Origin of the sequence: Streptomyces sp. NPDC053755 (assembly GCF_040677675.1) — a bacterium.
In the GTDB taxonomy this organism is placed as follows: Bacteria; Actinomycetota; Actinomycetes; order Streptomycetales; family Streptomycetaceae; genus Streptomyces.
In genome coordinates this window covers 1-57,671 of sequence record NZ_JBFASK010000030.1, presented here as the reverse complement: position 1 = coordinate 57,671, position 57,671 = coordinate 1, and the positions used below count along the sequence as shown (strand labels likewise).

Below are 57,671 nucleotides of genomic sequence, written 5' to 3'. Positions count from 1 at the left end.
TCGTCGAACGACTTACCGGCCAGGATGCCGTAGTCCGTCAGTTCGGTCTGAGTCTTCCCGCGCTGGCGGGTCGTCTGTGTGGTGAGGAGGTGAAATCGGTTGAAGGTGTGCTCGACGGTCCGCTCCTCGCTCTCGATGGCCGTGCGCGAGGTGGAGCCGTAGGTGTAGTCGGTCAGGACCTGGTACAGGTTGTCCGTGCCAGGGTTCCAGGTCACCGTCGTCTGCGCGGCAAGGAAGTTGTGGGCGGTGTACTCGTACGATGTCTGCAGTTCCGGCTGGTCGTACCCCGTATTGATCGTGTGGCGGGTGACGTAGGGAAGGGCGGGGAGGGCGGCCGAGTCGGCGAACCGGTGGCCGGCACCGTCGGTGCTGTAGACCACCTGCTCACGGCTGCCCATCGGGGTGGCCACGCCGGTGATCCACTGTCCCCACTCGCCTTGCCCGCCGACCTGCCCGTAGGCGAAGCGGTACTCCTCCCCTGCGGGCAGCACCACGCGGCTGAGGCGCCCCTCCTGCAGGTGCAGCTCGAAGCGGACGCTCTCCGGTGTGCCGGGCTGGTAAGCCAGGGTTGCCTTGGAGTCACCGTCGTAGTCCACCGTGAGCAGGACATCCGTGGCGTCGCGGACCTCGCGAAGGCGCGGCAGCGGGCCGTCGAAGTCCCACGTCAGGGTCAGTTGGTGGCCGGCGTCCGAAAGCAGGACGACGGGGACCTTGACGGGGTGGGGGTGCTTCGGGCCGGTGAGGACCTCGACCACCCCGGAGCGGTGAGTGACCCGGTAGGCGTCCTGCTCCTTGGCGATCCGGACCATGCTCTTGCTCTGGAGAAGGACGAGGGACGCGTCCGTCTCCTGGGTCCCGTACTGCTCACCGGTCGACAGAACAAGCAGCCGCCCGCTCGTGTCGTAGGTGGTCAGCCCGGTCGTGACGGAGCGACCGAAGCCGGTGTGGGTGGGGTTGAGTGGGGCATAGCTCAAATTCAGTGCAGAGAAGGGCCCGGCCTGATCGCTTCCGACCAGCTCGGGCAGGGCGACGGAGACGTGGAACAGCCCGGTGCGGGGGTCGACCCCGCCGAGCTGCGGGCTCGTGAAGTTGACGGCCTGGGTGAAGAATCCGGGACCGGTACTCATGCAGGGACTCCAACGGTCAGAAGCGGCAACGAGGCGGGTGTGTCGGCGTACACCACAAAGTGCACAGCAAGGTACGGGCGAACGTGCGCATCGAGCCGTATGCCACAGCATCGGGGCCGCTCGAGCGGAGGTCCCCCGGGGCAGGGCGCCCTTGACGGCGAGACGCGACCCGCCACCCTGAGTCGCGGGCGGCCCCGGCGCTCGTCACCAGGGCCGGTATGCCGTGAACGGCCGAGCGTCCTGACCCCAGCGCGCCGCGATGACTGTGTCCCGGTGACGGAACAGCAGGTTGGCGCCGCCCGTTTCCTCGTGGAAGCTGCGGTCGTCTTTCTCGTCGCCGTCGGCCGCGTCGAGGACGTACAGCGCGTTGTTGTTCCTTCCGGAACCGAGCAGGAGGGTCAGTCGGCCGTTGGCCGCGTGCAGCGTTGAGATGTCCTGGTCGGTGCTCCACGGGTCCGACCGCCACAGTTCGCCGCCGCCAGCCAGGTCGAAGGCGACAACCCGGTCGGCCGAGTAGAGCCGGGTCGAGTAGTGCGCGACGGTGAGCAGCCGGCCGCCGTCGACGGCCACCCGGCCCGGGTCGCCCATCACGAGCTGCCCGTAGTCGCCGCCCGCCTCGATCTGGCCCTGGGCGCGGCCGTCCGGCCCGAAGGCGAGGAAAGCGCCTCCCTCGTTCCCTGTGCCGATGCGCACCACCGCCGGGTCGGCGGACACGAAGACCGCGCCCTCGTCCAGCGGGACGGCCGGTCGGGCCCGCAGCGGTACGGTCCAGCGCGCACGGCCGTCGGCCGGGTCGAACGCGGCGAGTTTCTGCTCGGCCCCGTCGCAGGCGAGGACGGCCAGCACCTGCCGTGCGGTGGCCGCCACCCGGCGCGGGACGCAGCCGTGTGGCACCGCGGCCCGCCAGCGCGGGGCGCCCGTCCGCAGGTCGACGGCGCGCACTCCGTGGCCGGTCCGTGCGGAGTTGCCGACTGGCTCGGTGGCCGTCTCCAAGGCGTCACCCTCGCGAAACACCGCGAGTCCGCCGCCAGCCGCGACCAGGTCCGGCTCCGAGCGGATCAGGCCCACCCCCGGTACCCGAGCGGTGTGCCACAGCTCGCGGCCGCTGGTGAGGTCGAGCGCGGTGACGGTGTTACAGCCCTTGCCAGGCGGCACCTGGTCGGAGGCGGACGCTGCACTCGGCTCGCCGTGGGCGATCAGCCCGACGCCGCCCTCGACCGCGGACCCGACCGCGCAGATCTCCGATCGTCCGGGGACGGTGTACTCCCAGCGCTGCTTTCCCGAACCGGCGTCGAAGCCGGTGACCGCGTCGAACCGGCTGCGGACCACGGTGTCGCCGACCAGCCAGGCGCCGTTTCCGTTCGCTGTGGCTTTGCGGTCCTCCGGGGTCTGCCAGGCGGCACTCATCGAGTTGCCCGGCAGATATCCCATCGTGCCGAGAACCAGCGCGGCGATGCCCCCGACCACGCCGAGCGCGATGCCGCTCACCACCAGCAGAACGATCCGCCTCTGCCTCCTCGCCCCCGGCTCCAAGTCATCACTCGTCCTCACAGTAATTCGCCCTCCCCTTATGCGACCGCTCGTCGCGGCTCACAGATTAGCCAGACGGGACGGCCCGAGTCCGGGCACCTCCCGGGCCGTTGGTGTCCCGACGCGAACCGCCTGAGGCTGCACTCTTGCCGCAGCTGTGACGGCGGACAGCTGAAGCCCTACTGCCGCCAGTCACCCAGAGTGGCCCTCTGCCGCGACGGCCAGCCTTGAGCCGTCGCGTGCACCCACCCTCCGCTCCCGGCCGATGAACACTCGAAGGGCGCTCTGGATCCATGAGCTGGCTGGCAGCCAGCGTGTCGCGGCGCCTGCAGAGCTCCGAGGGTTCAGCCCAGGCAGTCACCAGGTCGGACCGTTGGAGGCGCTGGGTACGTTCAGATGTACTGCACTTTCACGCGAACGCCGACAGGGTGCCGTGCTGTGCCGGCCTGGACCGGCACAGCACCTCGGAAACGGACCCGCCATCGCGGGCTGGCCACGCCCCGGGCGGCACACCGAAGTGGATCTTCCCAGTAAACGACGGCAGGTGGTGTCGAGTTCGCCCAAGACGCAGGCGAAGAAGACCGACACCAAGGTCTTCACGAAACCGCACGGTGGACTCGGTCCAGAGCCACGGCGACGTCACCTAAAACACGCCCGAGGGGCTGCGGGAGTCGTGCGTCGGCTCATCCACGCCCGGAACCGGCAGGAGCGAAAGGCTTGACGCCGACCGTGCGACACGGTGCCATGAATGTTGAGGTAGGGGGTGCAGGGTGACCGACGAGGACAGCGACGCTGAGGGCCGGGGTGACGATCGTCCGCAGGACCCGCTTCATTCAGATCTTCCTGACCGATTCTGGCTGTGGCTGCTCGTCCTGATCGTGCTGGTTCTCCTTCTCATCGGTGTCGCGTACGAGGGCGACGGGTCTGGGACCTCGGACGGCTACACCGGCTGGCATTAGGCCGTGTCCGATGGGTGCTGCGACGCGCCTCACTCTGAATCGTTGCGGCCGGTGTGGGGTGAGGTGATCTTTCAGACGACGAGTGGATGCTGCTGGAGCGGCATCTGCCGCGTAACCGCGGTCGCGGCGGGCGTTGGCAGTGCCACCGCCGGATCCCACCCGCTACGACAAGCGGGCCTACCCACGGTCCACCGCCGAGAACCAGGCCCGCGGGGCCGAGCCGAGCGTGAGGCTGACCGACTCGCATTCCGTCAGCAGCCCTGACACTGGCCCGGCCGCAGCGCTTACGGCCCAAGCCGCTTCCCAGGATGTCCTCCAGGCCCTCCATCCCGCCGGTGGGGACCTCGAGCAGACCTGCACCTCGTATCCGGCCGGCGCCACCAGGGCGTGCTCAGCGACCGGTGCCCGCTGCGTGGCGAACCGGCCATGCCGGCTTCGGGAGCCTGGGCGCACGGCGCCTGTGGGCTTCGAAGACGAGCCAGGCGGCTCCTGAAGCGACCGTCGTGAGGAACGGCAGCGCCCAAGCGGCCAGCTGCCAGACGGCCGCAACGTCCAGGGTGCTCACCAGCGCCGCCGCCGGAGCGGAGGCAAGGGTCAGCAGCAGCGTGATCCTGACCCAGAGCGGCAGCCTGCGGCTCACCGCGGCGGTCGCGAGACCCAAGCCCGCACTCACCGTGAGGATCACAGCCAGGGCCATAAGAGCAACGGCGAGGGCGACTATCAGGGCAAGGAGTAGCAGGATCAGGCCCATATCATGCCCACCTCCGGTCTCGTGGCGACCCGCCGCGAGGACAGGCGGATCCGACTCCGCCGCTCCGGCAGGTTCACCGGAAGCCATACTGCCAGAGGCATTGAACGCGTTCAACACTGCTTCCGGTGTCACCCGTACGGCCTTGGGGCTGCGGACACTGGCGATGCATTCGCGTGGAGTTCGGAGCTCCAGCCGGTTGATACATCGTTCGACCGAGTTGCGCTGCCTGTATGCCTCGGCGTCGAACGCTGGTGGGCGACCGCCGACACGACCTCGCCGCCGCCGGTGGCCGACCTGATCGGATGGCTGGGGATGAGAGCGCGGATTTCGAACGTTGGCGGAGGTGACTTCGGAACGCGCGGGATGAGTACGCGCGGTCCGCGAGGACGGCATCGGGGCGGGTCCTCGGTCGTCCGGGGCCGCTTCGCGGAACGCGGATGGCGGCCGTGACGGTCTCGACGGCCGGGGCGTCGCCCGTCTGGCCCGCGGTGACGCGGAGGGCCAGGGGCTGTGCACGGGCGTCGCTGGCGAGGTGAACCTCTGTGCTCAGGCCGCCTCGGGAGCGTCCGAGCCCGTGGTCGTCGGGTTCGGCCTGGTCTGGAGCCCCATCTTTCTGGCTCCGGCGGCATGCTGGTGGGTTCGGCAGACGATGGAGTCCACCGACACGGTCCAGCCGATGTCGTCGGCGTCGTCGGCCGTTGCCAGGACCGCGGCAAGGATGCGTTCCCGGGTGCCGTCCACGGACGGCGGCCCGACCTGGAAGAAGACGTCGACCGTACCGGGGGTCCAGCCCCAGGCACTGACCGCCGTCAACCAGCAGCACATCCTCGCCGCGACCCAGGACGGCGTCTACGAGTCCAGGGATGCCGGCAAGGGCTTCACCAAACGCCTCACCGTCGCGAACTCGGTTTCACAGAACACGCAGGGCCCCCGCCTGCGCAGCACGAAACCTCGGCACACGGAGCACCAGGTGCCGACCATGCCCCGACGGTGCGACTTGAGGTGCAAGTCGGCCAAGACCCGGCCGGCTTGGGAGGCAGAGATGGTGATGAAGACAGTGCCCTCGCCCTGGGCCGCGATCGCGCGGTGCGACCAGGTCGTTCCGGGTGAGGGGGACCGGTGGCTGCCACGATCGCCACGACCGCCACGACCATCCCGGCCACACCCTCACCCGCCCGACCAAAGTGATGATCACGGCGTATTCGGGGGTGACCCACCAGGATGGTCCCGTGCAGAACAATCCGTCCGAGTCCATGCAGGATCACTTGCGCCACCGTCTGAACGTTCGCGCCAAGGAACGCTGCCCCGGCTCGCCCGCGTAAAGGTGTGCTTCCGCTCCGGATTCGCCTACGTGGCGGGGGAACTGCCGGGCGAGGAGGAACCACTGCCGCTATGCCGCCTGCGCTTCACCGGCGTCCTGCACACCTGGGGCTTCGCCCTCTACCTCGCCAGCCGAGGCAAGTACGAGGACAACCTCCTGCCCCCGGCCTGCCTGTAGGCGGCCCCGAAGACTGCATGGACTGTGCCTGCTACCTCTACCTCGGTGACCAGCCGGCCTGGCCCACACCCCTCCACGAACGAACGCGAAGGAGGACTACCGCACATCGAAGGCAACCCATGTGTTCCCCGGCAGCTCGGGCTTCCCAGGCACGGGCCGCCGCTCCTCGGTCCAGGCCTCGCCCGCGACTTCGCCAGCGACGTGACGCCAGAAGCGTGCCGCGCCCGCGTTCTCCTCCTGAAAAGCGATCTCCCAACGGCCAGGGTGCGCGGCCAGGACGGCCTGCACCGCTCGCAACCCGAGGCCCGACCGGCGTGCCCCACGCACCACGAAGAAGCTGTTCAGCACGCGCGCATCGCTGTCCAGAGCGCGTACGAATGCAAAGCCGACCGGCCGGTCACCAGACCATATGAGATAAGCCGACCAGGTGGGATCGCCGATCGCCGACTCTAGCCACTCGCGGCGGTATGTTCCGTCCGGGTTCGGCAGGATGCCCCAGAACTCCGACAGGTCGTGCAGGAAAAGCGGCCAGAGTCGTTCCAGGACGTCGCGGTCCTCGGCGCCCGCTCTGCGGACAACAAAGTCCGCCATCTGATCCTCCTCGAGAACACGAGAAGCCTTCCGGCAGACCGGAAGGCTTCGAAGTATCGAGCGGACCTTATCGTGTCTACGACCTGGGCACACAGCTCACAGATCCCGGCCGCGGACGGCGGCGCTTCGGCACGTCACGTTCAGCCGACGTAGCGGACGCACGGAGGTTCAGCAGCCCTCCACGAACTGACAACGGCACAGCACTAGTACAGGAGAAGGCGGTGTGCCCGGGTCAGAGCGCACACCCTGATGAGGCCAAGAGCACCGACTCGGCCCCTGCTGTCCTGGCTCCAGGTAATCGTCATCTTGCAGGTGGGATGGAGGCGGAGCCGGGTGTGGCCACCGTTGATCATCGTTGTGTGAACTGACGATGAGAGGCGGTGAGCGCAGGTCACAGCATAGATGCCGCCCGATGGCCGGAAGCGTTCGAGGCGGCCATGAGCCGGATGACAGCCCGGTTCGCCCGGCACGAACCACGCCTGCGGGCTCGACGGCGGGAAGCGGACCCGCAGGCTGACCACCTGCATTCAGGACGGTTGCGGCAGCATTGCGCTACCCGAAGCCCGTGCGCACCGCTCTGACCTTCTCATTCGTGGAAGGGGGTGAGGATATCCGCCACCTGGGCGCCCACGACGTGGACGCCGGAGCGTTCAACATCCGGTCGTCGGCCCAGCCCGGGCCCTCGGTCACTGGACCAGTGCGATGTGCGGATGGTGCGGGGACAGCGGACAGGCGTGGAGTTGAAGGTCGTATCCGCCGGCGATGTCGATGAGGGTGAAGTTTGCGGGTGGGGTGCCGAGGAGGGGCGTGGGGTGCGTCCGTTCCTGCTCGGGCATCCAGCTCTCGGTACCTGGGTCCCATTCCGCGCACGCGAGGGTGAGCAGCGGGGTCGTTTCAGTGCCGCATGTGGGGCAGGGGCGAGGCACGGGGTCGGTGAGGCCCCAGCGTGTCCACCCGCCTGTCTTCCATCCGGGGGCATGGCACAGGTTGTGGAAGTAGAACTCCTGCGGCGAGAGCACACCGCCGCTGTCCCACGAGGCTCCATTTTGCTCCCACTGGCTCACGTCACCCAGTTGCTGCCGCAGCTCCTCGCCGAGCTCCAGGGGATCGGGGTACTCGCTGATCCGCTCCGGTGAGAGCAGACACGGTTCCGGCACGTACCACGCCTCCTGGACCACGGAGGGCTCGGGCGGGGTGTCGAGGATGTCGGTCACGGTGTCGGAGGAACGCCAGAAGAGGGCGGTCCGGGGGTGCTCCGTCTCGTGGTCGAAGGGGCACCACAGGACCTGGAGCAGATCGGCGTCGGCAGGGCCGACCGGAAGTGGGACGTCCTGGGTGTAAAGCTGGGCCACGGGCAGCATGGGGATCGGCCCGTCGAACCACGGCCTGCCTGCGCCGAACTGCTGCTCCGTCTCCGATTCCCCCGGCGTGGCCACGGGGGCGTGGGGGTCGCGGAGCCGGCGTTCGGCCGCCGCCCTACGGATGCGGCGCATGGTGCGGATGTCGTCCGGAGAGCGCAGCACGCGCGCCGCCCGGCGGTCATGCGGCCGATCGCAGTGCGGCCACGGCTCGTCGGCGGGCCACAGGAGCGGCCCGCCGACGGAGCTGTCGTGCACGGACGGGGACCCGGGCCGGGGGTGCAGCCGGGTCGCTGTACGCGCCAGCGGGGCGAGTCGAGGGAAGAGCGCGGTCACGTCGAGCGGCCGCGGCGGGGTGGTGAAGCTCATACCGGCTCCCGATGGCGCGAGGGTGGTTGTGGTCAGTTACCGAGGTTGAGCAGCAGGGTGTCCCCCCTGGTGTTGGGGATGTAGACGTTGGGGAACAGTTCCTCGGTCGTCCCGTTCGCCCGTTCGATCTGGGCGTTCATCGTGACTCCCACCGGGATGGTGCTGTTCTCGTCGTTGTAGACGGGCGTCACCTGGTAGAAGATTCCGTCGTCCGCTCCCAGACCTGCGACGGTTCCCTGAACCAGGTCCTGCGCCATCTTCTCGAAGGTCCGCATGCTGGGCGTTCCGGTGTTCATCCCGGACTGCCAGCAGGGGACGAGGTTGGTCTGGATGCCCCTGCCGCCGATGATGTTCGCGATGAGGTGACACCGGGCCAGCGAGCCCGTGACCGACGTGGACTGCCTGAACAGCTGCGCGTCCTGCCACCCCGTGATGTCTCCCTGGGCGGCGGTGCCCTTGGTGGTGGTCCGGCCCACGCACGCCTGGGCCCTGGTCGGGCGCTGACCGGGCGGGCCGAGCGGGACGGTCGTCTTGTTGACGTGGAGGACCGCTTCGGTGGTGTTCAGGATCCAGCCGTCGCCGTTGGGCAGGGCGCCGGCCGGCGTGGTGTCCAGGCAGCGGCCGTGCGGGCCGGTGTTCGGCGTGGTGAACTCGACCTCGAACGGGTCCGCGTCGATCACCCGCTGTTTTGCGAAGCCCGCGGCGAGCTGGGCATCGGCGAACTGCTTGGCGCCGAACGGGACATGGGCGCGCACGCACGGGCTCGTCCTGTCCAGATCGCGGCTGTCTCCGAGTACGTAGGTGTCCCACTCGCCGTTGCCGAGGTTGGGGATCACCTCGACGCACCGGTCGCCGTCGGTTCCGCCCTCCTTCGTCTCGGCGAAGGGGAACTCACCGCAGCTGTCCGAGTCGACGAGGTCCGTCTGCGCGGTGAAGCCTCCGCAGGTGCGGGCGGTGCGGTCGGCCACACCGCTCGTCGACCGGGTCAGGGGCTTGCCCTTGCCCCAGCCGTCGACGAGGTTCTTCTGCGCCCACTCGTAGGCGGCCACGGCGGCACCGGGCTCGGTGCTCCCTGCGCTCATCGGCAGGACGGGCGTGACGGAGGGGATCGCACAGCCAGCGGGCGTGGTGCCGCCGACCGCGTGGTCGCAGCGGATCCTGCGCGGGTTGGCCCACGACGCGTTCGGATCCGTGGCCTGGGCGCCGGCCGCGGTCACGAAGAGCCGGTACGACGTCTCGAACTGCAGCTGCGCGCCGGGAGCGGGGTTCGACGCGTAGGAGACGGTTCCGTCCTGGGACTGTCCCTCGACCAGGTTCGCGAGGTACCACGGGGCGTTCTTCGTCGCCGTGCAGCCCGTCGTGCAGGCCGACCTGAATCTAACCGCGAGGCTGGTGACGCTGCCGGTGGCCTTCGTCATGGTGACCGACACGTGCTCGTCCCAGGTCGTGCCCTGCGCGGGGAGGGTCGCGCTGCTCGACACGAGGAGCGTGCCCGTACCGACGGGCGTGCCCTGCTCGTTCCTCAGCGTGTAGAGGACCTCGATCCCGGAGACGCAGTACCGGAAACGCTCGTGGTCCCAGGATCCGGAGGTGCCGATCGCGCAGCTCTCCGCGCTCGCGGTGCTTCCCGCGTCGAGGAGGGCGGCGCGGTTCGCCGGAGCGGCTTCGACCGTGGCGCGCTTCGCCGACCGCGCGGAGGCCGGTCGGGTGCGGACACAGGCTTCCGTGGCGCCCGTCGCGCGTTCTCGTGGTCCCGTGGGTGCGCAGTGCTCTTCGCGTACCACGGACAAGGGGGTCGTCTGCGAGGGGGTTCGTGCCGTCGGCCCAGCGGCCGGTTCGTCTGCGGCCACGAGGCGGGGGGCATCACTCGTGGCAGTCTTCGACGGGCTCATGCCGGTGGTGGACACGCCCACCGCCGCGACGAGCAGCACCATGGCTATGCCCCGTCGGGCACGTCTGTAGCGCACGGATGATCTCATTTCCTCCCTTTCGGGAACGTGTCTGTTCTCTGGCGGTTGGGGGAAGGTGATGCGCGGTTTCTCCTGCGGGTAGCAACGACCCGCCGGAAGCGCCTCATCGGGGACGCGCACGCAAGACGCGCCTCCCGAACCGAGCGCCCCCGTTCCCGCGCGCAGAGGGGAACGGGGGCGCTCGTCAGCGGTGGTGCCGGGTCCGCCCGGCGGCTACTTAGCTGATGGACCTGATGGCGCCCCAGCCGCCGCTGCCGACCTCGATGCTCGGGCCGTCGATCGGACCGTGGATGTCGGCCCCTCCCTTGTAGAACCTCAAGGTGCCGTCGCCGGCGGTGGCCCACATGTCGGCAACACTGTTGCGGTCCGCGTCGGCGGCGCCTGCGATGAGCGGCCGGTTGGCGACGGTGTAGCCGCGGCCGAACTCGGTGCGGTCACTGAAGGTGCCGTTGGACTGGCCGAGGTAGCTGTAGAGAATGCCGTCGCGGGTGTCCCGGGCGAGGAGGTCGACGCGACCGTCCTTGTCGGCGTCGCCGGGGGCGGTCAGGGTCATGACGTTCCAGCCGCCGGTACCGATGAGGAGGGGTGCGCCCACGGACGGGGTGGGGCCGGAGACGCCCGCGTAGCGGTACAGCTTGTCGTCGTAGATGGCGAGGAGGTCGGGCTTGCCGTCGAGGGTGGTGTCACCTATACCGACGATACGAGCGGTGGTGGGCAGCGTGCCGATCTTGACCGGTGCGGCGAGCGTGCCGTCCCCTCGGTTGGGGTAGACGCGCAGTTCTCCCGCGATGGCGGCGACAATGTCCTCCATGCCGTCGCCGGTCCAGTCACCGCGGTGGGTCACCGACGCGCCACCCCAGCCCCCCGTGCCGATCTGCACCCGGGCGCCCAGGGCGCCGGTGCCGGTGCCGGGGTAGAGGAAGAGTTTGCCGGTGTCGTCGACGGCGACGAGGTCGGGCTTGTTGTCGCCGTTCAGGTCGCCCGGGACGGGGGTGGCGTAGCTGGTGATCCAGGCACGTACGTCGTCGACGCGGGTGGCGACGGCGCCGGTGCGGGTCTCGGTGGCGGGGGTGCCCAGGCAGCCACCCTGCCAGGACCTGCTGGCCACGCCCACCAGTTCCTGGGTCTGGCCGTTGGCGCGCAGGATCGGGCCGCCAGCGTCGCCCTGGCAGATCACAGCGTCGCCGGCCGGGGTCAGGGCTATGTTCGCGGAGGTGTCGCCGGTCGCCGTGAACGCACCGGTGTGCAGCTTGTCGGGGACCCAGGTGGTCTTGGTCCGGCCGAAGCCGGCGGCCGTGACGGCCTGGCCGGCGGTGGCGGGCGTGGCGGCCAGAGCGGCGGGCTTCACGCCGGCGACGCCGGTGTTCAGCTTGACCAGCACGAGGTCCCGGTCGGGGTGCGGGACGAGTTCGACGGCCGTGCGGACGGCACCGGTGGTGGTCTGTGTCAGGTCGGTGCGTCCGACGGTGACGGTGGTGGCGACGGCGGGCTTACCGGCCGCCGGCCGGCCGTCGGCGGCGAAGCAGGACGCCGCGGTCAGGACCCAGCGCTGGGACACGAGCGTCCCCGTGCAGGCGCGGTCGGAGTCACCTATGAGGATGCGGGCAGTGAAGTGGTGGGCCGCGGTGGCATCAGGGCCCTGCAGAGCCTGGGAGGGGGAGCCGAGCAGGCTGAGGCTCACGGCGCCGAGGGCGAGGGTGGCGGACACCTGGGCGCGTCTCTTGAGGCGTGACATGTGTTTCTCCGTTTGGATGCTGAGGTGTGGGCCGAGGGCGCCCGGGCGGGCGCCGCACGGCGGTGACGGGGGCCGGCTGTGCCGGTCCGGGGAACGCGGCCTGCGGGGCGGGCGCGTGGGGTCAGCGGACGAAATCGAGGATCACCGGAGACAAGACGTCGTCGACGACCTCGCCGACCTTCTTGGCGACGGACTTCACCGCCGGGACGACGACTCCGCCGCCTCCGCGCGTGACGAGGTTGAGCCCGAATCCCCCCAGGGCGTTCATGAACTCGCCACTGGTGAAGCCGTACTCGATGCCGGTGGCGACGACGCTGACGCCGCCCGCCACCAGCGAGACCCCGGCGAGGACGGCGCCGATCGTGAGGGTGACCGGTGCCGCCGGGAGGAAGATGGAGGCGACTCCGAAGCCAGCCGCGAGCAGGCCGGTGGCCGTGCTGGTCTTTCCGGCGGCGTCAGCCCACCACTTCGCGTCCTCCCACCACTGCTCCTGCTCGGGCTGGGATCCGTTCGGGTTGACCTGGTCGTTCTCGGGCGTGTCGGACGGGTTGGTCCTGGTGTCCCGGTCCTTCCGCGCCTGCTCGGCGTCCCGGGCCGCCTGCTCGGCTATCTCCTTGGTGCGCAGGTTCAGCGCGGTCTGGCGTGCCTGGCTCGCGGCGCGGGCGGCGACGTTGGCGTTCTGGCCGGCTGTCACGGCCGCGTGGTGGGCGGTGGTCGCCGACCCTCGCGCCTGGGCGGAGGACGTCACGGCGCTGCGTGCGGCGTCGATGGCGCGGTTGGCTGAGTGGTTCGCCGCGCGCGAAGCGGTTCGCGCGGTGGTGGCGGCCGTCTTCGCCTTGGCCGCGGACGCCTGGGCGTCGACCGCCGACTTGTCCGCGGCGTCGGCGTTCGCCTTGGCCTGGGCGGCGTAGGTGGAGGCGTCGTTGGCGGCTGTGACGGCCTTGTCCGCCCATTCCTGGGCCTCCTGGCCGGCCTTGCGCGCGTTGGCCGCCACCTCGGACGCGAGGGCCGCCTCCTTCTGGGCCTCCAGGGCGAGCTTGTAGGCAGCCGAGATGACGCCCTTCATGGCCGACTGGTGGCTAAGGGAGTCGTGGTCGAGTTGAGCCCCCTTGTGCCGAAGGTGCTCGACCAGTTCCCGCCGCATCCAGCCGGGCCCTTCGAGCGCCACTTCGGAGTACGACTTGACGTAAGGGCCCCCGGTGGTGAGGAGGGACGTGGCGGTGACCGCGTCGTCCTCTCGCACCGCCACTTCCAGCTCGGTGTCGAAGAACTCCTGGAGCGCCTTCGGAGTGTTGGAGTTGAGGGCCGCATTGCCGGCACGGTTGACGGCGGTGCCCAGATTGGCGTTCAGGATCCGGAAGATGTTGATCCTGTTCTCCGTAGCGCGCGCCCTGAGCACGCCGGAGGTGTTGAAGTCCCCCACGGCCGCGGCACTGCCGTTCGCCAAGGCCGCGGCGGCGGCGGCTGCGACGGTGGGATCGGAGACCTGAGCGATGTACAGGGCGGTCTCGCGGTCGTCCTGTGCTTCGGCGAGGGAGCGGTCGAGGTCGATCCAGGAGTACACGTCCCAGTCACTGCCCGAGAGCGCGAACTGGGCCGCCTCGCGCGTCCAGGTGCCCTTCGAGTCGAGCAGGGCGATCGCGGCCTTGCGGCCGAGCGTAGCGGCGAGGCTCATGTCGCCGCCGGACAAGGCCTGTTCGGCCCGGCTGATCAGGTCCCGTGTGGCGGCCTCCGTCTGCTGCTGCTGGGTCCGCCTGCCGGCGGCGGCGGCCCGGTCCGCAGCGTCAATCGCAGCGAGGGCGCGCGCCTCCTCAAGGGCCTGCCTCTTGTCCGCCTCCAGGTTCGCCATCTCGGCCTCGCGAGCCTTGCGCTCGACCTCCTCGGCGTCCATGACCGCCTTGGTGGCGGCGTCGGCGGCCTTGACCGCCTCGGCCGCGAAGGCGGTGGACTTGTTGGCGAAGTCGACGGCCTGTCCCGCGTGCTCGACCGCGTCCTCGGCGGCGGCCGCCGCCTTCTCCGCGTGGCCGGCCGCCGAGTTCGCGGCGTCTCGCGAGGCGCGCGCCGAAGCGGCCGCGGTGCCGGCCAGGCTCTGGGCCGTGGTCGCCGCGCTGGTCGCCTGCTGCGCCGCGGTGCCGGCGATCCGGGCCTGCTGCCTGGCTTCGGCGGCCTGGCCCTGGGCCGCGCCGGCGGCCACGGCGGCCTGTGCGGAGGCGTTCGCCGCCGCCGCGGCGTTGCGTGCTGCGGAGGCGGCCGAGGCGCCCGCACTGGCCGCCTGCTGGGAGGCGACGGCGGCCTGGTCCGCGGCCGCGGCAGAGTTGCGCGCCTGGGCGGCGGCGTTACGCGCGGCCACGGCGGCGTTCTTGGCCTCACCGCTCTTGGAAGCGTCCTTCGAGGCGGCGATGGCCGCGTTGTAGGCGCGGGAAGCCGCCGCTCCGGCGGTGGCCGCGGCCTGGGAGGCGGCCGTCGAGGCCGACGAGGCACGGCGGGAGGCCTCGACCGCCGCGTTGGACGAGCGCATCGCGGTGCGGGCGGCCGACGCGGCTCCTTGAGCGGCCTTCGCCGCCTTGGTGGCGGCGGTGGCGGACTTGGTCACGTCGTCCTGTGCCAGCGCGGCCTCGGCCGCCGCGGTCTCGGCCGCCGCTTTCGCCTTGTCCGCGGCCGTGACGGCCCGTTCGGACGCCTCGATCGCCAGGTCGGTCTTCGCCTGGGCACGCTGTGACTCGCGGACTACGACCGCGACGAGCTGCTCAATGGAGGCGGCTTCCTGGTCCCGGGCCCGGGCGATGTGCTGGCCGGTTTCGAGGTACCACCGGACGTCGGCCGCGGTGCCGCTGAGGGCACGGTTGGCGTACTTGCTCAGCTCGGGCCCCGCGTTGACGAGGCTCGCCGTGACCTCGATGCGCATGTCCTCTAGTCGGGCGGTGTACTGGCCGGTCGTGAGGAAGGCCTCGAGCGCGGACTGGGTGCCCGTGTCCAGGGCGGCGGAGCCGTCGCGTTTGACGGCCTTTCCGCCCGTGTTCACAAGCGCGAGTGTCGCGACGCGGAGGTCCTCGGTGATCGCGGAGCGGTAGCCGTCCCGGACGAACGCGGCGATGGTGTCCGCACCTCCGTCGAGCGCGGCGGACGCGTCCCTGCGGATGGCCTTTCCGCCCCGCGCGAGGTGGGAGAACACGGCGACGCGGTTGTCCTCCGCCGTCGTCTTCGGGAGCTCTTCGGCGAGGAACGTGGTGATGTCGGCGTCGGTACCGCTCAGGGCCCGCGCGGCAGCGGCCGTGGTGGCCTTGCCGCCGAGCATGTGGGCACGCACGGCCCTGGCCCGCGGGGTGTCGGGGAGTTCGAGCAGGCCGCCGGTTCCTGCAGGGGCGGTGTCCGCTCGCACGGGTGAACTGACAAGGGCTGGAGTGGACGCGGCGGCCATGGTGGCTGTCACGACTGTGACGAAGCGTCGACGGCTCCAGAAGGTTGTCTGCACGCAAGAACCTTCGTTTCGGTCGATGGGCGGATGTCGCGGTCCGGGCAGGTGGGGCGACGACACGCGCAGGGGTGGCGTCAGCGGACCGTCTGGGACGAGGTGGGCCGGTGGGCGCGGGCCCACGGGGTGCCGGCGCATCGGGATCGGCCGGGCCGGGCCTCTGCCGGGCCTCGCTCGAGCTGTTGCCCCAGTCTCGCGGGGGCCCGACGCTCCCTACTTCTGGGTCCGGATCTCCACGAGCATGTACTCCCGGGCCTCCGGGTCGGTCGTCTCCCCCACGGCCGTCCACTGGTTCGGGTTGACGGCAAACGACTTCTGCTCGGTGCCGACGGTCATGTCGACCGTGGTGTCGTAGTCGTTGCCTTTGACGCCGTAGACGGAGGGGATCTCCACGGTCAGGAAGCCGGAGTTCCCGGTCACCTTGAAGCACACGGGGTACGCGTCCTCCGGGCGCCGCATGATCTGCAGGAGGCCCGTCTCGCTGCCGCACTCGGCGAGGGTGATGTGGCCGTCGCCTCGCTTCAGCACGATGCCCTTCTCCCGCAGGATGGAGTCCGCGTTCGGGTAGCCGAACTCCTCGGCCACAAACCCCGGGACGTCTTCGGTCGCGAGGGCGCGTGGCGCGCCCGCGGCCGGGTTGGTCAGGGCGGCCACGGCGGCCAGCGCGCCCATGGCCACGACCCCGCTCAGCGCGGCGATTCTCCTCACGTAACGCAATGCATGTCCTTTCACGTCTTTCCGGGCATCAAGTGGCCCGGGTGGGACACCCCCTGGCCCGCAAGGGTGTGAACTCGGTTAACATCCCCTTTGACCAAGATATGAATCAACGGGGGGACTGTTGATGTCCACGCACCGCGTTGCCGTCGCCCAGGCCAGGGAGACGAGGACGAGGCCGAAGGCCGGTGACCACCGAGCCCCGGCGCCAGCGCCATTCCCAACGGAGAGCCACGACACCCACGCCCGCAGCGCCGCCGCACGAGGACGAGACATGACTGTAGATCGACCTGCTCGTCCGTCCGAGGGCCAGGCGTGCCACGAAGGAGGCCTCACGCGCCACGACAGCCGAACTCGCCCCCTCGGCGAGCGACATCCGGCCGCCGCGGCCGTTCCGGAGCTTCCCGGCACCACGCCCGCGGCCTTCACCCGCGTGAACGCGGCGGCCGCCGCCCGGCTAGGAGTCCGTCCCGACACCTACTCCGGCCTGCTCGGGATGGCACCCGATCAGCTGGCGAACGACCGCTACCGCACGCCCGCGTCCACCAACGTGCGCCTCTGGGAGCTCATGACCCTTCAGGCCCCTTGGCAGGAGGTGGTCCTGCACATGGCGCGAGAGAGCACCCTGGGCGCCCTCGGCGTCTGGGACCACCTGATCACGCAAGCGCCAACACCCCTGGAAGGCCTCCGCGACGCCGGCCGCTACCTCGCCACCGCCGCCGACGCCGGCACCGAAGCCCTCCACATCGAGGTGACCGAACAGCGGGTCACTCTCAGCCACGTCAACGCGGCCGACCTCACCGACGACGTAGCCGCGGCCATACGCGCCTACTCCCTCGCGCTGCTCCGCAAGCGCCTCAGCGAGGGCAGCCGACGCACGATCGTGCCAACTAGGGTCACACTGGCGACCAGGGCTCCTCACGACCACCGCACCCTCACCCAGCTCTACGGCACCAACGCGATCGACTTCGCCAGCCCCGTCAACTCCATCACGTTCAAAGCCGCGGATCTCCTCACTCCTCAGCACCACGCTCCGGGCCTGTCCGCCATCCTCCGAAGACACGCCGAACAGACCCTTAGCCAAGCGATCTGCCTGCGTGACTGGCTGGACCTCTTCCGCTCCAGGCTTCGGGCCGCGCTGGACACTGAGCTGCCCACCCTGCGGTCCATGTCCCGGCACATGGGCCTCAGCGCCCGTACGCTGCAGCGCCGCCTCGATGAACACGGGACGACGTGGTCGGACGAGCTCCAGGACGTCCGCCGCGAACAGGCCCTGCGCCTGCTTGCCTCCACCGACATGACCCTGGAGACCATCGCCAGGCGCGCCGGTTACGCCGACGCCGGTGGCCTACGCCGCGCGGCGCAGCGCTGGACGGGCCAACCCGTCTCGACGCTCCGCGGGTCGACGGCGACCACCCTCGGGGCCGCCGACGCCCTCCCCCACGGCTCCTGACCACGGCGCAGGTGCCGCCTCGGCGCGCCGCTCCTGGCGACTCGGCGCGCCGACCTCAACCCGTCGAAGGCGTGATCGGTTCTACGCCGCACCACCCAGGTCAACACCGCCTTGACCGACCCCGGGTACCTCATCCGCCGGCTACGACACGGCCTCCGTCAAATCCGACACCGCAGCGACCTCATCAACGGATGCGTCACCGCGACCGGCCTCACACTCACGACACCCTCCGATAGAGGTGCCCCTGTGGAGTCCGCCGTCGGAAGACCGAGTAGCTGATCGCCGCGCGCTGGCGGCCGACGGCTCGGCTACCGGGTCATCCGCGACATCCGCTCCCTAGGTTCTGTCGTCACATGTCACGCCCACATCAGGACTGATGCGAGGGTGACGGCTGCCTCGTAAGACTGGGCGGTTTTGTCGTAGCGAGTGGCGATGCCGCGCCATTGCTCGAGGCGGTTGAAGCGCGGTTCCACGACGTTGCGGTGCTTGTAGATCTCGCGGTCGAAGGCCGGCGGGCGGCCTCCTCGGCTGCCTCGCCGGGCCCGGTTGCGGACCTGGTCGGCCCGCTCGGGAATCGTGTGGGCGATGCCCTTGCGGCGAAGCCAGGCGCGGATCGCCTTCGAGCTGTAGCCCCTGTCACACAGGACGTGATCGGGCCCGGACCCGGGGCCGCCCCGGTCCGATCCGGGGCACCCGGATCGCCTCCATCACGGCGGTGAACCGGGTGCAGTCGTTGGTGTTGCCGTGGACAGCTTCCGCTGACGGGGGTCACCTCGGCTTCGGCCCGAGCGCTCGCCGGATCCGGGCACGGCCGCACGGGCCGTCGCTCTCACTGCCTGAACTGATGGTTTCAGAATGAGATCCGGAGGCAGAGAAGGCATACACGATGCAGCCGGTTAACTGATCGTTTCAGAATGCTGTCCTGCCGAGACGCCGGCGGCCCATGGAAGGATCCCTTCGCTCACGGGCTCAGGGGGGATGGCGTCGTATGGAACGTGTTGGGGCTGAACGGGACCTCGTGCTCGGTTACGTCCACGCTCTGAACGCGATTGACGAGGCCATGAGGTGGCGATCCCGGCGCTTGAGCGACTGGCAGATGTCCTCGGCCGCGCCCGTTGGAGCCGGATCAACCGAAGCGGGCAGGTCGGCACCTACTCCTGCACCGTTCATGAAGCAGGGTGACGCTTCGTGTGCGACAACGGCATGGAGGCCGATGTGGACTTTGCGGCCTACGGGAGTGAAGTCTTCAACCTCTGGCGGCTGCGTAGGCATGGGCTGAGCCTGCCGCAGTCTCTTGACGTCACGGATGAGCACCTGCGGGCCGCAGTGCGGTCGCTGCAACCGCTTCTGGCCGATGAGCGGCCGGGGTGGTTCAGCGTAGCCGGCTGATCGCTTCAGAATGGGATGCGCAGGCGGCGGTACTTGTCGTAGTCGTAGCCCCGGTCGGCGTACACACGCCGGGGCTTGCGGCGGGGACGTCCCCGCCGGCCCCGGATCGCCGGGGCCGCGTCGAGCAGCGGCAGGAGCTGGGTGACGTCGTGCCGATTCCCGCCGGTCAGCGTGACAGCGAGCGGGATTCCGTGCCGGTCGACGATCAGATGAATCCAGCAGGTCGGCGCAGCGCAGCTCGCTCAACAGGGCAGCGTGCAGGCGCGGCCACATACCGGCCTCGGTCCCATCCCGCAGCTCAACTCGTTCAGGACGTCCAGCGTCTCGTCGACGTACCGCCAGGCGGTGGCCTCGGGCATTCCGGCGGCGGCTCCGAGCCGCGAGAACGTCACATTCTTCCGCGGATGGACCAGGGTGAGCAGCGACTGCTGGAAGCGGCCGGGCCTGCGCCAGCGTGTGTCGCAGGCCCGGCGGTGTTCATACAGCAGCCGGGAAACATGCTCGACCAGCTCATGCGGGACGCCGAGCACGGCAGGATGCGAAAACCTTCAGGGCCTCTTCGGTCGTGGGCGTGGTGAGCGGAATCACCACGCCCACGATCGGCGGCTCTGTCTCGTCACCACGCCCGCTGACCAGCCCATTTCGCCCTCCAGCACAGGATGAAAGAGGTTCGGTAACCAGAACCGGAACCGCGGTGGTGGGGCAGGTCAGCCTGCCACCCGAACCCCCATCAGACCCGCTGTGCGCGGACGTGCGCTGAGCGACAGGGCAAGGCCCTCGGTCATCGGACCGTGCGGGCCGCCTGCTCGACAATGCGGGTGACGGCCTCGGGGCGGGATACGGATACCGCGTGTGACGCGTCGATGGTCGTCGTGCGGGCATGGGCACGGGCCGACATGAAGCGCTGGGCAGCCACTGGGATGTTGCGGTCCTCCGTGGTCACCAGTGACCAGGAGGGGATCGTCTTCCAGGCGGCCTGGGTGGACTTCTCCTCCAGAGCGGCGGCAGCGATCGGACGTTGCCCCGCAGCCATGAGCCTGGCCTTGTCCTTCGGCACGTCTGCGGCGAACTGGCTGCGGAACTTCTCCGGCTTGATGTACACGTCCGCGCCCTGATCACCGTCAGGCAGGACGTAGTGGACGGACTCGACGGCTTGGCCGAGGGTGCTGCCGGGAAACTTGTCCGTCAGTCCGATCGAGCTCTCGCCCTCGTCCGGCAGGAACGCCGCGATGTAGACCAGTGCCTTCACCTTGCCTTCGAGGCCCGCAGCGGCCTGGCTGATGACGGTGCCGCCGTAGGAGTGGCCGACCAGGACCACGGGCCCGTCGATGTGGTCGAGGACGCTGCGCAGGTAAGCGGCATCGTTCGCCGGACCACGCAGCGGGTTGGCGGCGGACACCACCGGGTAGCCCGCGCGCTGCAGCCGGGCGACGACACCGTCCCAGCTCGAGGCGTCGGCAAACGCTCCGTGTTCCAGCACGATCGTCGGACGTGCGGGGTGGTGGGGCGTGGCGTCTGCCGCAGCGGGCAGGGTGACGGCGGCGACGGACAGTCCGACGGCCGCGGTGACACCGAGCAGTACGGATCTGCTGCTCGGACGGACGAGGTGGGTCTTGCGCATGGGTGAAATCCCTCTTGTTCGATGAATGGTGCTCGACGGACCGAAAGGCGAGGCAGCTGGGTGCGTCGAGGAACGGGGCCCGGGTCGTTTCGCCGGTACGTGATTGACGGGCGTCCGTCTACGCCGCGTGAGCAGCGCGGATCAGAGCGCTGGTGGGCAGCGGCCGACAGCGGCCCGGAAAGCGGCTGCCGGACTGCGGCCCGAGGGGGGTCCCGGGGCTTCGTCCTCGCCCTTCCACCGGGCGAGGAGCGCCGTCCTCCTGGGGCGACCGAACCGATTCAGCCGCCGGCGGACTGCTGGTTCGCGGACATGGAGGGCGGTGCGACGTGCCACGGGCAGCGGTTCTTCGACGTGATCGAGCCCGTGGCCGAGTTGGTGAGGTAGCCCTCGCTCTTCGTGACGCTTGCCGCGTCACACTGTGGGCGCGGAAGCCTCGACTGGATGAGGGAGCGAGCTGCCCTTCAGCCGGATGACGGCCGCGCACTGGCGTTCCTGCGCAATGTTTCCCGGACCATGGTCCATGTGCGGCGCGAGATCATGAGTGCTGCGAGTGCGACGGTGGCGAGGTGGATACGGAGCCGTTTCCCGCAGCGTGTGGCGACCGCGCGAAAGATCTTGAGGCGGTTGACGGCACGTCCGGCGGTGTGCCGTAGGCCCCCCGCGCGGAGCCTACGGCCACACCTCAGCCGGTACCCTCCAGGACGTCGTAGACATGCCTGAGGTAGATGTGCGTGCGCTCCGAACCGAGGAGCCCGTCGCCCACCCGGTTCATCGTGTACGAGAACGTGACGCGCCGGTCGAGGTCCATCATGACGATCGACCCGCCCCTGCCGACCCAGAAGCAGATTCTCCCGGTGGGCATGTGCGGCATCGTCCTCGGATCGGCGAGCGCGTAGCCGATGCCCCAGCGGACGGGGACGCCCAGGAACAGGTCGACTCCGTCGGCTTGGACGTCGAACACCTTGTCCACCGTCTTCTCGGAGAGAAGCCGGCGGCCGTTGACCTGGCCGCGCCGCGAGATGGCGGAGAGAGCTCGGGCCAGGCCACGTGCGTTGCCGTGTCCGTTGACGGCTCCGAGTTCGGCGGAGCGCCACTGCGGGGTGTCGACGTGCTCGTCGCGCGCGGGGCTTCCGAGCAGCGTCCTGGTGAAGATCCCCTCGGGATCAAGACCCGTGGGTATACCGCCTGGCTGCGAGGGGGGCACCAGATCGGCGATACGCGGCCAGTCGGCCCGTCGCGCGCCGATCTGGACATCAGCCTGCGCCGACTCGGCGATCTCGGTGGCGACGAACTCCGTCAGGCTGCGTCCGCTGACCCGCCGGACGAGCTCTCCCACCAACTGCCCCTGGGTCTGGACGTGGTAGCCGGATGCGGAGCCCGGCTCCCACCAGGGTGCCTGCGCGGCCAGCCGGGCACTCGCAGTGGGCCGGTCATAGAGATCCTCCATGGAGAAGGGCTGCTCCCAGCCGGAGAGTCCCGAGGTGTGGGCCAGAACGTGCCGCACCTCTATGTGCTCCTTTCCCTGGGCGGCGAACTCGGGCCAGTAGTGCGCGACCGGGCGGTGCAGATCCAGCGCGCCCCGGTCGACGAGGATGAGAGCCGCGAGATTGGTGAGGGTCTTCGTGGTCGACCACATGCTCACCAACGTGTCCCGGTGCCACGGAACGGTCCGCGCCGCGTCCGCGTGGCCACCCCAGAGATCGACTTCCATGACCCCGTCCACATCGACGGCGATCGACGCCCCCAGCTCCTCGCCGGCTTCGAGGTGTGCCACCAGCGCCGCCCGTACCGGCTCGAACCGGTCGGTGCACGTGCCCTCGACACCCCTGCTCTTCTCCCCCATCAGACCCGGTTCTCCGCCTGGAACATCCAGCTCTGCTTCTCGAGATCAGCCGTCAGCCCGACGAGGAGGTCCTCGGTGACGACATCCACCGGGCCCATCGCGACGATGCGCTCACGCAGCCTTTCGGTCACGGCGGAGAGCGCGTGCACCAAGGCATCGACGGCGTCGCCGTCCTTGGTCCAGCCCGGCGGAAAGGCGGGCACGCCACTGGCTTTCGCGATGGTCCCGGCCCGTCCGTCCGGGCTGACGCCCAGGGCGGCCGCGCGCTCGGCCACCGTGTCGGCGTGGTTCCGGGCGAGGGTGGCGGCCTCGTCGAGCTGGAGGTGGACCGAGCGGAAGCGCGGGCCGTACACGTTCCAGTGGGCCTGCTTGGCCACCAGGGACAGGCCGAGCAGGTCGGCCAGGGTCGCCTGCAGCACCGCTCCCGCGGTCTCGCGGTCGCGCTGCGACAGAGGGTTGTTCACAACCGGCACAGGAGTGCGGTCCTTTCGTGACAGGAGCCGGTTCTCAGGCGGCGAGGAAGTCGAGCAGGGCGGCGTTGACCTCGGCCGCGTGGGTGAGCAGCAGCCCGTGCGGAGCGCCGTCGATCTCGACGTACCGCGCTTCGGGCAGGCGGCGGCGGAACTCGCGGGCCGTGGCGTCGATCGGCAGGATGCGGTCGGCGGTCCCGTGCAGGATCAGCGACGGCACGTCGATGCGCTCCACGTCGGCCCGGAAGTCCGTCAGCCACGCCGGGACGCACGCGTAGGCCGCCATGGGCGCCGAATCGATGGCGGTGGCCCAGTTCGCCCGCAGCGCGGCCTCGCTGAGCCTCGACCCGAGCGTCTCGTCGGTGTTGAAGAAATCGACGAAGAAGCTCTCGTACCAGGCGTAGCGGTCGGCCTCCGCCTGCTCCGCGATGCCGTCGAAGACGCTCTGCGGCACACCGGTGGGGTTGTCCGGCGTCTGCAGCAGGAACGGCTGGAGCGAACCGAGGAACGCCGCCTTCGCCACCCGCTCCGAGCCGTGGACGCCGAGGTAGCGGGCGACCTCGCCCGAGCCCATGGAGAATCCGACGAGAACCACGTCACGCAGGTCCAGCTGCGTCAGTACGGTGTCCAGGTCGGCGGCGAAGGTGTCGTAGTCGTAGCCCGTCATGGTCTTGCTCGACCGGCCGAAGCCACGGCGGTCGTAGGTGATGACGCGGTAGCCGGCCTTGACCAGCGCATCGGTCTGCTTCTCCCACGACTGCCCGTCCAGCGGGTAGCCGTGGATCAGGACGACCGGCTGCCCCGACCCGTGGTCCTCGTAGTAGAGGTCGATGCCGGTCGAGCCCTCGGTACCGACGGTGATGGTTCCCATGGTGTGCCTTCCCGCCCGTCCGCCGTGTGCGCACCGGGCATGGCACAAACCTAGGAATCAAGCAGGCCGGGCCGCGTCCGTCGGACTACGGCTTCGACGTACGTCATGGTGCTGCGTCTTCCGCGTACGTCATGACGCTGCGCTTTCGGGGTACGTCGTCGTGCCGCCGAGCATCGCGGCGAGTTCGCCGCGGGACGTGATCCCCAGTTTGGGGAACATCCGCTGGAGATGGGTGCTTACCGTCCGGGGCGAGACGTACAACCGCTCGCCGATCTCCCGGTTCGTCAGACCCTGCGCGGCGAGCTGGGCGACATGCAGCTCGGTCGAGGTCAGCCGATCGACCGCGGCCGGATCCTGGCGCGGAGACGAGGCGCCCGCGGCGCGCAGCTCCTGCCGTGCCCGCTCCGCCCATGCCGACGCGCCGAGGGCGTCGAAGATCTCGCGTGCGGCCTGCAGGGCGACGCGGGACTCCGCGGGCCGCCGGTGACGCCGCAGCCACTCGCCCAGGGCGAGGCGCGCCCGCGCCCCCTCGAACGGCCAGTCCGTGGGGACGGCGTCGAGGGCCGCCCTGTACAGCGGCTCGGCGGCAACCTGCGGGCTCAGCAGGGCCCGGCTCAGTCGCAGCCCGCAGAGCAGGGCGGGCGAAGACGTCGATTCCCCGAGCGGGGTCAGCTCCCGCACGATGTCGCGAGCCACCTCCGCGGATTCGCTGCGCACCGCCGCCTCGACCAGCTCCGCGACCGCGTAGAAGCGCAGCCAGGGGTGAAAGGCGGGGTCGGCCGGGTCGAAGACGCGATGCAGGTGGCCGAACGCGTCTCCGTAGCGGCCCTGGCAGAGGGCCGCCTGCCCGCGGGCCATCTGCATGATGGCCAGCACCGGTCGCCCTCCGCTGGGAAGGGCCTCGCGTTCGGCTTCCGCCGCCCATGCCTCTGCCGCCGGGTCGCCGCTGACGGCGGCCAGCTGCGCGCGGATGGCATTCACCATCGCGTGCACAAGAGGCTGACCGGTCTCGCGGGCGAGCGACGCGGCCTCCTCCGCGGCGAGGGAACCAGCGCGCACGTCACCCAGCCGTGCGGCGCTCCCCGCCTGGACGCAGAGAGCGCGGGCCAGCATCGACAGCCTCCCCTGTGCTCGCAGGGCGTCCAGCGACCTCGCCGTCAATCGGCTCGCCAGGGCGGGAGCGCCCACCGTCACCGCGGCGGCGCCTAGGAGCTGGTCCCCCTCCGCGTTCTCCGATGAGCGCTCCAGCTGACTCGCCAGGCCCTCCACAGCCCCTTCCCCACGCTCGACCGGCGCCGAGTACGCCCGCAGAGCGACCAGGTCGGCGTTGTCGGCAGGCACGGGCATCCGGTCGGCAGCGGCGGCGACCCGCTCACGGGCGGCCGGGCCCGGCTCTCCCCAGAAGCACTGCAGGACCGCGCTCCACAGCATGCGCAGTCCCAGTGTCGACTCGCCGCCGGCGGCGATCTCGACCGCCAGCTCGGCCAGCTCGGCGGTCGCGGCGCCCTCGCCCCGCGTCCCCTCGGCCAGAGCGATGCTGACCCATGCCGCGCGGCCTTGGTCCCGTGCCGAAAGGTCCAGTGAGCGCGCCTGGGTCAGCAGATGCGTCGCGACGTCTCCTTGGCCCGACTCCAGTGCGAGCTCCGCCGCCCGGAGCAGCCGGTCCGCCCTCACGGAAGGATCCTTCGTCAGCTCCGCCGCCCGTCTCAGCGCGGCGAGAGCCGCGGCGACACCGCCGCGCCGCAGGGCTCTGCCGGCAGTGGAGTCCAGATCCCGTGCCACTCTCTCGTCGAGACCGGCGGTGGCGGCGGCACGGTGCCACGCCTGCCGATCGGGCTGCCCCTGGAGCGCGGCGGCCAGCGCGGCGTGCGCGGCCTGGCGTTCCACGACGGTGGCGGCGTGGTGCATCGCCGAGCGGACGAGGGGGTGCCTGAAGGCCAGCCCGTGGGCCTCCACCAGGCCCGCGCCGATCGCCGCCTCGAAAGCACCGGCGTCGACCGCCGTCCCGAGCATCCGGGTCGCCGCGGCGAGGCATTCCTCCATCGTCCCGTCACCGTTGAGGGCCGAGAGGAGCAGGACCGCACGGGTGTCGACCGGCAGGCGGGAGACCCGTGCCGTGAACGTCCGCTCCAGCCGCGCGGTCAGCGGCAGCGGACCCGGGTTGAGCGCATACGCCCCGCCGACCGACTGCAGCGCGACCGGCAACTCGGTCAGCGCCAGCGGGTTCCCGGCGGCCTCCTCCAACAGCCGCCGTCTGACCTGCTGTCCCAGTCCGGGGGCCACCGCGTCCAGCACCTCACCCGACACCTCGTCCGTCAGCGGGCCCAGGTGCAGCACAGGCAGGCCGGCACCGCTGAGGCGGTCGTCGAGGCGCCGGGTGACGGCGACCAGAACGAGGGGGTCGGATTCGATCCGCCGCGCCACGAACCCGAGCACATCGAGACTGGCACGGTCCATCCAGTGGGCGTCCTCGACGACCACCAGCAGGGGCGCCTTCGCCGCCGCGTCCGTCAGCAGGGTCAGCGCGGCCAAGCCGACGAGGTACAGATCGGGTACGGCCTCGTCGACGAGCCCGACGGCCGCGAGCAGCGCGGTGCGCTGGCGTCCCGGCAAGTCGTCGATCCCGTCGCGTAGTTGGTGAACCAACTGGTGCAGGCCGGCACAGGGCAGGTCTTCCTCCGACTGGACCCCCACAGCGGTGATCACACGGGTCCCGCCGCGTGCTGCAGCGGCCGCGGCCTCTGCGACCAGCGTCGACTTGCCGATCCCCGGCGCCCCGGTGATCACCGTAGCGCCGCCCGAACCGGCGGCCCCCTGCTCCACCAGAGCAGCCAGCGTGCGACGCTCCGTATCGCGACCCAATAGCACCCGCCGATGCATGCCGCACCCCCCGTTTCTCTGTACCTCCCCAGCACCCGACGGCTCCGCGTCCTCGCGGAACCAGACGATCTGGCGGCATCTCCGCTGGTGGGCGGTCTGAAAGCCTGGGCTGGATGCCGTTCATGCAATGGTATGCATGCTACCGAGCGGGAATGACCGCTGTCCGCATGCGCGAAACCGAGCCGCCGCCGGGATGTCCGAGACCACCGCCTGGCGGTACGTCGACGAGACGCTGGACGTCCTGAATGAGTTGAACTGCGGGCCTTGTGTTCGACGATCTTGGTCGGCAGTGTGTGTCCGGGGTGCGAGCTGATCTTGTTCCTGACGACCTGTGGGAGGGGGTTGCTCCGCTCCTGCCACCTGGTCCCGAATGGCGCCGCCGGTATCCCGGACGGCTGCGTGTTCCCGACCGTGTGGCGCCCGCCGGAATCCTGTTCGTGCTGCGGACCGGTGTTGCGTGGCGCGATGTCCCCGCGGAGACCGTGGGCTGTTCCGGAGTGACGGCCTGGCGCCGGCTGCGGGACTGGGCCACCCATGCCTCGAACAACGACCTCACGCGTTCCCAGCCCGGCCCCGGGGCGAAGCGCGCCAGGAACAACGGCTGATCACAGCTCCTACTGACGTTGCCCCACGGCCAAACCGACGACCATCCGAAGCGAAGGCAACATGATCAACGGCTGCTGTTGAACCTCTTATCCGAACCGGCCCAGCTCGACGCTGAGCTTGTCCCCGAAGTACGTCCAACACGGAAAGTGGTCGTGAAATAGAGGTCGGCCGTTCCGCGGGCCTATTGGGAGAACCCGTAGGTTCGAACGGGGTCGAGGTGCAGTTCGTAGGGTCCGAAGCATCCCCGCTCGCGTTGCGACCGCTGCGCCGCAGGGGCAGGCTCGGTTGAGCCCTTCGTCACCAGCCGGCCCGCAGCAGCCGCTGTAGGTGCTCCCAGTCGGGCAGCGCTCGAAGCGCGGGGGCGCCCTCCGGGTGCATCAGCACCGTGCCCTGAACACCAGCCGAGATGACGAAACCCTCCTCACGACAGACCAGCGGCCCTCGGGACTGCGCCGGCTTCGGGTCTTCCTGGGCGTCCTGCACCCTGCACGACGTAGGGCGGTCCCCAGGGTTCGCAATCGATCACGGAGCGGCCCCGCGGAACGGTGGAAGGTACCCGACGTCTCTCCTTGTCCCGGTCGCGTTCAGCGTCGGACACGTTGGGAACGGCGGCCAGCTCGGCCAGCTCCGGCGTGATCGCGGTGCCGCACTTGGAACAAGGGAAGACGGTCATCCCCTCGTCGTAGCCCTCAGGGCTACGACTTCGCACCTTCGTTTGGCTGCTCGGAGTCGACGCGCGTGACGACGCTGCGGTAGAGCTCAGTCAGCACCGCGCGATACCAGGCGGCTACCTCGACGAGGTGGCCGGTGAAGGCCGACCGCTGCCCGGCTGGTCCACCGACGCCAGCCGCACCGAAGACATCGGTGGCGCCGGGCCCGCACGACGCCGCTCGACGCCGTCGCACCCCACCGTCGTGCTCAGCAGCTCGCCGCCTTCGTCGAGCTCGCCGGTGAGCTGGAGCTCCCAGCTACCCGTAACGGGCGCTTCAGGGGCGTGGTCAGCCTGAAGGCTGCGCGGTCAGCGACGCCGGCCGCCGCCGATGCGGCGGTCGTCGGCCAGTCCGGTAAGCGGGCCGAACTCGCGGGCAAGCTGGTTCCACGTCAGAACCTCGCCACAGCGGGCCGGGAACTCCTTCGGGTTGAACTCGGGCATGGTCCATGTGCCAGTGCCCAGGTCCCGCAGCCACAGGTCCCCGTCACCGTCGACCACAGTCGGCGGGACCGGTACGGGCTCGGCCTGATCGGTGGGCTCCCAGGTGACCCGGCCCGGGTGGGAAACGCGGCGCAGCTCGGTGGTGGCCAGCCGCGCGGCCAAGTCACGGGTGGACTCTTCGGCGTCCTTGACCGACGCGAGTCGGAATGCGTCGTCAAGTACGGGCAGGGCTGGATTCTTGCTGCGCTTTGAACTCATACGCTGACTACCTCCGGTGGGGGGCGTCACATCCGTTATGGCACCCCGTAGAGGAACACGGTATCCGAGGCGGGAGCCGGGTCAGGCCTCCTCCGCTGGAACGGTTGCCGTTGTCTCCCGGAGCCGCGGAGCCGGCGTACTAGCCGGCGCGGTCGGGATCGAAAGGCATGGCCAGGGTCCCGTCGGCGGCGAGGCCCACCCGTTCGACGCGGGTCTGCCGGGGCCGATTCGCCGTCCGGGCCTTCCGGCTCCCTCCTCCCCAAGTCGCGGAGGGAGCCGACCGACTGGCTGCGAGAGCTGCCTGAGAGTTCATCTCATTTGGGCGGCTGGGTGGGCTGTCGGTCGCCGTGGGGAGTGCTGAGGGGCTCATGCCGGATGAGTTGGTGCCTTTTCAGCGAATGGCCTCGGAGGCGCTGTCGCGGCCTCAGGGCGGTGGCCGGCGTTGGCACGGGGGCGGGGAGGTGTCGACAGCGCTAGACGCCGGGGCAAGTGGCCTGGCTATGCGTCAACTCGGTCGAGGTGCCTGCTTCCCCTGCCGTGCACGTCGCCACCGCCGGGTTGACGTTCGTCTAAACCTTTTGGGTGGCTTTGTGACTCCTTGCGACTTCAGGTGTCGGTCCGCTCCTACCCTGCCTGCATGGGCAAATTCACTATGGTTCTCAGTTGCTCCCTCCCGCCTGAGCGGGTCTGGGAGCAGTTCCTAGACCGCAAGTTCAACGAGCAGTTCTACCAGGAGGCCCTGGGGTGGCCGCAGTGGTCGATCGAGGAGCAGAGCAACACCGGCGAGGAGGTCGTCCGGAAGGTGGCCGTGACGCCACGGCGTGAGCTTCCGGGGCCGATTGCGAAGGTACTCGGAGCCGGGTTCCGACAGACCGAGGAAGGCACGTTCGCCTCGGCGACCCGCACGGGCACGTGGCGGCGCATTCCTTCCACGCTCGCCGACAAGTGGCATGAAGAGGCAACCGTTCGGATCGAGTCGGTCGATGGCGGCGGGTGCCTGATGACCATCGACGTCACCTTGGAGATGCGAGTCTTCGGCATCGGGGGGCTCATGGAGAGCACCTTCGAAAAGAACCTCCGGAACGAGTGGGAGACCTTCCCACGGTTCTCCGGTCAGCACCCCTGATCTCCCGTCTCCGCCCTTGAAGGGCGACACATTCCAGTGGGTCTGCGTCCTCCCGACGCAGGCCCACGCCGCCCTTCTTGTTCAAGATCCGGACGCGGTCCGGAGCACCGCCCGACTCCACCGCCGCCAGGGACGCAAGGACGCCCACTCTCTCGCCTTCGCCAGCACCGCCTGCACCCTCATCCTGTTCCCGCAGTCACGGCAAGGCCAGCACTCATCGATACACGCGGTATCTCGCAGCTCCCCGTTACCTCACTCGCCGGCGCCTCGGGCACCGTGGGCCCCGACGAGGTCCGCGCACGTGCTTCGGCTGTGGCGGCGATCCGGCTTGGAAGACGCGATCACGTTCACGGTGAGGTGTCACATACACCCGAGGTGGGAGACTTCGTTGCCGACTTTGCGTTCCCTCGGGGAAATCTTGAGCTGGACGCCTTCCGCCGCGAAACGTACATGCTGTGCCGCCGACGAGTGAAGACGACTCTTCTGTTCTTCTCTCCGGCGCTGAACCGCGATGGTCATCTCGCCCTCCTCGCGGCCCACACCGACTGGCTTGCGGCATGCTGCCACCGCACTGCCTCGGCCTTGTGGGCGATCAGCCCCGACAGCTCTTCCTTCCCTGAGGTGATGGCCCGCGCGCGACGCCTCAAGACCTCGCTTCTCAGACCGCGTTTGAGATCTGCCGTGTATTGGGCAGGAGAGGCCGTTGAGCCTTGCGTGAGTGGTTCTCGGGGTGGGTATCCGTCGGATCTGACGGATGAGCAGTGGGTTCTGATCGAACCGTTGCTGCCAGCGGCGAGGGGGGCTGAAGGGCTGGCGGCGGAAGAAGCATCCGCGACGGCGGGTGGTGGACGCGATCTTCTACGTGGTCCGGACCGGGGGCGCCTGGCGGCAGTTGCCGAAGGACTTCCCGCCCTGGCCCACCGTCCACTGCTACTTCACCTGGTGGCACCACGATGGCACCGTCGAGCGCATCCACGATGCCGTGCGCGGCAAGGTTCGCAAGGCCGATGGCAGGAATGCCGAACCGACTGCCGGGCTGATCGACTCACAGTCCGTCCGCACCGCAGATACCGTCCCGGCCGCAACCAGGGGCTTCGACGCGGGCAAGAAGAATGCAGGGCCGCAAGCGGTTCATCGTCACCGACACCCTTGGCCTGCTCCTGGCCGTGCACGTCGTCGTGGCCAGTGTCCAGGACCGCGATGGTGCCCGTCGCCCGCCGCTTGGACCCCGGCTCGACCACCCGAGTGCTCAGAAGATCTGGGCGGACGAGGGCTTCGCCGCCCGCTTGGTCGACTGGACTGCCCAGATCCTTGTCAGCGAGCTGGACATCGTGCGCAAAGACCCGGGTCAGCGCGGCTTCCAGGTCCAGCCCAAGCGTTGGGCTGTTGAACGTACCTTCTCGTGGATCACCGCCAACCGACGTCTTGCACGGGACTACGAGACCAGCCCGGCCCACGCGGAGACGATGATCCGCTGGGCGATGATCGGCGTGATGGTGCGCCGACTGGCCCGGGGCCGAGCGGCCGTCCGGAGCGGCCCGCGGCTCCTCGCCGGCTCGGCTCAGGTGTCGTAGCAACCGTTCCATGGTGCGTTGAAGCCCAGGCCGTCGGGATAGAACTCGGCCCACACACCGTCGTCCTCCTCGTCTGCCTCGTCCGCGTCTTCCTCCACGACCAGGCCGAACAGGGCTCCCTCGAACCGGACCTCGAAGGGCGCGATCGCGATGTCCTGGTACTGCCGCTCCGGCAGGGCGTTCAGCCACTCGGCAAGCAGCAGACGGGCCGCGTCGATCGCCTTCCTCTCGCCGTCCGCCGTGGTGCCGGTGAACTGGACCCGCGAGTCCAGGTGCTGGCCGGCCCCGTCGAACCGATGGAGCACGGCGCACCAACGCTTCTGGGACTGCCAGTCGTCGCCGCTCCAGCCCTCAGGGAAGGCCGCAGTGACGGAGGCGAAGAACTGGCCGCCCTGCCACCGCCCGATGGTGCTCGTGCGGTAGTCGGGTTCGTGTCTGATCGGGATGATCTCGGGAACGCTCATGGGCGGAACCATAGGCGCTACCTGGGACAACACGGGGTGACGACCCCCGTCACTATCCGCGGTGAATGAGACCTCAAACGCGGTCTCAGTGCCGAGGGGTCCACTGTGGCCAGGCTGTTCGGCCTCAACCCTTCCCGCGTATGGGGGTGAGTGTGAGGGTGGGCATGGTCTGCCTGGTCAGCAGTACGACGGACCTGCCCTGGTCGGTCTCGTTGTGGGCCCGTGGCCGGGCAGAGCTGCGTGGGAGGCGCTTAGGACGATAGCCAGGGCGAGAGACAAAAGCCCGACCGGCACGGTCAGCTCTCGTGAGCGAACGGGGCAGGCGCACGCTCACCATCGGCGGAGGACGCCTTGGGTCACAAGAGGGGGCAAGATGTGCCGATGAGGATGATCGATAGCGACAGCGAGGCCGTGCAGTACATACGATTTGAATCGCCTCACCGGAACGGCCGAGGCCACTTCACCGGCGTTTTCGGGCTTGTCAATAATCTGGCGAGGGAGGGAAAACTCTCGGGCGAGCAGGAGTCCTTCCGCCGCCGCAACAACAGTTGGTACGACGCTGCGTACACTGACCCTTCGACCGTTGACCCCCACGTCTACGACAATGCGATCAATCCTGGCGCGGCGGCATGGTTCAAGCCGTCAGCCACTCATCTCATCGCTCGCGTCTCCGGCTATCTGGACATCCTGTCCGCGCATGGCGTCGACTGTCGAGCTCTTCGTTCCGCGGACCCGGGACGGGTCATCTACGAAGACGACGTGCAGATTGTGGTCGTGCCACATCCATGAGACGTGACTGCCACCCCCGAGAGCACGAGCACGTAGAGGTGTCGCGGGCGCGGCCAGGTCGTGTGTCATGTGTCGCGCCAGTTCGGGGTCGATTCGCGGGCATGCCGTCGGCCTAGAGGGTCGATCATGGCCACCTTTATCATCGCTTCGGAGTAGTGGGTGTGGGTTTCACAGTCGGAGGCGAGGCGGCGGCGGTGCATGAGCCAGTCGAAGGTCCGCTCGACGACCCAGCGTCGCGCAATCGCCTTGAAGCCCTTCTAGTACTCCAGTTGTCGATCTCGATCTTGCGACTTGAGGCGGTGAAGGTTGAGCGCGTACCTCCGGACAACGGGAGTGCCTCGGCCCGGCCGAGGGCGCCGTGGCGTCACATGTTCTGGCAGGCTGTGGCCTTGAACTCTGCTACGGAGACGGTGATTGCGGACTCGTCGCCGTTGTCCGAGACGCTGTCGTAGCGGACCTTTCCGGGGGTGAGCCGGTCCCGGTCGGCCAGGGTGAAGGAGACGCTGCTCGATGACCACGAGTCGTCCTTGGTCCAGCCGTAGAGCGCGTATGTGGTCTTGGCGGTGAGCGGAGCGAGAGATCTGGTCGCGGCCCAGCCAGCAGCAGGAGAATCGAGGGTCCAGGTGGCGAGACCGGGCGTGAGAGAACGGTCGGCGGTCCACGAACCGACCGTCACCTGCTTGTCAACATCGCCGCTGTCCACATAGAGGGTCGCGCCATCGATCTGATGTCCGCAGACCATCATGACGCCGAGCAGCTGGCCGTCGCCGGTCACGGAGATACCGGCGACGGCATCAACAGGGACCGTGCATCCTGAGGTCGCGGCCAGAGCCACGCCACCCACGACGGCACTGACGAAGCGACGGAACACCGGCCGTGAAGCGGTCGACCACATGATGAGCCCCCTGCCCGACGCGTAGGCCCCTGCCCCCAGATGAACCGGGGCGAGCGGCGCGAATGCGGCCACCGTTGATCATCGATGTGTGACGACAGAAGATCGGGTGACGGCCGTAGGCCACAGCATAGATCCCGCCCACTGGCAGGACATGTTCGAGGCCCTGATGGGCCGCATCGCGGGCCGGTTCACCCGAGTCGAACCACGGCGGCGGGCACGGAAGTTCGTGCTCGGGCTCTTGTCGGACCTGCCCCGCAAGAATTGCTGGACGCTGGCCGAGCACGCCGGCGACGCCACTCCGCACGGACTGCAGCATCTGCTGTCGAGGGCGAAGTGGGATGCCGAAGCGTGGACAGCCGCGCGTCTCTTCGCCCCGGTCAGCGGGTCAGATGCCGAACTCCGCCGCCGACAGGCCAAGCGCAGAGCACGCCTCGCGGATGATCTGCTCTTCGGCGGGCTCGATGAAGCCGTCCGCACCCGCGACCACGATGCCGGTCTGGATGACCGCCCGTGCCTCGGTGGGCTTCTTCGCCACCTTGACGACCTCCTGAAGCACCGCCGCCTTCCCCAACACGAAGCCGGCCGAAAGCTGGTCGACATGCTTGTTGAAACGCTGGCGGAGCTGGTCGGCGGGAAAGTTCTGAAGGACATCGTTGGTGAGGATGAGCGACTCGACGTACTGGCGCTCAGCCGGATCGACCCGTCCGTCAGCGGCCGCCACCAACGCGCACATGGCCATGCTGGCGTCCCGGAAGGCGCCGCTCTTCAGCTCCGTCTTCAGCGATGTGAGCTGCGACTTCAGCGCGGCCACGAGCTCGGCCCTGGAACCGCTCCCGGACCGTGCACCGGACGGCCCATGGCCGCCGGAACCCCCGCGCGCCCCTTGGGCCTGCTGCAGACCTCTGGTCGCCTGGTCCTTGATTCGATCCCACATCGCCACTCGTGCCACCTCAGCTTCGTCGTCCCCGTGGCACGCATCATTGCCCACCACCTACCTAACGCGGCCTGCATGCCGCAAAGTTCCACTACAACGATCGAGACGACGTCCTCACATACGCCTGCCCGACGCAGGCCGGGGCGGTGCAGCGCGACGAGGACCGAGACGGGAGGCCGGACAGGACCGGCGCCCGGGCGTGGAGGCCGAGCACCGCCAGGACGCGCTCGAGGACCAGAAGCACGGAAGCCCGTCACCCGTTGCTCCGTCGGTCCGCTCCCTCGGGAACTCGGCGTGGCCGCTGCGGCGGGCGTACTCCGGGATCATCAACATGTAGGCCACGAGCCAGCCGAGGAGAACACCGAGAGGGCATGAAGCCCTCTTCGGCTTCTACGTGCCGCGCCGGTGAAGGTCGGTCACCCGGCCCGCTGGGTCGTCGCCCCGGCCTGGGCGGGTAGGGCGGGCAGGGGGACGGTGCAGGAGGCGCAGCGCCGGGCCTGGGCCGGGACGGGGCTGAGGCACTCGGGGCAGTCCCGCTTGGGTGCCTGGACGTCGTGGTGCGGGGCAAGGCGCTCGTGCAGCTTGTTGATCGGGAGCACAACGAGGAAGTACAGGGCGCCGGCGAGGAGGAGGAAACTGATCGCCGCGTTGATGAAGGCTCCGTAGGGGAACTCGGTGGCGCCCACGGCGAAGGTCTTGCGGCTCATGTCGCCGGTGGCGCCGGTTGCCAGCCCCACGAGGGGGGTCAGGAAGGCGCCGACGAAGCCGTTCACGACGGCGGTGAACGCCGCTCCGATGACGATGCCGACCGCCAGGTCGACCACGTTGCCGCGCAGGATGAAGCTGCGGAAGCCCTTCACCTTCATACCCCTTACAGGCTCTTGACATCGACGGAGGGCATCAAGGGGCGCATCAGACCCGGCCCCCTTCACCCCCGGATGCCCTGCCGCGCCGCACCCATGCCTGCTGGACACGCACTGTCTCATCCGGGGCGCGGGGCAGCCTGCCGCGGTAATCGCTGAAGGGCTCCGCACGTCACCGGCTGTCCGCGGGTATCCGGCGCGGGGCGGGCGAAGGTCTGGGCTACGGGCCGTCACGGCGGTGCTGCGTGTGGGCGGCCATCCATGCCGTCCACGCGCCGAGCGCTCCCGGCTTCTCCCCGCCGAGAAGGCAGACGCCGGGCGGCAGCAGGGTGCACAGGGACGCGATCGGCACCACAGTATGGCGGCGACCGTCGTCCCGCCGGCCGGACCGTACGCGCGGCGATGGAGACGGCGCCGCCGACCGCCACGACCAGGTTCTCGGGGTCGGCGACGGCGAGCGCGGCGGCAAGTCCCGCCGATTTGCCCGGAGTGAAGGAGTCGATCGCCTTCATCCAGCCCGGCGGCTCGGCCTCACGGCCTTCCCGGGGCCGGTCCTTCCACTGCTTGACGCCCAAGAGCAGGAACAACACGCCCAGGCCCAGCTTCGGCAACAGCGACCAGGAGGCCGGCCCGGCCTCGCCGCCCGAGGCGTTTCCGCCCGATCCGGCGAGGACGACCACGGTGACGAGCGTCGCGAGCGAGACCACCCGGCCCGCCGTGAAGGCGACGCCGTTGCCTCTGCCTCAGGGTGGCCGGCATGAGGATCATGACGATCAGCGGCAGGGGGCTGATCGCGATGCCGACTGTGGAGGCGTGCATCCCCCGATGGCGTCTCCCATGGCCGTCCTACCTCCTCGCGGTGATGGACGGCAGCCGGTAGGTGCCGTCGAGGACGGACGGGCTGGGCGTGTAGAGGCGGATCATGGGGCGGAAGTCGCCATCCGGGGCGGGAAGCCAGTTCGCCGCTTCGGTCGGGTTCTCGGGCCGTTCGCGCTGAATGACCACGGTCATGGAGCCGTCTTCGTCGTACACGAGGCCGGGGGTGCGGTCGCCGAGCGAGTATCGGCCGGCCGGGTTGTCGACGAGGTAGTAGTCGGGGGTGTCGTACATGGTCACCGACCAGAACGACTCCACGGGCGGCTGCCGTTCGAAGCGCAGGGTGTAGGACCGGGATCCGTGCAGTTGCTCACCGTCGGCGTCGGTGAAGGTGTGCGCGTATACCGCTTCGTAGCCGTGGTTGCCCCACAGCGCGGAGCGCGCCGCACCGGCCCGGACGAGGTAGGACATCTCCCGGTCGGCGATCCGCCACTGCGGGGTGTCGAGGGTTCCGACGCCGAAGTGGTCGAGGTTGTAGTCGAACAGGTGTGGGTTCATCACCCAGGCACCCGGCGGATGTTCCCCTTCGACGGGCGCATTCGCCGCTGCCTCGACGCGTGCCTTGCCGGAAGCGAGTCCCTCGGTGAGGGCCTTGACGAGGGCGGGTTCGGCGTGCGCGTACGGCGAGGGCCCCTCGTCCAGGAGCCTCAGGGGTGCAAAGCGCTTCTGGTAATCCTGGTCGGGGCCGGCGGGTGGGAAGCCGGCCATCCACACGCGCAGCTGCTCGTAGAAGCGCAGCTCTTCGGGGACATCGGGATCAGGCGTCGGCAGACCGGTCCCGCGGGCCGCCTCGTCGAGCGGGGTGAGAGTGAGCTGTTGCTGAAGGGCGCGCACGCGGGGCAGGTCCTCGGGGCCGTCGCAGGCGTTGCGGCCGACGATGGAGATCACCGTGGTCGGGGCCTCGATCACCTCGCGCACCCCGCCGGGAGCGGGGCCGGGCCAACCGGGCGGAGTGACGAGCCAGTCGCCTTCCTCCGTCCCGGTGGCACGCTTTCCGAGGTACGCGAAGTTGTTGCTCCAGGCGTCCACGAACTGCAGGACGTAGTACGCGCCGGCGGTGTCAGGGACGTGGAGCAGGACCGGGCCGCCGGTGAGGTCGACCTGGGCGATCGAGTAGACGGTGTCGTTGTTGACGGACACGAAGTGGGCGTCCGGGGTGGCCAGTTTCGTGGAGTGGCCGAACCGGTTGAAGGGGGTGGGCGGCAGCGAGCCGAAGCCCTTGTGCATGAAGGCGGAGATCATCGATACGTCGAAGACGAGGGGGTAGCCGTAGACGTACGCGTCTGCGGCCAGGTCGGCCAGGTTGCCGGTCTGGTGGGGCACGACGGGGCCCTCTCTCAGGTTTCGACGCTCAGGGCGGGCAGGGTCCAGGAGCCGTCGAGTACGGAGGTGTCGGGGCCGTACACGCGGATGGCGATGGTGAAGGGGCCGTCGGGCGCGGGCAGCCAGTTCGCCGCCTGCTTGGGGTCGGCCGGGCGGTCCCTGCGTACGTACAGGGTGAGGCCGCCGTCGTCGTCGTACACGAGCCCCGGGGTCCTGTCACCGATCGAGAAGCGGTCGATCTCGTTGGCGACGAGGAGCCGCTCGGGCAGTCGGTACATCGTCGCCGACCAGAAGTAGCGGGCCGGCGGCAGTTCCCCGGGGGCGAAACGGATGACGTGGTCGTGCGTAGCGGCGTTCGGCGGCCGGTTGCCCTGGTCGTCCCGGGCCCAGCCCGCGTACCAGGCCTCCGCGGCCGGCAGCCCGTAGAGGCCCTTGTCGACGCCGACCGCACGGGTCAGGTAGTCGGTGCCGTGCTCGGCGCGGGTGCCGAACCAGTGCGTGGAGTCGGCCGCGTCCTTCTTCGCCTCCTCCAGGCGGGCACGGGCGTCCTCGATGCCCTGCTGGATCGCGGCACGGATCTCCGGCTCCAGCGCGGCGGGCTCGAACTCCCCGCCGCCCCGCACGCCGAGAGCGGCCAGCCGTCCGCGCAGTTCCCGCTCGGTGCCCAGGGCGGGGAAGAACTGGAGCAGGAAGTCCAGCAGGGTGAAGAACTCGACCGAGTCGAGATCCTCCTCCCGCCAGACGGGCCACACCGGTTCCTCGACCGGCGGCGGGGCGTCGGCGCCGGTGAACTCCGAGAGCGGACGCAGCCGGTACCGCTGCTGGATGTCGCGCAGAGCCGGCACGTCGTCGGGGCCGGCCAGATACGTGCGGCCCAGGATCCCGACGAGGAAGGTCTCGGCGCGCAGCACGCCCGCGACGCCCTCCGGGGCCACGCCATCCCAGCCGGGTCCCGCGACGAGGTAGTCGCCCGCCTCCGAGCCGGTGGTACGGGCGCCGATGTAGCCGACGTACGAGGTGTCCAGGTCGTGCAGCGGCAGAACGTAGTACCGGTCGACGGCCGGAACCGACACCACATAGGGCTCCGCCCTCAAATCCAGCCACGCCCACGAGTACGGGGTGTCGTTGTTCGGGGTCACGACGTCCGTGTTGGCCGGGGTGAACGGCTCCGGGTAGTGGCGGAAGCGCCCGAACCCGCCCGCGTACCGAGGATCGTCGGAATCGACCGCCTGCGGATACATCGTCCGGTAGTTCTGCAGAAGCGCGTATCCCCAGATCCAGCCTTCGGCCGCAGCGCCCCGCGCCTCCTCGACGGTCAAAGCCCGCACACCGATCTCCTCACCCGTTTTATAACGTTTTGCCATAAACTTTCACACTCGTCCCCAGGGCGCCATCCGGAACCGGCCCAGCACCCCGCCCCGGCCCGCGCCGAACCGGCGGGGTGCACCCCTCAGTGGACGACGGGGGTCGCGGCACCCGGTGACTCCGGGACGCCGAGCCGCTCGGCGTCCCGTTTCGGGCGCATGAAGCACGTCGCCAGAAGGCCGGTGACCAACAGCAGGGCCGCCGTGACGAGCCAGCCGTTCTCGTAGCCGGTCGTGGCCGTCGCCGCGCTGTCCACGATCCGGCCGAGGACCAGGGGCGAGACGATGCCGCCGAGGGCGAAGACCGCCACCAGGGCGCCGAGGACGACGCCGCGCTGCGAGGGCGGCGTGATGCGGGCGATGGCCGTCTGCGCGGCAGTGATCATGACCAGGGCGAGAGCCATCGGGCCGAACATCATCGGGACCTTGATCCACAGCGCGTCGACGGTGGCGAACACGGTCACCGCGCCCGCCGAAGCCACCAGGAGCAGACCGGCGCCGGCACCGGCGGGCAGCCTTCCGCCCGTTCCGCGCAGAGCGGCTCGGCGGGCCAGCAGCCCGTGCGCCAGGAGGACCGCGCCGTTGGCCACGGCTCCCCCGCCGACCGCGGCGGCGGCCCGGTCGAGGTCCCATCCCACCACGGTCCGGAGATAGTCCGGCAGCCAGGTGACCTTGGCGCTCATCACCCAATAGGCGGCGAACGCGCCCAGTGCCGCGGTGACGAAGGTGCCGGAGAGGAGGACGGCGCGCAGGGGTACGTCCGCGTCCCCCGGGCTCCCCGCCGTGGAGCGCGCGTCACGGCCCACCGGCGGGGCCAACGGCCCCTCCTTGCCCTTGACCCTCCACACCGCCGCCCACAACAGACCCACGAGCCCGGCTGCCCCGAACGCCCAGCGCCAGCCGAAGTGGGAGATCACCGCACCGAGGGTGGGCGCCGCCACCGCCACCCCCGCCGCCGCGCCCACCATGAGGATGGCCGTCGGCAGCGTGCGCTCACGCTGCTCGAACCAACCGTGGACGTGATGGACCGCGACCGGGGCCGAGGGACCCTCGGCGAAGCCGAGCAGCACCCTGGTGGCGATCAGCGTCGCGAAGCCCGCCGCCCCCCAGAGCATCGGCAACTGGGCGGCCGCCCACAGCAGGCCCATCACCAGGAGCAGCACCGATGTGCGCACCTTGCGGGTCAGGAACGACACGCCCAGCGCGGAGAGCGAGAAGAGACTGAAGAACGCTGCCTGGGCCGTGCCGAACTCCTCGCGGGTGAGTCCGAACTCCTTCATGATCTCCGGCCCGGCCAGCCCCAGGACGGCCTTGTCGGCGAAGTTCACCAACATGAAGACCAGCAGGAGCCAGGTGGTCGCCCATGCCTGTCGGCCACCTGCCGTCGGGACCGTCGGACCTGGGCCTGGCAACGTCGCGCTCACTGCGTCCACGGTCACGCCCCTTGCTCTGCGATGTCGTCCATGGCGGCCGCGCAGCCGCAGCTGTCGTCGTCGACGACGCCCACGCTGATGGCTCCCGCGGCCCGCCGCCGGCCTTCGTCGCTGCGTGTCAGCTCGGTGGCGACGTCTGTGCCCTCCGCCACGGCGGCGGCCTCCGCGGCGGCCCAGTTGAAGACGCCTCGCGCCATCGTCGAGGTCTCCGCCGCCGCCCGACGGGTGAAGACCTCGGCCCGGATCCGGGCCACGTCGGGGTCGGCGGGTGCGGCCAGCGCGGCGGTCTCTGCCAGGTGTGTCGCGAGACGCAGCTCGCCACGGGAGAGCAGCCGCCCGGCCCGGTCCGCCAGCGCCCGCGCACCGCCGGCGGCCTCGGCGAGTTCGGCGGCCAGCGCGGCCTCGGGGGCCGGCTTGAGGTTGGCGGGGTTCTGGTCGTACCAGCCGCCCCACAGTCGCCACAGGTTGCGTACCACGAACTCCGGCTCGTCGTAGGCCGGGTGCAGGTACGGCTTCTCCAGGAGGCCCGGCGGAACCTTCACCCCGTGCAGCACCTCGTCGAGGCGGGCACCGGCGTTCATCAGGTCCCGCGTCTGGTCGCACAGGGACTCAAGCAGCTCAGCCGTGTCGCCGAGAGCCTGGCGGATACGGCCGGCGCCGATGATCGGCACGCCGTGTCCGGGGAGCAGGACCTCGGCGCCGAGTTCCTGCATGGCGCGCAGTGCCGCTGCCCACTCCACCGGGTGGCGCTGCACCTTCTGCGGGTTGCCGGCGTTGGGCGAGTTCCAGATGAACAGGTCTCCGGTGCACAGGGTCTTCAGCTCCGGGATCCACACGTAGGTGTGGTCGTCCGTCTCGCCGCGTGCGTGCACCAGCTCGAAGGTCAGCTCCCCCTTGCGCAGGGTCAGACGGTCGCGGTAGGTGGTGTCCGGGTAGCGGTACTCCGTCGGCCAGTTCAGGGAGGGTACGCCGAACTGGCGGCGGTTGATCCAGGTGTTGTAGCCGGCCGTCTCGCGGTAGCGGTCGAAGCGCGCCGCCACGGCCTCGTGCGCGACGACCTCCGGGAGCGCCGTGCCGCTGTCGGCGGCCTCCCGGTCGAAGGGGCCCACGCCGAAGACGTGGTCGACGTGGCCGTGGGTGTACACCACGGTGGTCACCGGTGCCTGTGAGCGGCCGCGCACCGCGTCGTGCAGCCGGCTCGCCGTACGGAAGTCGCCCGAATCGACCAGCACCAGACCGTCCCCGGTGTCGAACACCGCTACGTTCGCGAAGGCCGGGAAGAAGCCGGTCCGCTCGGCGACCCTCACGAGTCCGCCGCCGGCGAACTCTCCGGTGACGTGGGCCAGCAGAGACTCCTCCCCGCGCCAGACCCGGTCCGCGTACTCCATGTAACCGCTGCCATTGTGTTCCGTCATAGTTTCCGGCTCCTATACGTCACCGTGGAAGGCACCGTCCCGCGCCCCTCGTCTGGCCCGCTGATCTCTGTAGAGTCTGGGGCGGAGCCCGACGACGGGATATCCGCCGCCTTCACAGTCGTTGACGGCATACGCTGTGATCCGTCACATTGCCCGGGAGGACCTCCGGTGCCGAGCACCCCACCGCCCGAAGCCCCCGGCACGCGTCCGGCTCTGTCGCCCGAGGCCCGGGCGCTCGCCGCCCGGTGCGAGAGCCGTGTCAACGAGCTCGCCCGCCGCATGGCCCGGGAATCCTTCGAACGGCTTCCCGGATACAGCGAGCTCCCCAACGACGTGAAAGACGTGGAGGTCGCCGCAACAGTCCGGCACGGGCTGCGTCTCTTCCTGCACCGCGTACGCGACGGGCGGGACGACGACGGGGACTACCACCTCTTCCGGGAACGCGCCGCCCAGCGCGCCGACGAAGGCATGCCCCTGCACACGCTGCTGCGCAGCCACTCGACAGCCGTCCACGTCCTCTGGCAGGCCCTCAGGGACGAGACCGCCGCCGGGGAGGAGACCGCGCTCCTGGAACTCGTCGACCTCCTCCTGCGCGGCCACGAGGCCGTCATCGGAGCCGTCGCCGAGACCTATCTCGACGAGCGAGCGGCGCTCTTCGCCGAACGCCGCGAACACCACCGGTCACTGGTACGGGGCCTGCTGGACGGCTCCCTGCCTCCCGCTCGGGCCTTCGAGGGGCTGGGACTCGAAGGCCCCACCCTCGTCGTCCACCTGCATGTTCCGTGCGAGCGGGGTCCCGAGGCCTCGGCCGTGGCGGAGCGCCGGCGGACGCGCCGGGTCCAGACCGTCCTGGACCGCACCTTCGGCGCGGGGGCCGCGTCCCTGCTCGGCGCCGACGGCGGACATGTGGTCGCCCCTCGGCGGCCGGACGACACCGACGGCGTCCGCGCCTGCGAGGAACTGGTTGTCCGGCTCCGGCAGGTCTGCGGAGACGACGCCCGCGTGGCCGCGGTCACCGCCGCCACCCCTCGGGACGTGCCGACCGCTGCCCGCACCGCCACCGATATCGTCCGGGTAGCCCGCGCCTGCGGACGCCCCGCCGGCGTGCACCGCATGGACGACGTCCTGCTGGAGTACCACCTCTCCCGCCATGACGAGAGCAGCACCCGCATCGCCGCCCTCCTCGATCCCCTCGGCGACCGGCCCGAACTCATCGAGACGCTGCGCGTCCACATCGAGCACCGCCACGAACGGCGCAGCACCGCGCACCGGCTGGGGCTGCACCCCAACACCGTGGACAACCGGCTGGCGAGGATCACCGAGCTCACCGGCCTCGACATCGCCTCCCCCCGAGGGAACGCCCTGGCCCTGGCCGCCCTGCTGCTGCGCGGCGACGCTACCCGGTGACCCTCCCGGGACCAGAGATCGCGGTCGTGCGTGACGGAGGCGGTGCCGCGGCCGAGTGCACCGGGTTCTCGCCGGGTGCCGGCTCCGTGCGTCGCGAGGAGCGGTCCCCATCCGCGTGTACCGCGTAGTTCGCGAGGTGGAGCAGCGGTGGCCGGACTTCGGCGTAGACGTCGAGCGGGTCGCCGCGGGCGGGATCCAGGTCGGTGAATGATCAGAGTTCGATGACGGGTGCCGAGGTCGAGGGAGGAGGTCCTGGCCGATCCGGAGTGGGCGGACAAGCTCACCGGCGCGGACCGCAGGACGCCGTCGCCGCTGTTCTGGACCCATGTGAGGCCGTACGGCCGGTTCGAGCCCGACATGAACAGCCGCCTCGATCCGGACTGTCCATCCGGGCGACGGTGCCCGGCCCGCGCACCCCGCAGCGGTGGGTGGTGTGACATCGGCCCGGAGGCCGCACCGATGTCGCACCGTCCGCTCTGTGAGCCGTCAAGCCTTACCAGGCTTGTCCCTCGGGGAGGCGGGTGATGCCGGGAGCGGACAGGTGCAGCACCTCGTAGCACTCGGTGGCTGCCTCTGCCGGTGCCACAGCGTCCTCCCACAGGACGAACCGCATCAGCTGCCAGGACTGGGGGTCAAAGGCAAGGGCGACGGTGTGTACGTCCTCGCGGCGAGCGATCCCGCGCAGCTCCTCGGCCTCCCGTTCGATCAGCGCGGCAAGGCCGAGGCCGGTGGCGTCGTGGTCGGAATCGGCAGGGATCGGAGTGAGGCGACGGGAGGCCGCCCGGGGGAATGCCTTGCGGGCGGGGCCGGCAAGGCAGGCGATGCCGGCCCAGTGGAGTACGGCAGGGCGCCCGAAGTCGCGGACGATGTTCTGGAATCCGCCCCCGCCGACGAGGAAGTGGGCCATCGCGCCGGTGTCGTTCCACAGGTAGAAGGGCGCGTACTGATTGACCGGAGAGCCGTCGACACCACGCTCGCGGATGACGTACGCCTTCAGGCCCAGTCCGGCGCGGTCGTCGAGGACGTGGCCGCCGGCGGCCACCCGCTTGCGGATGATCCCCATGTCGTAGTCGGCAGGCAGGGTGATCTCGTACTGCTTGGCGTGCATCAAGGGTGCGGCCCTTCTTGATGGTCAGACGGTCGGCAGACCAGCGAGGTATGCGCTGTGGGGTCACGGGTGCGCCACGTTCGGCTTCGGTGCCGCCCCCGGAGGTCTCCTGGATGGCCAGGCGGGTCATGAAGATCGCGGGAGCGGCGCCGCGCCGGTGCCACCTTCCGGGGGGATGCGCGATCTCCTCGACCCGACCCGGGCGGCTCCGACGGCGCACTGAGACGATGCGGCGGCACTGCCGGTGACGGGCGGGAGAACACGCGTGAAGGCGAACGTCCCTCTACTCGCGGGCGATCGAGGTGTGCGCGGCCAGCAGGCCCAACACCCCGGCAATCGCTTGGTCGAACGGGGCCACGGAGTCGGCGGCGCGGGCCAGCACGTAGCCGCCCTGCAGAACAGCGACGATCGTCGCGGCGGTGGCTCGCGGGTCCAGTGCGGCGTCCAGCTCACCGCTTCCACGTCCCTCGGCCACGACCTCGGCGAGACGTCCGCGCAGCCAGGCAAGGGTCTCCTCGACGGGCGCCCGCAGGGCCGGGTCGGCCATGAGGTCCGGATCCTGCGTGAGACCTCCGATCGGGCAGCCCTTGAGGACCTCCCGTTCGCGGAGCAGATACGAGGTGATCCGTTCCACGGCGGTACCGGGAGCGGAGAACTGCGCTTCGGCCTTGGCGCGCATTTCCTCAGCGGTACGGCTGATCGCGGCGAGTGCCAGATCAGGCTTGCCCGCGAAGTGGTGGTACATGCTGCCCTGTCCGGCTCCGGCCCGCTGCTGGATGGCCTTGGGGCTGGTAGCGGCGTAGCCGCGCTCCCAGAGCAGTTCCCGGGTGCTTTCGATGAGTCGTTCCGCGGTACCCATACCACGATTGTACATACTAGTAGGTACAACTTCTCGGAGAGGACCAGCACTCGGGTCCGGGTCCGCACCCAGTGCGAGACCCTCGGCGGGGGCGGGCTTCATCGGCATTCGCGGTCGCAGGCCCCGGCACACCCTGCCGGGGCCTGCGGCCGTCGAGCCGGGACGTGGGGCGGCCGACCCCGCTATCCCTGGCCTCTCGTCCCGTGGCCGCCGTCCCCCCGGCGCCCGCGGAGCACGAGGAGCGAGGCCCCCGCAGACAGGACCAGCACGCTGCCGGCCGTGATGTCGAGGATCTTGCTGCCCAGCTCGACCTGGGTGTTCTGCAGGCCGAGCAGGAAGGGCGCGACGATCATCCAGGCCCCCAGTACCCCGACGATCAGGTCGGAGCGCACGCTGCTGCCGCTGTAGAGCCGGCGCCCGACGACGAACAAGAGGATCACCCCGACGATCACCTCGTTCACCTGGGCGTCCTTCGGGCCGTCCTGCCAGCCCATCGGGAGGATGGTGAGGGCCACGGCCGCGAGCAGCATCGGCAGGCTCAGGAGCTGATCGTGGACGGCGACGCGCAGTCCCTGCCTGGTGACCGCGTCTTTCGCTATGTAGTGGTGGTTATAGGTACTCATGCCGGACTCCTTTCGCACCGCCCGGCAAGTGCCCACCCCTCGTCAGCTCATTCGCGGGTGCGTCTCAGCGGCATGCCGGTGCCGTGCGCCCCGCACCGCGGTCACGTCGGAGGGCGGGTCCACGCCGGGGCGGCGGAGGAGAGCCGGAGGGCGAGGATGCCGGTGACGACGAGTACGGCGAGCGCCGCGCCCAGGGTGACGGCGACGGAGGTCCTCAGCAGCAGGGCGGCGCCGCCGAACGCGCCGAGGACCATGGCCAGCACCGAGAGAACCCGGCGGCCCCGGTGCGGTCCCGTCGCTCCGGGCCCGGAGTCCGCCGCCAGCCCGGTCAGGGTCGTGGTCAGTACGGTCGTGCTGATGTCGGGGACGCCGAGGCCTCGCGCCACGGCGTTCTGCAGGCCCATCGCCGCGCCGAGAAGCGCGATCAGCGTGTACCGGGCGGTGTCCGGCAACGGCCCGTGTGCCGACGCCGCCGTGACGACGGCCGCGGTGAGGAGCACGGACTGGATCCCCGTGCCGAGGGTGAGCAGATGGCCGCGGTGCCGGGCGAACCGGGTGCCGAGCCGGCCGCCTGCGAGCGCACCTGCGAGGAAGGCGGCCATCGACACGGCCGCGGCGGGAGCGGAGAGCGTCGCGGCGCCCGCGAGGGCGAAGCCGAGGAAGACGACGTTGCCCGTCATGTTGGCGACGAAGACGTGGCCGAGTGCCAGGTAGCTGACCGCGTCGACCATGCCGGTCAGCAGGGTCAGTGCGAGAAGTAGCGGCGGCAGCGGGCCGTGCCGATCACCGTGCGGCGGCACCAGCGTCCGTGCCAGATCGGTCAGCAGCCCGCGCACACCGGCTCCGGTCTCGGTCATGGCCGGCGGGGAGGGTGTCAGCGCCGCAGCAGGGCGCAGACGAAGTCCTCCTGAACGGGGCGGAGCTTGGCCAGCAGCCCGGGCTTGAGCGTCTTGCTGGTCTGGGTGTTGATCGAGAACGTGAGGGAGCGCTTGCCGTCCTGTGTGGCGACGGCCAGCTGGGTGTAGCCGGGGAAGTTGCCGGTGTGGCCGTAGACCGTGCCGCAGCGCGTCGTGTAGCGGAAGATCGCCAGGCCGGCCGCGTTGACTCCGGGCCCGGCGGGCTCCGAGGCGGCGCCGGGGATGAAGTCCCGCTGCCGGCGCCGGACCTCTTCGGAGAGGTAGTGGCGGCCGCCCGCCCAGGCCCGGATGAACGAGTTGAGGTCCTTGGGCGTGGCGACGATGCCGCCGGAGGCCCAGACTCCGGAGGCGCCGATGGCCTCGCTGATGTCCTCGGGCGGGGCGGGCGGGGTGACGTCGTAGCCGTGGATGTAGGGCCTCGGCATGCGATAGCCCTGCGGGAGGCTGGTCTGCCGCAGGTCGAGGGGCCGGTACACGAGCTGTTCCAGCAGCTGCTCGTACGGCCGTCCCGTCACCGCCTCCGCCATCAGCGCGACGGCGATGTTGTCGGAGTTCGAGTACAGGTACCGCGATCCGGGCGGGAACTCCAGCGGCTCGTCGGCGACGAAGTCGAGCAGCCTGCGCGAGTCGAAGTGATGCCTCGGGTCGGCGACCAGGATCTCGACGAAGGACGGGGCCGTCGAGAAGTCGGGGAGCCCGCTGGTGTGACTGAGCAGCTGGCGGAGGGTCACCTGGTGCCAGGCGGCGGGCAGGGTGGGCAGGTGCTTGCCGATGGTGTCGTCGAGGCGCAGGCGGTGCCGGTCCACCAGGCGCAGGGCGACCGCGCCGCTGTACGCCTTGGCGACGCTCGCGAGTCGCATGTGGTCGTTCGCGCGCGGCGGCCTGCCGCTCTTCGTGTCGGCGACGCCTGCGCGGTAGACCGTCGTGCGGTCGTTCACCTGCATCAGGGCGATCACCCCGGGAGGCCCGCCGTCCGTCCGGACGAGGTCGTTCAGCTGCTTCTGCAGGGACTTGTCCGGCGGCTGCGGCGTCTCGGACGCCCCTACGGGCTGGGCGAGGGCGCCGAGCGCCGCGGTGACGGACAGGACGGCGACGGACGGTCGCAGACGTCCGCGCGAACGGGCGGGAACTCCAGAGCGTGCCGACACAGGCCCTCCTTCTCGTGAACGGCTGAACGGCGGGTGCCCGGCGGACGGGCAATCGGCCAGTGCGATCCGCCCCAGCATCGGACGCCCCTCCGACGGCCGCCCTTCCGCTGCTCCATACGGCCGAGACCCCTTCCGATCGTGGGCCGCCGAGGCGCGTGAGGCGGGGGCGGTGCGGGGCCGGCCGGGAGAGACGGGAAGGCCGGCCGGTCGACACTGCGTCTCAGGACCCAGGGGCCCCCGGATCGCCGCCGGGACCCCGTTCGCGGGGGACGGCCCGTCGGGGCGGCGGAGCGTGCACGGGTGCCGACGACCGCGGCGTCACCCTCCTGGCCCTGATTGCCGGGCCTCCGGAAGCGCTAGGTATAGGGACATGAGCAACGAGAACGCAGCACCCGATGCCCTGAAGGCGAAACACCGTGCGATGTGGGCGCTGGGCGACTATCCCTCCGTGGCGTCGCAGGTCATCCACGAGCTGGGCGGCGAGCTGGTGCGGGAGTGCGGTGTCCGCCAGGGAGACCGGGTCCTCGACGTCGCGGCCGGCTCGGGCAACGCGGCCATCCCGGCCGCCCTCGTCGGCGCCGACGTCGTCGCCTCCGACCTCACCCCCGAACTCCTGGAGGTCGGTCGTCACCTCGCCGAGGTGCGCGGAGCTCGGCTCGACTGGCGGGAGGCGGACGCGGAGGCCCTTCCCTTCGCGGACGGCGAGTTCGACACGGTGATGTCCTGCGTGGGCGTCATGTTCGCGCCGCACCACCAGCAGACGGCCGACGAACTGGTCCGGGTCTGCCGCCCGGGCGGCACGATCGGCCTGATCAACTGGACCCCCGAGGGGTTCATCGGAAAGATGTTCGCCGCGATGCGCCCCTACGCTCCCCCGCCGCCGCCCGGTGCCCAGCCGCCGCCGCTGTGGGGCGACCCCGAGCACGTGCACTCCCTGCTCGGGGATCGCGTGACCGACGTCCACGCCCGCCGGCAGCAGTTGCGCGTCGACCGGTTCGCCCGGCCTGAGGAGTTCCGGGAGTTCTTCAAGACCTGCTACGGGCCGACCATCGCCACGTACCGCTTCATCGGGGAGGACCCCGACCGGGTGGCCGCCCTCGACACGGCCCTCGACGACCTGGCCGCGCACCACCTCGCCGACGGCGCGATGGAATGGGAGTACCTCCTGGTCACGGCTCATCGGACGGGCGCGTAGGAAGGCAGGCCGCAGCAGGAAGGGACCGCACGACCGGAGGCGGCCACGATCCGGCCCGTTTCCGCGAGCGCCTGCGAGGCCGACGGCGCCTCGCGTCGGCCGGACGGGCGGCCGCGGCCCTCTGCGACGCGCTTCAGCTCAGCGTCTGTACCGCTGCCGCGTCGTACGGCTTGAGCTCGTCGGTCCGCCCAGCCAGGACCTTGGCCGCCCACTCCGGGTCCTGGAGCAGTGCGCGGCCGACGGCCACCATGTCGAACTCGTCGCGCTCCAAGCGGTCGAGGAGGTCGTCGATGCCCTGGACTGGAGCGCCCTCGCCCGCGAAGGCATGGATGAAGTCGCCGTCGAGACCGACCGAGCCGACCGTGATGGTGGGCCTGGCGGTGAGCTTCTTGGTCCAGCCCGCCAGGTTCAGGTCCGAGCCTTCGAACTCCGGGACCCAGTGGCGGCGGGTGGAGGCGTGGAAGGCGTCGACGCCGGCCGCGGCGAGGGGGGTCAGGATCGCCTCCAGCTCCTGCGGGGTCTGGGCGAGCCGCGCGTCGTAGGCGTCCTGCTTCCACTGCGAGAAGCGGAAGATCACCGGGAACTGGGACGACACGGTCTCGCGGACCGCGGTCACGATCTCGGCCGCGAACTTCGTACGGGCCACCGGGTCGCCGCCGTAGGCGTCGGTACGGCGGTTCGTCCCCGCCCAGAGGAACTGGTCGAGGAGGTAGCCGTGGGCGCCGTGCAGTTCGATGCCGTCGAAGCCGATGCGCTCCGCGGCCGCGGCGGCTTCGGCGAAGGCGCCGATGACGTCGTCCAGGTCGCTCTGGGTCATCGTCCTGCCCGCGCCCTCGGTGCCGTCGGGGCGGATGCCGGAGGGGCCCATCGCCGGGGCGTCGGCGTAGGGTGCCTGGCCCTGCCGGCGAACCATCCCGATGTGCCACAGCTGCGGCACGATCGTGCCGCCCGCCGCGTGCACGGCTTCGGCGACCTTCGCCCACCCCGCCAGCTGCTCCTCGCCGTGGAATCGCGGCACACGGTCGCTCTGGCCGGCCGACTCGTGGCCGACGTACGTCCCCTCCGTGACGATCAGGCCGACGCCCGCGGCTGCCCGGCGGGCGTAGTACGACCGCACGTCGTCGCCCGGGACGCCCCCGGGGGAGAACATGCGCGTCATGGGCGCCATCACGATGCGGTTCGGGACGGTCAGGCCGTTCAGCGTGACGGACCGGGACAGGATCTCGGCCGCGCGGGAGGTGGGGGACGCGGTGACGGTCACAGGGACGCTCCTCGAGGCGATTACTTGATAACCTTGATGCTTGAGAACTTCATGCAATGTAGGACAGTAAAAGGCTAATGCTTGAGGTAGTCAAGTATTTTCGGTTAGAGTGGCTCCCATGACAGAAGCTCCCCGCGTCGACACGGCCCAGCTGATGGAGCTGCTCTCCGTGGCGCTCGGTGTCTACTACGGCGACTTCACCGTCGCCGCGGCGAGCGAGAACCTCACGGTGAGCCAGGGCAAGACCCTGACCGCGCTCCGCCGGGGACCGGCCGCGATGCGCGCACTGGCCGAGAACATGACCTGCGACGCGTCCAACATGACCGGGATCATCGACCGGCTGGAGAAGCGCGGCCTGGTGCGCCGCGAAGCCGCCGCCTCCGACCGGCGCGTCAAGAACGTCATCCTCACCGCCGAGGGAGAGCGCGTCACCGACGCGATCCGCGCGAAGATGCGCACGACGCGGGAGGGCCTGGACAGGCTCGAAGGCGATGACCGGGACCTCCTGCACGCCCTGCTGGAACGGGTCTTCGTCCGCCCTTCCGACGCCTGACCCGCGCCCCCCTTCACCTCCGGCTGCCCGGGCCCCCGCTCCCCGTTCGACGCCCCTCTCCCCCGCCGACGGAACCTCCTTCGCGTTCGCGCCGCGCCGCGCCCCCCTCAGCATGCCTGTCCGCCGACGGGCGGCGGACATGCGTCCGCACCGCAGGGGAACCGGCTTGCGCGTTCCAAGAGCCGACGCCGGTGACGCTATGAGGTCGGGCACCTCGCGCACCGACAGGACCTCCTCCCGGCGCCATGACTCGGATGCCGCGCCTTCGTCGGCATTTCGCACGCCCGGATTCTGGCATTCTGGGGCGTTGTATACCGGATCTGCCCAGAGAACGTCCTCGAGGGGTGCGCTTGAACACGGCGAAGCGGAACGGCACGACGAGGACCGCCGCCGGGGTCTCGGCCGCGGTGCTTCTCCTTCTGACCGGGTGTGAGGTGCCCGGCATGCCGGAGGTCTACCGGCCGGCCCGGCCCGCCGCCGGAGGGCCGTACACCTTCTACGTGAGCCCCGACGGCGACGACCGGAACGACGGCATGTCGCCGGAGAAGCCCTGGCGGACGCTCGACCACGCCGACGGGGCGCGCTACCGGCCCGGCGACCGACTGCTGCTCAAGGGGGGCGAACGGTTCCGCGGCAGCCTCTCGCTGGGCAGGGAGGAGGCGGGCAGCCCGACGCGGCCTGTCGTGATCGCTTCGTACGGCACCGGCCGCGCCACCGTCGCTCCGCGGGGCACGTCCGGCATCACCGTGCACGACACCGCCGGCGTGGAGATCAGGAACATCGCGCTGGTCGGCGACCGCAAGGCGCTGCGCGAAGGAGTGGGGATCGCCTTCCGGAACACGCTCCCCGGCGCCCGTCGACTCGATCACGTCAGACTCAGCAACGTGGAGGCCCGGGGCTTTCAGAACGGCATCAGCGTCGGCGCGGAGAAGGACGCCGCCGCCGGCTACGGCGACGTGCGGATCACCGATGTCGCCGTGCACCACAACCTCGAGGCGGGACTGGTCTTCTACGGGCCCGCGTTCAGGCCCGACCGCCCCGCCTACGCGCACGCGGGGCTCCGGATCGAACGGGTCAGGGCGTACTCCAACGCCGGCGACCCGCGGAGCGAGGACCGCAACACCGGCAGCGGCATCGCGCTCGGCAGCGTCCGGGACGCCACGGTGACGCGCTCGGAGGCGCACGACAACGGCGCACGCTCCGCCGCCGGCGCGGAGGAGGGACCCGAGGGCATCTGGGTGTACGACTCCACGCGCGTGGTGCTGGAGAAGAACAGCTCCTACCGCAACCGCACGGGCTCATGGGTCGACGGCGGCGGTTTCGGCCTCGACAACAACGTGTCGTCCTCGGTGATGCAGTACAACCTCGCGTACGGCAACGACGGGCCGGGGTTCCTCGTCTACTCCGGTCAGCCGACCGGCGCCCACAAGGACAACGTCGTCCGCTTCAACATGAGCTGGGACGATGCGCGCAAGCTGCCCGAGTACGGTGGCATCGTCGCCTACGGCTCCCGCATGACGAACCTGGACATCTACCACAACACGGTCGTGATGCGGACCGAGGGCCTGCCCTCCGCGCAGGCCGCGGGGAACCGGCCGCCGGCGCTCCGGCTGCGCGACGGCATGCGCGACGTGCGCGTCCACAACAACATCTTCGCCACCGACGGCGGCCCCCTGGTCGAGACCCAGTCGGCGTACGGCCCGAACACGCTCCGGCTCCAGGGCAACGACTATTACAGCTCGGGCGCGTGGCTGCTGAGGTGGGGCACGGAGCGCTTCACGTCGCTGGACGGCTGGCGCACCGCCTCCCGCCAGGAGATGCTGGACGGCCGGGCGACCGGCTCGACCGACGACCCCTGCCTGCCCGGCCTGGCCGCTCCGATCAGTCAGCCGGCGAGCGCCGGGGACCTGGTGCCGCGCTGCCAGGACACGGTGCCCGTGGGCCTCGCCCCGAAGGCCTTGGGCGTCGACCTGGGCACGGTCGACTACTTCGGCAACCAGGTCCCGAAGGCGCTGACGGTCGGAGCCGTACAGTCCGTCGTCGGGCCGGGCACGGCCGGCTGAGCCGGACGACGCGCGGCCCTGCCTCCCGGCCGAGAGCCGGGAGGCAGGGCTGATCCGTTCCACCCCGGGGAGCGTCGGGAAGGGTCGGCGTCCGTCCGTGGGGCGGGGGCCGCGGCGTCCGGTGCGTGCGATCGCGCGGCGGAGGAGGGAGACATGGCGGAGCCATGGCGACCGACGACCACGCGGCTGGGTGCACCTCCCGTGCCCGAAGGGCTACGAAAGAGTGCGTGCAGGGCGCCGCAGACCGGGCGAGACCGACCGGAAACGACCCGCCTAGGCCCTGGTGGCCGGGACCGCCGTCGGCACCGCCGCCGCGGTGCGGCCAGGCTCACCGGCCGGGGTAGCGATCGTGGACCGCAGCGGCTCCCCGTCCCGGCCGGTCGACAGCCGGTCGGACAGCGCGCCCGTCGGCCCGTCCGGCAGCGGATCCGGCAGCCGGTCCGTCGGGGCGGGGCGGCCCAGGGCCTTGACGGTCCAGCCGGCCGCCCGCCACTCGTCGTGCGCGAGCGCGTTGCGCCCGTCGAGGAGGACCGGCTCGCGCACCACGCGGGCCAGCTTGACCGGGTCCACCTCGCGGTACTCGCCCCACTCGGTGAGGTGGAGGACGAGTTCCGCGTGCCGGCACGCCGTCAACAGGTCCGCTGTGTGCTGCAGCTCCGGGTGGGCCCGCCGGGCGTTCGCGGTGCCCTCCGGGTCGTGTACGCGGACCTCGGCGCCCAGCCGGTGCAGCGCCGCCGCGACCGCCAACGCCGGCGAGTCGCGGACGTCGTCGCTGTTCGGCTTGAACGTGGCGCCCAGGACGGTCACCCGGCGGCCGGCCGCGCCGCCGCCGAGCAGCCGGCGGGCCAGGGCGACGGTCCGGTCCCGCTGCCGCTCGTTGATCGCGTCGACCTGGTCGAGGAACGCCACCGCGGGCCCGACGCCGAGCTCCTGGGCCCGCGCGGTGAAGGCCCGGATGTCCTTGGGCAGGCAGCCGCCGCCGAAGCCCACGCCTGCGTTGAGGAACCGCCGGCCGATCCGGCTGTCGTGGCCCAGGGCGTCGGCGAGGGTGACCACATCCGCGCCCGCCGCGTCGCAGACCTCGGCCATGGCGTTGACGAACGAGATCTTGGTGGCGAGGAAGGAGTTGGCCGCCACCTTCACCAGCTCGGCCGTGTTCGGGTCCGTGCTGATGTACGGGACCCCCGCCCCCAGGATCGGGGCGTACACCCGGCGCAGCGTCTCGTCGGCCTCCCTGCTGGTCACCCCCGCCACGAGCCGGTCGGGCCGCAGCGTGTCCTCGACCGCGAAGCCCTCGCGCAGGAACTCGGGGTTCCATGCCACCTCGGCCCGCACGCCGGCCGGTGTGAGCCCCGCGAGGCGTGCGGCCAGGCGCGCGGTCGTGCCCACCGGGACGGTCGACTTGCCGACCACCAGGCACGAGGCGGGCAGATGCGGCGCGAGCCCGTCGGCGACGGCGTCCACGTACCGCAGGTCGGCCGCCTGGGATCCGGCCTGCTGCGGCGTGCCCACGCAGATGAAGTGGACCTCGCCGTGCACCGCCGCCTCGCGCAGGCTGGTGGTGAAGCGCAGGCGCCCGGAGGCGAGCGCCCGGGTCAGGACGTCGCCGAGGCCCGGTTCGTAGAACGGCGGCCGGCCCTCGGTGAGGGCCGTGATCTTCTCGACGTCGACGTCCACACCGACGACGTCGTGACCGATCTCGGCCATGCACGCGGCGTGCACGGCTCCGAGGTATCCCGTACCGATGACGGTCAAGCGCATGCGCTGTTCTCCTGTCTGGGCGGAGGGGTACGGGAGGTGTCAGGGGGCGTAGCCGTACGGGTTCTGCTGCTGGAAGTTCCACGCGTCGCGGCACATCGCGGTCAGGTCACGCCGCGCGGTCCAGCCCCAGGCCGCGGCGACCCTCGCCGGATCGGCGACGAGTTCGGCGACGTCCCCTGGCCGGCGTCCGCTCACCCGGTACGGGATCGGCCGCCCCGAGACCTGCTCGAAGGTGCGCACGAGGTCGAGGACGGACGCGCCGCGCCCGGTGCCGAGGTTGAAGACCCGCATCCCGGGCTCGTCGTCGATGTGGTCGAGGGCCACGCGATGTCCCTCGGCGACGTCGACGACGTGCACGTAGTCGCGGATCCCGGTGCCGTCCGGCGTGGGGAAGTCGTCGCCGAAGACGCTGAGCTCCTCGCGGCGTCCGCCGGCGACCTGGGTGAGGAACGGCATGATGTTGTTCGGCACGCCGAGCGGGTCCTCGCCGAGCAGTCCGCTGGGGTGGGCGCCGACGGGATTGAAGTACCGCAGCGCCAGCACCCGCAGTCCCGGCACGTGCCGGCACAGGTCGGCCAGGATCCGCTCGCAGGTCCGCTTGGTGGTGGCGTAGGGGTTCGTCGGGGCGACCGGGGACTCCTCGGTCAGCGGGACGATGGCGGTGTCGCCGTAGACCGAGCAGGACGAGGAGAACACCAGCCTGTGGACCCCGTGGTCGTGCATCGCCGAGACCAGGGCCGTGGTGCCGCCGACGTTGATGTCGTAGTACGTGAGCGGGATCCGCACCGACTCCCCGACGGCCTTCTTCGCCGCGAAGTGGACCACCGCGTCGATCGGGTGGCTCGCGAAGACGGTGTCCAGGGCGCGCCGGTCCCGCACGTCCGCGGTGTGGGCCGCGGCGATCGGCCGGCCCGCGATCTTCGCGACGCGTTCGAGTGCCTGGGGGGAGCTGTTGGAGTGGTCGTCGAGCACGACGACCTCGTGGCCGGAGCGGAGCAGTTCGACACAGGTGTGGCTGCCGATGAAACCGGCGCCGCCGGTGACCAGGACCGTCTGGGGCACGGGAAATCTCATTTCTCGATCGGCCGCGGGGGCCGTCACCAGGCGTAGAAGCCGGTGAGGTAGGTGGGGAAGAGGGCGACGGCGAGTCCCAGCGGCAGCAGGCACAGCAGGCCGGCGGCGAGCGGGAGCGCGGCCGTGCGCAGCGCGCGGAGGGCGGAGGCACCGGTCGCGCGCGCGGTCTCCTTGACGTGGAGCGCGCCGATCGCGAGGGTCACGACGCTGTACGAGGCGGAGCCCAGGATGCACAGGAAGACGTAGCCGACGGCGGGACCGGTGAGCTGGCCGACCAGGGCCGAACCCGACAGGAAGGTGGTGATGAGCAGGTAGGGGGCGACGGAGCGCAGCTGGAGCGGTTCCAGGCCGTCGCGCTTCTTCGGCGTGACCTTGAAGGTGATCTGACGGGGCCGCAGTTTCTGCGTCACCGCGGCGAGCACGCCCCACGCGACGTAGGGCCAGCGGGAGAGCCCGAAGAGCCAGATCTCCCAGCTGAAGACGGCGGAGTCCTTGGGGCGGAGCAGACCGCGGCGGCGGCAGAGCAGCGTCAGCAGGATCAGCCAGACGGACATGCTCCAGAAGTGCGCCAGGAAGTCGGCGTAGTCGACGTCGATCCAGGGGGCGCCCGTGATCGCGGCGATCGGCGGCAGCAGGATGCCCATGACGGTGGCCACGGCCAGCAGCGGGTAGTACATCAGCGCGGCGCCGAAGCGCAGCCGCAGCTTGGGGGACATCCGGCCCAGGTGGCGCGGCAGCATGCCCAGCAGCATCACGGCCAGGCTGCGGGACCACTGGAACTCCTGGGTGATCATCGCGCCGAAGGTGAGCGGACCCTCGCCGTGCGCCTCCGCGTCGATCGCGAACGCGCCCTGCCAGCCGGCCGAAGTGAGCAGGAAGGTGGTCGAGAAGTCCTCGGCGAGCTCGGGGCCGAGACCGCCGATGTCGCGGAGCGCCTGGGTGCGGACGGCGTAGTGCGAGCCGATGCACACGGGTGCGAGGCCGGCGGAGTGTCCCAGTTGCACGGGCCCGTGGAACATGGCCTCGCGCTGCAGCCGGCCCCGGGCCGCCCAGGAGTCGTCGGCGTTGGAGTCGCAGACACTGGGGGCGGCGACGTAGCCGATGGCGGGGTCGGCGAAGGGCCGTACCACCTCGGCGAGGTACCGGGGCCCGGGGACGTGGTCGCAGTCGAGCTGGGCGACCACGTCGTAGTGGGCGTAGCCCCAGTGGTCGTAGAAGAAGGCGAGGTTGCCCTCCTTGCACCGCGTGCGCCGCGGCCAGTCGGCCCGGTGGTAGTCGATGCGGCCGCGCCGGCAGGAGACGTTGACGCCGTGCTCCCAGCACCAGTCGAGGATCTCGTCGGTGGGGTCCTCGTCGCACAGCCAGACGTGGTAGCCGTACGGGAAGTCCTGGTCGAGCATCGCCTCCAGTGTGGTGCGAGCGAGGTCCCAGCTCTCCGACGGAGCGCGGGTCACGACGAACGCGGTGCGCAGCGCCGGTACGGCGACGGCCGGATCGAACCGCCGCATCCGGATCAGCGCGACGAGGAAGTGGACGGGCAGGTAGGTCAGGTACAGCAGCAGGGCGCTGTTGATGATCAGGCCGAGCCAGCCGATGCGGTGCGACGGCTGGAACCACCAGGTCCAGAACCAGACCAGGCAGGCCACCCAGCCGAGGGACAGCAGGGCGACGAGAACCCGGTCGGAGGGCGAGAACGCCCGCACGAAACTGGAGGGGAGAACGGTGAGCCGGCGCGACGGCAGCGCGAGGACGGGGCCGTCCGGGCCGATGGAGGCCACCGCACCGTTCGACAGGGCTCGGATCTCCTTGCCCAGCGCGTCCCATTCCTCCGGTGAGCCGGGGTCCGGGGACGGGAGGGGGAGTTCCTGGATGGTGCCGGTCCCGTGGCCGGGGCCTTGCTCCAACGACGTCATGGCAGCGAGTTCTCCAGGCGGTGCGGGCGGCGGGCCTTGGGGGGGGGACCGGGGGTTCCGGGGAGGTCCCGGGCGGTCTTCCCCGAGGGGACCCCCGGGGCCTTCCCCGAGGGGA

At 70.5% G+C, this 57,671-nt stretch carries 43 protein-coding genes and 8 pseudogenes (1 of these 51 running past the window's edge); 13 read left to right on the top strand and 38 right to left on the bottom strand.

Annotated features, from left to right (window positions below):
• Together AB0K65_RS25215 and AB0K65_RS25210 are read right to left on the bottom strand one after the other, a co-directional pair.
• On the bottom strand, positions 1–1,127 hold the 5' portion of the coding sequence (locus AB0K65_RS25215) for a hypothetical protein (protein WP_365720208.1). It extends 58 nt beyond the left edge of the window; the window shows 1,127 of its 1,185 coding nt (coding positions 1–1,127); its start codon is at positions 1,125–1,127; its stop codon lies off the left edge, out of view.
• A 204-nt stretch (positions 1,128–1,331) separates the two neighbouring features.
• Positions 1,332–2,618 (bottom strand): PQQ-binding-like beta-propeller repeat protein, encoded by a 1,287-nt coding sequence (locus AB0K65_RS25210; protein ID WP_365720206.1) that lies wholly within the window; start codon positions 2,616–2,618, stop codon positions 1,332–1,334.
• Between the two features lie 809 nt (positions 2,619–3,427).
• Here AB0K65_RS25210 and AB0K65_RS25205 point away from each other — a divergent pair.
• Positions 3,428–3,616, top strand: coding sequence for a hypothetical protein (locus AB0K65_RS25205; RefSeq protein ID WP_365720204.1), 189 nt, complete (start codon positions 3,428–3,430; stop codon positions 3,614–3,616).
• Positions 3,617–4,007: 391 nt separating this feature from the next.
• On the opposite strand, the gene AB0K65_RS25200 is transcribed toward AB0K65_RS25205, so the two are convergent.
• From AB0K65_RS25200 to AB0K65_RS25165, 8 genes and pseudogenes are all read right to left on the bottom strand, one after another.
• Positions 4,008–4,367, bottom strand: a complete 360-nt coding sequence (locus tag AB0K65_RS25200; RefSeq protein ID WP_365720255.1) for a hypothetical protein — start codon at positions 4,365–4,367, stop codon at positions 4,008–4,010.
• Positions 4,368–4,559: 192 nt separating this feature from the next.
• A pseudogene (locus AB0K65_RS25195) lies at positions 4,560–5,111 on the bottom strand (IS5 family transposase); the annotation flags it as partial.
• Between the two features lie 850 nt (positions 5,112–5,961).
• On the bottom strand, positions 5,962–6,456 hold the full coding sequence (locus tag AB0K65_RS25190) for a GNAT family N-acetyltransferase (protein WP_365720202.1): 495 nt from the start codon (positions 6,454–6,456) through the stop codon (positions 5,962–5,964).
• Positions 6,457–7,142: 686 nt separating this feature from the next.
• Positions 7,143–8,183, bottom strand: a complete 1,041-nt coding sequence (locus AB0K65_RS25185; RefSeq protein WP_365720200.1) for a hypothetical protein — start codon at positions 8,181–8,183, stop codon at positions 7,143–7,145.
• 32 nt (positions 8,184–8,215) lie between these two features.
• A complete protein-coding gene (locus AB0K65_RS25180) occupies positions 8,216–10,150 on the bottom strand; it encodes a DNA/RNA non-specific endonuclease (protein ID WP_365720198.1) in 1,935 nt (644 codons plus the stop codon).
• Positions 10,151–10,370: 220 nt separating this feature from the next.
• Positions 10,371–11,888, bottom strand: coding sequence for a trypsin-like serine protease (locus AB0K65_RS25175; protein WP_365720196.1), 1,518 nt, complete (start codon positions 11,886–11,888; stop codon positions 10,371–10,373).
• A 121-nt stretch (positions 11,889–12,009) separates the two neighbouring features.
• Positions 12,010–15,267, bottom strand: coding sequence for a hypothetical protein (locus tag AB0K65_RS25170; protein WP_365720194.1), 3,258 nt, complete (start codon positions 15,265–15,267; stop codon positions 12,010–12,012).
• Positions 15,268–15,573: 306 nt separating this feature from the next.
• On the bottom strand, positions 15,574–16,068 hold the full coding sequence (locus AB0K65_RS25165; protein ID WP_365720192.1) for a hypothetical protein: 495 nt from the start codon (positions 16,066–16,068) through the stop codon (positions 15,574–15,576).
• Between the two features lie 133 nt (positions 16,069–16,201).
• Here AB0K65_RS25165 and AB0K65_RS25160 point away from each other — a divergent pair, with 133 nt between their 5' ends.
• Positions 16,202–17,527, top strand: a complete 1,326-nt coding sequence (locus AB0K65_RS25160) for a helix-turn-helix domain-containing protein (RefSeq protein ID WP_365720190.1) — start codon at positions 16,202–16,204, stop codon at positions 17,525–17,527.
• 356 nt (positions 17,528–17,883) lie between these two features.
• On the opposite strand, the pseudogene AB0K65_RS25155 reads toward AB0K65_RS25160, so the two are convergent.
• A pseudogene (locus AB0K65_RS25155) lies at positions 17,884–18,174 on the bottom strand (transposase); the annotation flags it as partial.
• Positions 18,175–18,715: 541 nt separating this feature from the next.
• Between AB0K65_RS25155 and AB0K65_RS25150 the strand changes: the two are divergent.
• On the top strand, positions 18,716–18,916 hold the full coding sequence (locus AB0K65_RS25150; protein ID WP_365720253.1) for a hypothetical protein: 201 nt from the start codon (positions 18,716–18,718) through the stop codon (positions 18,914–18,916).
• A gap of 20 nt (positions 18,917–18,936) precedes the next feature.
• Here AB0K65_RS25150 and AB0K65_RS25145 read toward each other — a convergent pair.
• From AB0K65_RS25145 to AB0K65_RS25120, 6 genes and pseudogenes are all read right to left on the bottom strand, one after another.
• A pseudogene (locus AB0K65_RS25145) lies at positions 18,937–19,507 on the bottom strand (transposase family protein); the annotation flags it as partial.
• A gap of 190 nt (positions 19,508–19,697) precedes the next feature.
• Positions 19,698–20,537 carry an alpha/beta hydrolase gene (locus AB0K65_RS25140; RefSeq protein ID WP_365720188.1) on the bottom strand — a complete coding sequence of 280 codons (840 nt, stop codon included), beginning with the start codon at positions 20,535–20,537 and terminating at the stop codon, positions 19,698–19,700.
• A gap of 682 nt (positions 20,538–21,219) precedes the next feature.
• On the bottom strand, positions 21,220–22,380 hold the full coding sequence (locus AB0K65_RS25135) for a serine hydrolase domain-containing protein (protein WP_365720186.1): 1,161 nt from the start codon (positions 22,378–22,380) through the stop codon (positions 21,220–21,222).
• Positions 22,380–22,853: a DNA starvation/stationary phase protection protein gene (locus AB0K65_RS25130; RefSeq protein WP_365720184.1), complete on the bottom strand. Its 474-nt coding sequence runs from the start codon at positions 22,851–22,853 to the stop codon at positions 22,380–22,382. The genes AB0K65_RS25135 and AB0K65_RS25130 overlap by 1 nt, the downstream gene beginning before the upstream one ends.
• A gap of 34 nt (positions 22,854–22,887) precedes the next feature.
• A complete protein-coding gene (locus AB0K65_RS25125) occupies positions 22,888–23,721 on the bottom strand; it encodes an alpha/beta hydrolase (protein WP_364625367.1) in 834 nt (277 codons plus the stop codon).
• A 129-nt stretch (positions 23,722–23,850) separates the two neighbouring features.
• Positions 23,851–26,601: an AAA family ATPase gene (locus tag AB0K65_RS25120; RefSeq protein WP_365720182.1), complete on the bottom strand. Its 2,751-nt coding sequence runs from the start codon at positions 26,599–26,601 to the stop codon at positions 23,851–23,853.
• Positions 26,602–26,903: 302 nt separating this feature from the next.
• Here AB0K65_RS25120 and AB0K65_RS25115 point away from each other — a divergent pair.
• Positions 26,904–27,119: pseudogene (locus tag AB0K65_RS25115) on the top strand (transposase); the annotation flags it as partial.
• Positions 27,120–28,225: 1,106 nt separating this feature from the next.
• On the opposite strand, the gene AB0K65_RS25110 reads toward AB0K65_RS25115, so the two are convergent.
• The gene (locus AB0K65_RS25110; protein ID WP_365720181.1) at positions 28,226–28,618 is read right to left on the bottom strand and encodes a hypothetical protein; all 393 of its coding nucleotides are present in this window, start codon (positions 28,616–28,618) and stop codon (positions 28,226–28,228) included.
• Between the two features lie 637 nt (positions 28,619–29,255).
• On the opposite strand from AB0K65_RS25110, the gene AB0K65_RS25105 reads away from it, so the two are divergent.
• The 3 genes and pseudogenes from AB0K65_RS25105 to AB0K65_RS25095 all read left to right on the top strand — a co-directional run bounded on the left by AB0K65_RS25105 (position 29,256) and on the right by AB0K65_RS25095 (position 31,318).
• Positions 29,256–29,744, top strand: a complete 489-nt coding sequence (locus AB0K65_RS25105; RefSeq protein ID WP_365720179.1) for a DUF2505 family protein — start codon at positions 29,256–29,258, stop codon at positions 29,742–29,744.
• A gap of 841 nt (positions 29,745–30,585) precedes the next feature.
• Positions 30,586–30,660 (top strand): annotated as a pseudogene (locus tag AB0K65_RS25100) (transposase); the annotation flags it as partial.
• Positions 30,661–30,856: 196 nt separating this feature from the next.
• Positions 30,857–31,318 (top strand): transposase, encoded by a 462-nt coding sequence (locus tag AB0K65_RS25095; protein WP_365720177.1) that lies wholly within the window; start codon positions 30,857–30,859, stop codon positions 31,316–31,318.
• Here the strand turns inward: AB0K65_RS25095 and AB0K65_RS25090 are convergent.
• A complete protein-coding gene (locus AB0K65_RS25090) occupies positions 31,306–31,782 on the bottom strand; it encodes a hypothetical protein (RefSeq protein ID WP_365720175.1) in 477 nt (158 codons plus the stop codon). The two genes, AB0K65_RS25095 and AB0K65_RS25090, sit on opposite strands and share 13 nt — an antisense overlap.
• A 381-nt stretch (positions 31,783–32,163) precedes the next feature.
• On the opposite strand from AB0K65_RS25090, the gene AB0K65_RS25085 reads away from it, so the two are divergent.
• The gene (locus AB0K65_RS25085; protein WP_365720174.1) at positions 32,164–32,571 is read left to right on the top strand and encodes a hypothetical protein; all 408 of its coding nucleotides are present in this window, start codon (positions 32,164–32,166) and stop codon (positions 32,569–32,571) included.
• 65 nt (positions 32,572–32,636) lie between these two features.
• Here the strand turns inward: AB0K65_RS25085 and AB0K65_RS25080 are convergent.
• Both AB0K65_RS25080 and AB0K65_RS25075 read right to left on the bottom strand, forming a co-directional pair.
• Positions 32,637–32,828: pseudogene (locus tag AB0K65_RS25080) on the bottom strand (IS5/IS1182 family transposase); the annotation flags it as partial.
• A 107-nt stretch (positions 32,829–32,935) separates the two neighbouring features.
• Positions 32,936–33,538, bottom strand: a complete 603-nt coding sequence (locus AB0K65_RS25075; RefSeq protein WP_365720173.1) for a hypothetical protein — start codon at positions 33,536–33,538, stop codon at positions 32,936–32,938.
• Positions 33,539–33,617: 79 nt separating this feature from the next.
• On the opposite strand from AB0K65_RS25075, the pseudogene AB0K65_RS25070 reads away from it, so the two are divergent.
• Positions 33,618–33,812 (top strand): annotated as a pseudogene (locus AB0K65_RS25070) (IS701 family transposase); the annotation flags it as partial.
• 39 nt (positions 33,813–33,851) lie between these two features.
• Here the strand turns inward: AB0K65_RS25070 and AB0K65_RS25065 are convergent.
• The 7 genes from AB0K65_RS25065 to AB0K65_RS25035 all read right to left on the bottom strand — a co-directional run bounded on the left by AB0K65_RS25065 (position 33,852) and on the right by AB0K65_RS25035 (position 41,674).
• On the bottom strand, positions 33,852–34,406 hold the full coding sequence (locus AB0K65_RS25065; RefSeq protein ID WP_365720172.1) for a TerB family tellurite resistance protein: 555 nt from the start codon (positions 34,404–34,406) through the stop codon (positions 33,852–33,854).
• Positions 34,407–34,816: 410 nt separating this feature from the next.
• A complete protein-coding gene (gene mscL, locus AB0K65_RS25060) occupies positions 34,817–35,266 on the bottom strand; it encodes a large conductance mechanosensitive channel protein MscL (RefSeq protein WP_365720171.1) in 450 nt (149 codons plus the stop codon).
• 227 nt (positions 35,267–35,493) lie between these two features.
• Positions 35,494–35,970 (bottom strand): GAP family protein, encoded by a 477-nt coding sequence (locus tag AB0K65_RS25055; RefSeq protein WP_365720170.1) that lies wholly within the window; start codon positions 35,968–35,970, stop codon positions 35,494–35,496.
• Positions 35,971–36,109: 139 nt separating this feature from the next.
• Positions 36,110–37,462, bottom strand: a complete 1,353-nt coding sequence (locus tag AB0K65_RS25050; RefSeq protein ID WP_365720168.1) for a DUF1254 domain-containing protein — start codon at positions 37,460–37,462, stop codon at positions 36,110–36,112.
• 14 nt (positions 37,463–37,476) lie between these two features.
• Positions 37,477–38,790: a DUF1254 domain-containing protein gene (locus AB0K65_RS25045; RefSeq protein ID WP_365720166.1), complete on the bottom strand. Its 1,314-nt coding sequence runs from the start codon at positions 38,788–38,790 to the stop codon at positions 37,477–37,479.
• Positions 38,791–38,912: 122 nt separating this feature from the next.
• On the bottom strand, positions 38,913–40,259 hold the full coding sequence (locus tag AB0K65_RS25040) for an MFS transporter (RefSeq protein WP_365720164.1): 1,347 nt from the start codon (positions 40,257–40,259) through the stop codon (positions 38,913–38,915).
• Between the two features lie 2 nt (positions 40,260–40,261).
• Positions 40,262–41,674: an alkyl sulfatase dimerization domain-containing protein gene (locus AB0K65_RS25035; RefSeq protein ID WP_365720162.1), complete on the bottom strand. Its 1,413-nt coding sequence runs from the start codon at positions 41,672–41,674 to the stop codon at positions 40,262–40,264.
• A gap of 168 nt (positions 41,675–41,842) precedes the next feature.
• On the opposite strand from AB0K65_RS25035, the gene AB0K65_RS25030 reads away from it, so the two are divergent.
• Entirely contained in the window at positions 41,843–43,081 is a 1,239-nt protein-coding gene (locus AB0K65_RS25030) for a helix-turn-helix domain-containing protein (RefSeq protein WP_365720160.1), read from the top strand.
• A 79-nt stretch (positions 43,082–43,160) separates the two neighbouring features.
• Here the strand turns inward: AB0K65_RS25030 and AB0K65_RS25025 are convergent.
• The 6 genes and pseudogenes from AB0K65_RS25025 to AB0K65_RS25000 all read right to left on the bottom strand — a co-directional run.
• Positions 43,161–43,280: pseudogene (locus AB0K65_RS25025) on the bottom strand (GNAT family N-acetyltransferase); the annotation flags it as partial.
• Positions 43,281–43,574: 294 nt separating this feature from the next.
• Positions 43,575–44,189 carry a DUF4865 family protein gene (locus AB0K65_RS25020; protein WP_365720158.1) on the bottom strand — a complete coding sequence of 205 codons (615 nt, stop codon included), beginning with the start codon at positions 44,187–44,189 and terminating at the stop codon, positions 43,575–43,577.
• Between the two features lie 283 nt (positions 44,190–44,472).
• Positions 44,473–45,048, bottom strand: a complete 576-nt coding sequence (locus AB0K65_RS25015; RefSeq protein WP_365720156.1) for a TetR/AcrR family transcriptional regulator — start codon at positions 45,046–45,048, stop codon at positions 44,473–44,475.
• A gap of 182 nt (positions 45,049–45,230) precedes the next feature.
• The gene (locus tag AB0K65_RS25010) at positions 45,231–45,671 is read right to left on the bottom strand and encodes a hypothetical protein (protein ID WP_365720154.1); all 441 of its coding nucleotides are present in this window, start codon (positions 45,669–45,671) and stop codon (positions 45,231–45,233) included.
• 101 nt (positions 45,672–45,772) lie between these two features.
• Complete coding sequence (locus tag AB0K65_RS25005) at positions 45,773–46,528, bottom strand: YoaK family protein (RefSeq protein ID WP_365720152.1); 756 nt, start codon at positions 46,526–46,528, stop codon at positions 45,773–45,775.
• A gap of 17 nt (positions 46,529–46,545) precedes the next feature.
• Entirely contained in the window at positions 46,546–47,814 is a 1,269-nt protein-coding gene (locus AB0K65_RS25000; protein WP_365720150.1) for a serine hydrolase domain-containing protein, read from the bottom strand.
• A 292-nt stretch (positions 47,815–48,106) separates the two neighbouring features.
• Here AB0K65_RS25000 and AB0K65_RS24995 point away from each other — a divergent pair, with 292 nt between their 5' ends.
• A complete protein-coding gene (locus AB0K65_RS24995; protein ID WP_365720148.1) occupies positions 48,107–48,931 on the top strand; it encodes a class I SAM-dependent methyltransferase in 825 nt (274 codons plus the stop codon).
• Between the two features lie 133 nt (positions 48,932–49,064).
• On the opposite strand, the gene AB0K65_RS24990 is transcribed toward AB0K65_RS24995, so the two are convergent.
• Positions 49,065–50,192 carry an NADH:flavin oxidoreductase gene (locus AB0K65_RS24990; RefSeq protein WP_365720146.1) on the bottom strand — a complete coding sequence of 376 codons (1,128 nt, stop codon included), beginning with the start codon at positions 50,190–50,192 and terminating at the stop codon, positions 49,065–49,067.
• A 118-nt stretch (positions 50,193–50,310) separates the two neighbouring features.
• Here AB0K65_RS24990 and AB0K65_RS24985 point away from each other — a divergent pair, with 118 nt between their 5' ends.
• Positions 50,311–50,745, top strand: coding sequence for a MarR family transcriptional regulator (locus tag AB0K65_RS24985; protein WP_365720144.1), 435 nt, complete (start codon positions 50,311–50,313; stop codon positions 50,743–50,745).
• 443 nt (positions 50,746–51,188) lie between these two features.
• A complete protein-coding gene (locus tag AB0K65_RS24980) occupies positions 51,189–52,808 on the top strand; it encodes a right-handed parallel beta-helix repeat-containing protein (protein ID WP_365720142.1) in 1,620 nt (539 codons plus the stop codon).
• Between the two features lie 273 nt (positions 52,809–53,081).
• Here the strand turns inward: AB0K65_RS24980 and AB0K65_RS24975 are convergent, their stop codons facing one another.
• From AB0K65_RS24975 to AB0K65_RS24965, 3 genes are read right to left on the bottom strand one after another with little or no spacing between them, the layout of a single operon-like run.
• The gene (locus AB0K65_RS24975; protein ID WP_365720140.1) at positions 53,082–54,569 is read right to left on the bottom strand and encodes a UDP-glucose/GDP-mannose dehydrogenase family protein; all 1,488 of its coding nucleotides are present in this window, start codon (positions 54,567–54,569) and stop codon (positions 53,082–53,084) included.
• Positions 54,570–54,608: 39 nt separating this feature from the next.
• On the bottom strand, positions 54,609–55,631 hold the full coding sequence (gene galE, locus AB0K65_RS24970) for a UDP-glucose 4-epimerase GalE (protein ID WP_365720138.1): 1,023 nt from the start codon (positions 55,629–55,631) through the stop codon (positions 54,609–54,611).
• A gap of 35 nt (positions 55,632–55,666) precedes the next feature.
• Entirely contained in the window at positions 55,667–57,556 is a 1,890-nt protein-coding gene (locus tag AB0K65_RS24965; protein ID WP_365720136.1) for a glycosyltransferase, read from the bottom strand.
• Positions 57,557–57,671 lie beyond the last annotated feature (115 nt).

Bases quoted from the DNA above. Each gene is read 5' to 3' on its own strand.
- mscL (WP_365720171.1), bottom strand. From the start codon at position 35,266: ATGAAGGTGAAGGGCTTCCGCAGCTTCATCCTGCGCGGCAACGTGGTC.
- AB0K65_RS25105 (WP_365720179.1), top strand. From the start codon at position 29,256: ATGGGCAAATTCACTATGGTTCTCAGTTGCTCCCTCCCGCCTGAGCGG.
- AB0K65_RS25085 (WP_365720174.1), top strand. From the start codon at position 32,164: ATGAGGATGATCGATAGCGACAGCGAGGCCGTGCAGTACATACGATTT.
- AB0K65_RS24980 (WP_365720142.1), top strand. From the start codon at position 51,189: ATGCCGGAGGTCTACCGGCCGGCCCGGCCCGCCGCCGGAGGGCCGTAC.
- AB0K65_RS25190 (WP_365720202.1), bottom strand. From the start codon at position 6,456: ATGGCGGACTTTGTTGTCCGCAGAGCGGGCGCCGAGGACCGCGACGTC.
- AB0K65_RS25010 (WP_365720154.1), bottom strand. From the start codon at position 45,671: ATGAGTACCTATAACCACCACTACATAGCGAAAGACGCGGTCACCAGG.
- AB0K65_RS24985 (WP_365720144.1), top strand. From the start codon at position 50,311: ATGACAGAAGCTCCCCGCGTCGACACGGCCCAGCTGATGGAGCTGCTC.
- AB0K65_RS25020 (WP_365720158.1), bottom strand. From the start codon at position 44,189: ATGCACGCCAAGCAGTACGAGATCACCCTGCCTGCCGACTACGACATG.
- AB0K65_RS25005 (WP_365720152.1), bottom strand. From the start codon at position 46,528: ATGACCGAGACCGGAGCCGGTGTGCGCGGGCTGCTGACCGATCTGGCA.
- AB0K65_RS25125 (WP_364625367.1), bottom strand. From the start codon at position 23,721: ATGGGAACCATCACCGTCGGTACCGAGGGCTCGACCGGCATCGACCTC.
- AB0K65_RS25015 (WP_365720156.1), bottom strand. From the start codon at position 45,048: ATGGGTACCGCGGAACGACTCATCGAAAGCACCCGGGAACTGCTCTGG.
- AB0K65_RS24995 (WP_365720148.1), top strand. From the start codon at position 48,107: ATGAGCAACGAGAACGCAGCACCCGATGCCCTGAAGGCGAAACACCGT.
- AB0K65_RS25140 (WP_365720188.1), bottom strand. From the start codon at position 20,537: ATGCGCAAGACCCACCTCGTCCGTCCGAGCAGCAGATCCGTACTGCTC.
- AB0K65_RS25035 (WP_365720162.1), bottom strand. From the start codon at position 41,674: ATGACGGAACACAATGGCAGCGGTTACATGGAGTACGCGGACCGGGTC.
- AB0K65_RS24965 (WP_365720136.1), bottom strand. From the start codon at position 57,556: ATGACGTCGTTGGAGCAAGGCCCCGGCCACGGGACCGGCACCATCCAG.
- AB0K65_RS25095 (WP_365720177.1), top strand. From the start codon at position 30,857: ATGCAGGGCCGCAAGCGGTTCATCGTCACCGACACCCTTGGCCTGCTC.
- AB0K65_RS25110 (WP_365720181.1), bottom strand. From the start codon at position 28,618: ATGAGTTCAAAGCGCAGCAAGAATCCAGCCCTGCCCGTACTTGACGAC.
- AB0K65_RS25135 (WP_365720186.1), bottom strand. From the start codon at position 22,380: ATGGGGGAGAAGAGCAGGGGTGTCGAGGGCACGTGCACCGACCGGTTC.
- AB0K65_RS24975 (WP_365720140.1), bottom strand. From the start codon at position 54,569: ATGCGCTTGACCGTCATCGGTACGGGATACCTCGGAGCCGTGCACGCC.
- AB0K65_RS25200 (WP_365720255.1), bottom strand. From the start codon at position 4,367: ATGGGCCTGATCCTGCTACTCCTTGCCCTGATAGTCGCCCTCGCCGTT.
- AB0K65_RS25000 (WP_365720150.1), bottom strand. From the start codon at position 47,814: ATGCTGGGGCGGATCGCACTGGCCGATTGCCCGTCCGCCGGGCACCCG.
- AB0K65_RS25160 (WP_365720190.1), top strand. From the start codon at position 16,202: ATGTCCACGCACCGCGTTGCCGTCGCCCAGGCCAGGGAGACGAGGACG.
- AB0K65_RS25175 (WP_365720196.1), bottom strand. From the start codon at position 11,888: ATGTCACGCCTCAAGAGACGCGCCCAGGTGTCCGCCACCCTCGCCCTC.
- AB0K65_RS25120 (WP_365720182.1), bottom strand. From the start codon at position 26,601: ATGCATCGGCGGGTGCTATTGGGTCGCGATACGGAGCGTCGCACGCTG.
- AB0K65_RS25185 (WP_365720200.1), bottom strand. From the start codon at position 8,183: ATGAGCTTCACCACCCCGCCGCGGCCGCTCGACGTGACCGCGCTCTTC.
- AB0K65_RS25090 (WP_365720175.1), bottom strand. From the start codon at position 31,782: ATGAGCGTTCCCGAGATCATCCCGATCAGACACGAACCCGACTACCGC.